The organism is Blattabacterium cuenoti BPAA (genome assembly GCF_000348805.1).
Lineage (GTDB): Bacteria > Bacteroidota > Bacteroidia > Flavobacteriales > Blattabacteriaceae > Blattabacterium > Blattabacterium cuenoti_B.
The window spans coordinates 1-57,671 of record NC_020510.1 but is presented as its reverse complement, the minus strand read 5'-3'; the positions used below and the strand labels follow the sequence as shown (position 1 = coordinate 57,671).

41 protein-coding genes, 3 tRNA genes and 1 other RNA gene (1 of these 45 running past the window's edge) are annotated in these 57,671 nt (G+C 25.0%); 13 read left to right on the top strand and 32 right to left on the bottom strand.

Annotated elements, in window-relative coordinates; all coding sequences use genetic code 11:
• From odhB to BPAA_RS00165, 12 genes are all read right to left on the bottom strand, one after another.
• Positions 1 to 1,094 carry the 5' portion of a 2-oxoglutarate dehydrogenase complex dihydrolipoyllysine-residue succinyltransferase gene (gene odhB, locus BPAA_RS00220; RefSeq protein WP_015429667.1) on the bottom strand. It extends 139 nt beyond the left edge of the window, so 1,094 of the gene's 1,233 nt are visible here — the first part of the coding sequence; its start codon is at positions 1,092 to 1,094; its stop codon lies beyond the left edge, outside the window.
• Between the two features lie 45 nt (positions 1,095 to 1,139).
• A complete protein-coding gene (locus tag BPAA_RS00215) occupies positions 1,140 to 3,866 on the bottom strand; it encodes a 2-oxoglutarate dehydrogenase E1 component (RefSeq protein WP_015429666.1) in 2,727 nt (908 codons plus the stop codon).
• 10 nt (positions 3,867 to 3,876) lie between these two features.
• On the bottom strand, positions 3,877 to 6,558 hold the full coding sequence (gene alaS / locus BPAA_RS00210; protein ID WP_015429665.1) for an alanine--tRNA ligase: 2,682 nt from the start codon (positions 6,556 to 6,558) through the stop codon (positions 3,877 to 3,879).
• 13 nt (positions 6,559 to 6,571) lie between these two features.
• Positions 6,572 to 7,369, bottom strand: coding sequence for a lysophospholipid acyltransferase family protein (locus BPAA_RS00205; protein ID WP_015429664.1), 798 nt, complete (start codon positions 7,367 to 7,369; stop codon positions 6,572 to 6,574).
• Positions 7,366 to 10,536 (bottom strand): cytochrome c biogenesis protein, encoded by a 3,171-nt coding sequence (locus BPAA_RS00200; protein WP_015429663.1) that lies wholly within the window; start codon positions 10,534 to 10,536, stop codon positions 7,366 to 7,368. The genes BPAA_RS00205 and BPAA_RS00200 overlap by 4 nt, the downstream gene beginning before the upstream one ends.
• An 11-nt stretch (positions 10,537 to 10,547) precedes the next feature.
• Positions 10,548 to 11,318: an MBL fold metallo-hydrolase gene (locus tag BPAA_RS00195; protein WP_015429662.1), complete on the bottom strand. Its 771-nt coding sequence runs from the start codon at positions 11,316 to 11,318 to the stop codon at positions 10,548 to 10,550.
• Positions 11,315 to 12,304, bottom strand: a complete 990-nt coding sequence (recA, locus tag BPAA_RS00190; protein ID WP_015429661.1) for a recombinase RecA — start codon at positions 12,302 to 12,304, stop codon at positions 11,315 to 11,317. Before recA ends, BPAA_RS00195 begins: the two co-directional genes overlap by 4 nt.
• Before the next feature lie 52 nt (positions 12,305 to 12,356).
• Complete coding sequence (locus tag BPAA_RS00185) at positions 12,357 to 13,454, bottom strand: lytic transglycosylase domain-containing protein (RefSeq protein WP_023469894.1); 1,098 nt, start codon at positions 13,452 to 13,454, stop codon at positions 12,357 to 12,359.
• A 93-nt stretch (positions 13,455 to 13,547) separates the two neighbouring features.
• Positions 13,548 to 13,760, bottom strand: coding sequence for a Sec-independent protein translocase subunit TatA/TatB (locus tag BPAA_RS00180; RefSeq protein WP_015429659.1), 213 nt, complete (start codon positions 13,758 to 13,760; stop codon positions 13,548 to 13,550).
• A 42-nt stretch (positions 13,761 to 13,802) separates the two neighbouring features.
• Entirely contained in the window at positions 13,803 to 14,828 is a 1,026-nt protein-coding gene (locus BPAA_RS00175) for a sugar phosphate nucleotidyltransferase (RefSeq protein ID WP_015429658.1), read from the bottom strand.
• A gap of 23 nt (positions 14,829 to 14,851) precedes the next feature.
• Positions 14,852 to 15,232: a dCTP deaminase/dUTPase family protein gene (locus BPAA_RS00170; protein WP_015429657.1), complete on the bottom strand. Its 381-nt coding sequence runs from the start codon at positions 15,230 to 15,232 to the stop codon at positions 14,852 to 14,854.
• Between the two features lie 9 nt (positions 15,233 to 15,241).
• Positions 15,242 to 16,642, bottom strand: a complete 1,401-nt coding sequence (locus BPAA_RS00165; RefSeq protein ID WP_015429656.1) for an oligosaccharide flippase family protein — start codon at positions 16,640 to 16,642, stop codon at positions 15,242 to 15,244.
• 182 nt (positions 16,643 to 16,824) lie between these two features.
• Between BPAA_RS00165 and BPAA_RS00160 the strand changes: the two genes are divergently transcribed.
• Entirely contained in the window at positions 16,825 to 17,499 is a 675-nt protein-coding gene (locus BPAA_RS00160) for an ATP-dependent Clp protease proteolytic subunit (protein ID WP_015429655.1), read from the top strand.
• Here BPAA_RS00160 and BPAA_RS00155 read toward each other — a convergent pair.
• The 6 genes from BPAA_RS00155 to BPAA_RS00130 all read right to left on the bottom strand — a co-directional run bounded on the left by BPAA_RS00155 (position 17,497) and on the right by BPAA_RS00130 (position 24,659).
• Positions 17,497 to 17,570, bottom strand: a tRNA-Arg gene (locus BPAA_RS00155). The two genes, BPAA_RS00160 and BPAA_RS00155, sit on opposite strands and share 3 nt — an antisense overlap.
• A 17-nt stretch (positions 17,571 to 17,587) precedes the next feature.
• Positions 17,588 to 17,662 (bottom strand) — tRNA-Pro (locus BPAA_RS00150).
• 33 nt (positions 17,663 to 17,695) lie between these two features.
• A tRNA-Ser gene (locus tag BPAA_RS00145) sits at positions 17,696 to 17,780 on the bottom strand.
• Positions 17,781 to 17,844: 64 nt separating this feature from the next.
• Complete coding sequence (locus BPAA_RS00140) at positions 17,845 to 19,866, bottom strand: HD family phosphohydrolase (protein ID WP_015429654.1); 2,022 nt, start codon at positions 19,864 to 19,866, stop codon at positions 17,845 to 17,847.
• A 120-nt stretch (positions 19,867 to 19,986) separates the two neighbouring features.
• Complete coding sequence (locus tag BPAA_RS00135) at positions 19,987 to 20,493, bottom strand: Lrp/AsnC family transcriptional regulator (protein WP_015429653.1); 507 nt, start codon at positions 20,491 to 20,493, stop codon at positions 19,987 to 19,989.
• Between the two features lie 359 nt (positions 20,494 to 20,852).
• Positions 20,853 to 24,659, bottom strand: a complete 3,807-nt coding sequence (locus BPAA_RS00130) for a translocation/assembly module TamB domain-containing protein (protein WP_041178683.1) — start codon at positions 24,657 to 24,659, stop codon at positions 20,853 to 20,855.
• Between the two features lie 24 nt (positions 24,660 to 24,683).
• On the opposite strand from BPAA_RS00130, the gene tsaD reads away from it, so the two are divergent.
• Entirely contained in the window at positions 24,684 to 25,718 is a 1,035-nt protein-coding gene (gene tsaD / locus BPAA_RS00125; RefSeq protein WP_041178682.1) for a tRNA (adenosine(37)-N6)-threonylcarbamoyltransferase complex transferase subunit TsaD, read from the top strand.
• Positions 25,719 to 25,738: 20 nt separating this feature from the next.
• Here the strand turns inward: tsaD and gcvP are convergent, their stop codons facing one another.
• The gene (gene gcvP, locus BPAA_RS00120) at positions 25,739 to 28,630 is read right to left on the bottom strand and encodes an aminomethyl-transferring glycine dehydrogenase (protein WP_015429650.1); all 2,892 of its coding nucleotides are present in this window, start codon (positions 28,628 to 28,630) and stop codon (positions 25,739 to 25,741) included.
• Positions 28,631 to 28,729: 99 nt separating this feature from the next.
• Between gcvP and mdh the strand changes: the two genes are divergently transcribed.
• Positions 28,730 to 29,668 (top strand): malate dehydrogenase, encoded by a 939-nt coding sequence (gene mdh / locus BPAA_RS00115; RefSeq protein WP_015429649.1) that lies wholly within the window; start codon positions 28,730 to 28,732, stop codon positions 29,666 to 29,668.
• Between the two features lie 4 nt (positions 29,669 to 29,672).
• Here mdh and BPAA_RS00110 read toward each other — a convergent pair whose 3' ends face one another.
• Entirely contained in the window at positions 29,673 to 30,299 is a 627-nt protein-coding gene (locus tag BPAA_RS00110) for a thiamine diphosphokinase (RefSeq protein WP_015429648.1), read from the bottom strand.
• Complete coding sequence (gene lptB, locus BPAA_RS00105) at positions 30,289 to 31,026, bottom strand: LPS export ABC transporter ATP-binding protein (RefSeq protein ID WP_015429647.1); 738 nt, start codon at positions 31,024 to 31,026, stop codon at positions 30,289 to 30,291. The genes BPAA_RS00110 and lptB overlap by 11 nt, the downstream gene beginning before the upstream one ends.
• A gap of 57 nt (positions 31,027 to 31,083) precedes the next feature.
• On the opposite strand from lptB, the gene BPAA_RS00100 reads away from it, so the two are divergent.
• Complete coding sequence (locus BPAA_RS00100) at positions 31,084 to 32,355, top strand: peptidylprolyl isomerase (protein ID WP_015429646.1); 1,272 nt, start codon at positions 31,084 to 31,086, stop codon at positions 32,353 to 32,355.
• Here the strand turns inward: BPAA_RS00100 and BPAA_RS00095 are convergent.
• From BPAA_RS00095 to folK, 7 genes are read right to left on the bottom strand one after another with little or no spacing between them, the layout of a single operon-like run.
• On the bottom strand, positions 32,345 to 34,114 hold the full coding sequence (locus tag BPAA_RS00095; RefSeq protein WP_015429645.1) for an ABC transporter ATP-binding protein: 1,770 nt from the start codon (positions 34,112 to 34,114) through the stop codon (positions 32,345 to 32,347). The two genes, BPAA_RS00100 and BPAA_RS00095, sit on opposite strands and share 11 nt — an antisense overlap.
• Complete coding sequence (gene truA, locus BPAA_RS00090) at positions 34,111 to 34,866, bottom strand: tRNA pseudouridine(38-40) synthase TruA (protein ID WP_015429644.1); 756 nt, start codon at positions 34,864 to 34,866, stop codon at positions 34,111 to 34,113. The genes BPAA_RS00095 and truA overlap by 4 nt, the downstream gene beginning before the upstream one ends.
• A 13-nt stretch (positions 34,867 to 34,879) precedes the next feature.
• Positions 34,880 to 36,073: an aspartate aminotransferase family protein gene (locus BPAA_RS00085; RefSeq protein ID WP_015429643.1), complete on the bottom strand. Its 1,194-nt coding sequence runs from the start codon at positions 36,071 to 36,073 to the stop codon at positions 34,880 to 34,882.
• A gap of 13 nt (positions 36,074 to 36,086) precedes the next feature.
• The gene (locus tag BPAA_RS00080) at positions 36,087 to 37,775 is read right to left on the bottom strand and encodes an OstA-like protein (protein ID WP_015429642.1); all 1,689 of its coding nucleotides are present in this window, start codon (positions 37,773 to 37,775) and stop codon (positions 36,087 to 36,089) included.
• A 23-nt stretch (positions 37,776 to 37,798) separates the two neighbouring features.
• Positions 37,799 to 38,182 carry a Rid family detoxifying hydrolase gene (locus BPAA_RS00075; protein WP_015429641.1) on the bottom strand — a complete coding sequence of 128 codons (384 nt, stop codon included), beginning with the start codon at positions 38,180 to 38,182 and terminating at the stop codon, positions 37,799 to 37,801.
• Between the two features lie 14 nt (positions 38,183 to 38,196).
• A complete protein-coding gene (locus tag BPAA_RS00070; RefSeq protein WP_015429640.1) occupies positions 38,197 to 40,410 on the bottom strand; it encodes a putative LPS assembly protein LptD in 2,214 nt (737 codons plus the stop codon).
• 23 nt (positions 40,411 to 40,433) lie between these two features.
• The gene (folK, locus tag BPAA_RS00065; RefSeq protein WP_015429639.1) at positions 40,434 to 40,934 is read right to left on the bottom strand and encodes a 2-amino-4-hydroxy-6-hydroxymethyldihydropteridine diphosphokinase; all 501 of its coding nucleotides are present in this window, start codon (positions 40,932 to 40,934) and stop codon (positions 40,434 to 40,436) included.
• Positions 40,935 to 41,022: 88 nt separating this feature from the next.
• On the opposite strand from folK, the gene BPAA_RS00060 reads away from it, so the two are divergent.
• The 7 genes from BPAA_RS00060 (at position 41,023) to lnt (ending at position 48,718) form a co-directional block, all read left to right on the top strand.
• Positions 41,023 to 42,063, top strand: a complete 1,041-nt coding sequence (locus BPAA_RS00060) for a rod shape-determining protein (protein ID WP_015429638.1) — start codon at positions 41,023 to 41,025, stop codon at positions 42,061 to 42,063.
• Positions 42,064 to 42,105: 42 nt separating this feature from the next.
• A complete protein-coding gene (gene mreC / locus BPAA_RS00055) occupies positions 42,106 to 42,915 on the top strand; it encodes a rod shape-determining protein MreC (RefSeq protein WP_231840110.1) in 810 nt (269 codons plus the stop codon).
• Between the two features lie 206 nt (positions 42,916 to 43,121).
• Positions 43,122 to 43,430 (top strand): hypothetical protein, encoded by a 309-nt coding sequence (locus tag BPAA_RS03160; protein WP_231840109.1) that lies wholly within the window; start codon positions 43,122 to 43,124, stop codon positions 43,428 to 43,430.
• Positions 43,427 to 45,331: a penicillin-binding protein 2 gene (gene mrdA, locus BPAA_RS00045; protein ID WP_023469888.1), complete on the top strand. Its 1,905-nt coding sequence runs from the start codon at positions 43,427 to 43,429 to the stop codon at positions 45,329 to 45,331. The genes BPAA_RS03160 and mrdA overlap by 4 nt, the downstream gene beginning before the upstream one ends.
• Positions 45,315 to 46,556, top strand: a complete 1,242-nt coding sequence (rodA, locus tag BPAA_RS00040) for a rod shape-determining protein RodA (protein WP_015429634.1) — start codon at positions 45,315 to 45,317, stop codon at positions 46,554 to 46,556. Before mrdA ends, rodA begins: the two co-directional genes overlap by 17 nt.
• A 55-nt stretch (positions 46,557 to 46,611) precedes the next feature.
• Positions 46,612 to 47,018, top strand: a transfer-messenger RNA (tmRNA) gene (gene ssrA, locus BPAA_RS03105).
• Positions 47,019 to 47,092: 74 nt separating this feature from the next.
• Positions 47,093 to 48,718, top strand: a complete 1,626-nt coding sequence (gene lnt, locus BPAA_RS00035; RefSeq protein ID WP_015429633.1) for an apolipoprotein N-acyltransferase — start codon at positions 47,093 to 47,095, stop codon at positions 48,716 to 48,718.
• On the opposite strand, the gene BPAA_RS00030 is transcribed toward lnt, so the two are convergent.
• Positions 48,708 to 50,246: an NAD(P)H-hydrate dehydratase gene (locus BPAA_RS00030; protein WP_015429632.1), complete on the bottom strand. Its 1,539-nt coding sequence runs from the start codon at positions 50,244 to 50,246 to the stop codon at positions 48,708 to 48,710. The two genes, lnt and BPAA_RS00030, sit on opposite strands and share 11 nt — an antisense overlap.
• Positions 50,247 to 50,343: 97 nt before the next feature.
• Between BPAA_RS00030 and BPAA_RS00025 the strand changes: the two genes are divergently transcribed.
• Positions 50,344 to 51,537, top strand: a complete 1,194-nt coding sequence (locus BPAA_RS00025) for a dihydrolipoamide acetyltransferase family protein (protein WP_015429631.1) — start codon at positions 50,344 to 50,346, stop codon at positions 51,535 to 51,537.
• 1 nt (position 51,538) lies between these two features.
• Positions 51,539 to 52,036 carry an inorganic diphosphatase gene (locus BPAA_RS00020; protein ID WP_015429630.1) on the top strand — a complete coding sequence of 166 codons (498 nt, stop codon included), beginning with the start codon at positions 51,539 to 51,541 and terminating at the stop codon, positions 52,034 to 52,036.
• Here the strand turns inward: BPAA_RS00020 and aspS are convergent.
• The 3 genes from aspS to nusA are packed head-to-tail and all read right to left on the bottom strand — an operon-like array spanning position 52,022 to position 57,671.
• Entirely contained in the window at positions 52,022 to 53,728 is a 1,707-nt protein-coding gene (aspS, locus tag BPAA_RS00015; protein ID WP_015429629.1) for an aspartate--tRNA ligase, read from the bottom strand. The genes BPAA_RS00020 and aspS overlap by 15 nt on opposite strands.
• Before the next feature lie 9 nt (positions 53,729 to 53,737).
• Positions 53,738 to 56,368, bottom strand: a complete 2,631-nt coding sequence (gene infB / locus BPAA_RS00010) for a translation initiation factor IF-2 (RefSeq protein ID WP_015429628.1) — start codon at positions 56,366 to 56,368, stop codon at positions 53,738 to 53,740.
• A 49-nt stretch (positions 56,369 to 56,417) separates the two neighbouring features.
• A complete protein-coding gene (gene nusA / locus BPAA_RS00005) occupies positions 56,418 to 57,671 on the bottom strand; it encodes a transcription termination factor NusA (RefSeq protein WP_015429627.1) in 1,254 nt (417 codons plus the stop codon).

Sequence of the window (57,671 nt, the reverse complement as noted above, 5' to 3'; positions counted from 1 at the left end):
GCTAAATACATGATAGGACGTATTTCAATAGATCCATTAACCACTACAGGTCTTTCCATAATTTTATGCATTCCTAATATGGCACTTTGTGGTGGATTTATAATCGGAGTAGATAACATAGAACCAAAAATCCCTCCATTAGTAATAGTAAAAGTTCCTCCTGTCATCTCATCTATAGAAATTTTTCCATTATGAACCCGTGTTGATAATTTATATATTTCTTGTTCTATTTCACGAAATGATAGATGTTCTGCATTTCTAATTACGGGAACCATTAATCCTTTAGGCCCAGATATAGCAATACTAATATCATAATATTCAAAATTAATTTTTTCTTTTTCACTAATCATGGCATTGACATCTGGATAAAGTTTTAAAGCTCTAACACAAGAAAGAGTAAAAAAAGACATCAAACCCAAATTGACCCCATGTTTTTTCTTAAAAAGATCTTTATATTTTTTTCTAATAATAAAAATTTTTAGCATATCTACTTCATTAAATGTGGTAAGAGAAGCGGTTTGATTTTTTACATAAACTAATCTTTCGGAAAGTTTTCTTCTTAAAGAAGAAAGAGGAGTTTTGGTTTCCGATCTATTATACATTGTTGTAATAGGTGGTCTATTATTAGGAATAATAGAAGTTTCATTTTTTTCTAAATGAAAAATGCAATCTTTTTTTGTTATTCTTCCATGTTTTCCAGTACCTATAACAGATTCTATAGAAATCTTTTTTTCTTTCAAAATTTTTCTTGAAGCTGGAGAAGGAATTTTAATCTTTTTATTTGTAGGAGAAACTTTTTCAACATGATCTTTTTTGTCTTGAACAATTTTTTTTTTATGTTTTTTTGTATCTTCTTTATTAGAAGATTCGATAATACATAAAACATCTCCAACTCGTACTTTTTCTCCTTTTTCTACCATAATAGTGATTATTCCATTTTCTTCTGAAGAAATTTCTAAAGTCGCTTTATCTGAATCTATTTCTGCTATTATTTGACCTTTATGAACATAGTCTCCGTTTTTTACGAGCCATGTGGAAACTTCTACCTCTGTGATTGATTCTCCTGGAGAAGGAACTTTTATCTGTATTATCATGATTTAAATTTTAAAAAATTTTTATTATTTATTATAATTTAAATTTCAAAGAAAAGCTTTTTTTAATATTTTATTTTGAATTCTAAAAAAATCAATATAAGATCCTGTAGACGGACTAGAGCTTTCAGATGGAGCTATTAAATTAAATGAAATCATATTTCCTAATTTTCTTAAAATAAAACTCCACAATCCCATGTTTTCTGGTTCTTCTTGTACCCAAAAAATTTCTTTTTTATTTTTATATTTTTCTAAAAGTTCCTTGATTTTCTCTATTTTTAATGGATAAATTTGTTCTATGCGAATTAATGCGGTTTTTTCATCTAGAATAGATTCTTTTCTATTGAGCAATTCATAATAAATCTTTCCAGAACAAAAAATTAATTTTGTAATTTTTTTGATATCCTTTACATAAGGATCATCCAATATTTCCTGAAACTTTCCCATAGAAAGATCTTTTATTGGAGATAAACATTTCTTATTTCTAAGCAGACTTTTAGGAGTAAAAATAATAAGAGGTTTTCTATATTTTAATTTCATTTGTCTTCTTATAAGATGATAAAAATTAGCTGGAGTAGTACAATTGACTACAAATAAGTTGTTGTTAGCACAAAGTTGTAAATAACGTTCAATGCGTGCAGAAGAATGTTCTGGGCCTTGTCCTTCATATCCATGAGGTAATAACAATACAATTCCATTTCTAATTTTCCATTTATTTTCTCCAGAAGAAATATATTGATCTATTATGATTTGTCCTCCATTTACAAAATCTCCAAATTGAGCTTCCCACAAAGTTAAAACATGAGGAGAATACATGGCATATCCATAATCAAAACCTAAAACTCCATATTCTGAGAGAGGAGAATTAAAAATTTGTATTTTTCCTTGTTTTGTACAGATTTTATTAAGAAGAATAATTTCTTCTTCTTCTTCTGTTTTAATAACAGCATGACGTTGAGAAAACGTACCTCTTGCCACGTCTTCTCCTGATAAACGAATATGAATTCCTTCATATAAAAGAGTACCATAAGATAGTAGTTCTGCCATACTCCAATCTACCAATTTTTTTTGAATCATTTCTAATCTTTTTTGAAAAATCAATTCCGTTTTTCTAAAAAATTTTTTCTTTTTAGGAAGAGAAAAAATTTTATGAGATATCTTTATAATTTTTTCTATGGGAAATTGTGTTTCTACTTCTTTAAAGATTTCTTCATTTTTATATACTATAGGAAAATTTTTCCATTCTTCTTCTAAAAAAGAATTCAATACGTTCCATTTAATATTACTTGTTTCATTATATTTTACATGAAGAATATTTTCATATTTTTTTTCCATATTTTTTACATCATCATTACTAATAATTTCTTCTTGTTCCAATTTTTTTCTGTATAAGTTGTAAGAGTTAGAATGTTGTGAAATTGCTTTATATAAAGAAGGTTGAGTAAATCTTGGTTCATCTCCTTCATTATGTCCATATTTTCTATATCCCAATAAATCTATGAAAATATCTTCATGATAACGCATTCTAAAATCTACAGCAAAATAAATAGCTCGAATAACAGATTCTACATCATCCGCGTTAACATGTAATACGGGAGACATCAGAATTTTGGCAATATCGGTACAATATATACTGGAACGACCTTCAGTAGAATTCGTAGTAAATCCTATTTGATTATTCATTACCATATGAATGGTACCTCCAGTTTTATATCCTTTTAATTGAGAGAATTGAAGAACTTCATATACAATTCCTTGACCGGATAATGCCGCATCTCCATGAATCAAAATAGGAATGATTTTTTCAGAATTACTATTTTGATTATAGATGATATCTATTTTAGCACGTGTAATTCCTTCTACAATAGCATCTACAGATTCTAAATGAGAAGGATTAGGAACCAAATAGATTTTAACATCTCTATTTTCACGAGTTTTTCTGTTTTTTGAAAATCCTAAATGATATTTTACATCTCCGGAAAAAGTTTTTTCTTTATATTCTTTTCCTTGAAATTCGATAAATATTTGAGAATAATCTTTTTGAAAAAAATTAGAAAGTATATTTATACGACCTCTATGTGACATTCCAATTATAAAATCTTCAGTAAAATATTTACTGGATGCATATTCGATCATTTCTTCCAATGCAGGTAATGTAGATTCATTTCCTTCTATAGAAAATCTTTTTTGTCCTACAAATTTGTTATGAATAAAATTTTCAAATGTAACTGCTTCATTTAATTTTTTCAAAAAAAATTTTTTTTCTTCTGGAAGAAATTGGAATTTTTTTTCTAAAAACCATTTTTCAATCCATTGAATTTTTTCAGGATTATAAATATACATGTATTCTATTCCTATAGGTCCACAATAAATATTTTTTAGATGACTAATTATATTTTTTAATGAAGTTTTTCCTATCCCTATTAATTTTCCAACTTCAAAATATGTATCTAATTCCTTTTCAGATAATCCAAAATTTTTTAAATCTAAAGAAGGAAAATGCTTTCTTCTTTTTCGTATAGGATTTGTATTCGTGAAAAAATGACCTCTTTTTCTATAATCGTGAATTAAATTCAATACTAAAAATTCTTTTTGTATGATATTATCTTTTCCTAATTTTGTAACGTTGTTATAGTTTTTTATTCCAAAATCGAATCCATAAAAAAAAGCACTCCAACTTGATTCTATTGAATTAGGATTTTTTTGATACTGATTATATAGAAATTCTATATCTTTAAAATGAATGGCATTTAGAAAAGAATATCTATCATTCATAATACTGTTTTTATTTTTTTAAATTTAAACATTTATTTTGTAGATGATTTTGATATGCTATTGCATCTTTTAAGACTAAATTCAATCCATTTTTTTTAGTACCCATAGCTGTAGCAAAAAAAGAGTCTCCCCAATATTTTCCATGTATATGAGAAGCCATTCCACATATGATTTTATGAGCATGAATATTATAATTTTTAATAACGGAATCAGAAACAGATATAAAAAGAATTACTTTTTCATTTTTTACAAATCCTGTAATCATAAATAAATTATGAATTTCATGTCTTAAATCTAAGACTATTTTTCTCATAATGTTGATTTCTTTTTCTTGATCAAGATCAATTTCACATATATATTTTATAGAAGATAGTTTTATGGCTTTTAAAGAATATTCTTTTTTTAATATTTTTATTTTCTCTAAATGAATTTTTGATATTTCTTGTTTTAATTTTTCATTAGAGTTTTTCAGAATTGAGAAACTTTTCATAGGGTCATCTGGATATTTCATCATTTTTTTTAGAGATTGATATTGATCACGAATAGATTTTAAATGTTGAATTGCTTTTTTAGAAGTGATAGCTTTAATTCTACGTATTCCATGCGATATAGAAGATTCTGATAATATCTCAAACACTTGAATTAATCCAGTATGTTTCACATGTGTTCCAATACATAATTCGGAAGATTTACCAAAGGTTACAACTCGTACTTCTTGTTGTTTATATTTATTTTCAAAAGTTTCACTAAAAAAAGCATTTTTTTGAGCTTCTTGTAAAGAATGAAACGTTTTTGTTTTTAATAAAATATCCGAAAAAATTAATTCTTGAACAAAATTTTCAATTTTATACAATTCTTGAATCTTTATTTTTTGATAATGAGAAAAATCAAATCTTATATAATCGTCTCCTACATAAGAACCTTTTTGTTGAATATGATTTCCTAAAACTTGTTTCAAAGCAAAATGTAATAAATGAGTAGAAGTATGATTTTTCTCAATTTCTTCTCTTCTATTTTGATTTACTATGGCTCTAAAAGAAGAAAAAACATTTGAAGGTAATCTTTGAACACAATGTATAACAATAGAATTTTCGATTTTAGTATCGAAAACGTCAATTTGATCAAATTCATTTTTGATCAAACCCGTATCTCCCAATTGTCCTCCACCTTCAGGATAAAAAGGAGTTTTAGAAAAAACTAGTTCATAATAACGGATTTTTTTGAGCTTGTTTTCTACTTCTCTATATTTTAATATCAAAATATTACATTCTATCAAATCATATCCCACGAAATTTTGACCTTGATAAGAATCATGATATACTTGTATCCAATCTTTTTTTATGATTGAGTTTTTTTCTTCTTTGGATCTTTTTTTTTGTTCCAATAATTTTTTTTGAAATGATTTTTCATCAATGAACAAATTATTTTTCTCAACCAATGTTTTAGTTAATTCCATGGGAAATCCATAAGTATCATATAATTGGAAAATTTCTTCTCCATTAATAATTTGTTCATTTTTTTCTTTATGTTGGGTAATTATATGTTGAATTTTTTTACTTCCTTTTTCAATAACACTGAAAAATGATAATTCTTCTTCTTTAAGAATATTTCGTATGTATTTTTTTTTCTTTTCCAATTCTGGAAAAGAATTTTTCATTTCTCTCACTAAAGAATCTACAAATTTATAAAGAAAAGGTTCTTTTTTGTATAAAAAACGGATACAGAAAATAACGGCTCTTCTAAGTATTCTTCTTATCACATAACCAGCTCCGTTATTGGATGGTAATTGTCCATCTAAAATAGAAAAAACAATAGCTCTTAGATGATCTGCTATAATCCGTATAGATACATTTTGATTAAAATCTTTTCTATTATAAACATTTCCTAAATCGCATTCTATATCTTGAATAATAGGATAAAAAATATCAGTTTCATAACTAGAAATTTTTTCTTGTAATACCATGCATAATCTTTCCAATCCCATTCCTGTATCTACATGTTTTGTGTCAAGTTTTTCCAATGTTCCATCTGATTTTCGTATAAATTCTATAAAAACAAGATTCCAAATTTCTATTACTTGAGGATGTTTTTTATTAATAAGATATCTACCAGATAATATTTTTTTTTCTTTTTCATTTCTTAAATCTATATGAATCTCTGAACAAGGACCACAAGGCCCTGTGTTTCCCATTTCCCAAAAATTCTCTTTTTTTCCAAAAAAAAGAATATTATTTTCGTGAATTAAAGTTTTCCAAAATTTCAAAGTTTCTTTATCCATGGATAATTCATCTTTTTTATCTCCAATAAAAACGGAAACATAAACATTTTGATGAGGAATATGATATATTTTAGTTAATAATTCCCAAGCCCATTCTATCGTTTCTTTTCTTGAATAATCTCCAAAAGACCAATTTCCTAACATTTCGAACATAGTGTGATGATAATTGTCATATCCTACATTTTCCAAATCATTGTGTTTTCCCGTTATTCTAAGACATTTTTGAATATTGGCTATTCTCGTATATTCAGGAGTTACATGTCCTAAAAAATAATCTTTAAAAGGATTCATTCCGGCATTAACAAAAAAAAGAGTGGGATCATTTTTCGAAAAAATGGGGAAAGAAGGAATAATTTTATGTTTTTTTTTTTGAAAGAAATTTAGAAAAGTCTCTTTGATTAATTTATATTTCATTTATGTTTGAAATTTATGAATTATCCTTTTTATATTTTGGAGATTGTTCGATGGCATCCATAATTTTTTCCATAATAGAATCTGTTGTTTCTTTTTTCAAATCCATTTGAATAGGTTCTTTAAATTTCATTTTTTGTAAAACTCCTTTTTTTTTAATGCGAATTCCTTTTTTATCATAGGCTTTTTGAAATCCATCTATTACAATGGGAACAACAATAGGAGTGTATTTTTTGATAACGTGAACAATTCCTCTTCTTCCAGGAGCAAAAGCTTGAGTTGTCCCTTGTGGAAAAGTAATTAACCACCCATCATTGAGAGCAATCCCCATACGAGTGATATCAGATAATATATTTATAGAAGGATTAATTTTGTTTTTCTCTTTTTTCCAAATTCTTTTCACAGTAATTCCTCCTGAATAAGTAAATAATTTAGTTAAAAAACCTTGATTCATAGTTTCTTTTGCGGCTACATAATATAAATTAACTTTTGGATTTAAAAGATAAATAGGATTTCTGATGCTATTGACGAAACCATTTTTTACACTACAAAATACATGAAACATAGCGAACACATCGGCAAAATAAGTTTGATGATTAGATACAAAAAGAACTTTTTTATCAGGTAAATCTTTGATATATTCAGTTCCTTCCAAATGCAATTGATTAAATCCATTATAACGATTATAAGAAATACAACCAAAAGTAAAAATTAAGAAACGTTTTATAAAATGAAAATTTCCAAATGCATCTCTAAATAAAGTACTTTTTTTTTTTCTGAAATGTTTTTTAAAAAAAAACGAATGAAAATTCACTGTTTATTGATATATTTTATTTTTTTATGAAATTTGAATGAATAATAAGATAAAATAGAGACAATTAACAAAACTAACAAACTATAATAGACCCAGTAAGGAATAGAAATAGGATCTCCTTTTGCATAAGAATGTAGTCCGGATAAATAGTAATTTACTCCAAAATAAGTCATTAAAATAGAACTTACAGATAAAATACTGGAAAAATTAAAAATAAATATATTTCTAAGATATGGAATTAATCGCATATGTAATACAAAAGCGTAAATCATTATACTAATCAAAGCCCAAGTTTCCTTAGGATCCCAACTCCAATAACGTCCCCAACTATTATTCGCCCATACAGAACCTAAAAAAGTTCCTATGCTTAATAAAAAAAGTCCTATGGTCAAACATATTTCATTAATAATAGTCAATTTTTTAATATGAATGTAAATCATTTCACTATAATTACGAAAACATATCTTTAATATAAAAAGAATCAGGACTAAAAAACCTAAAAATGCTCCTGTTAAAAAAAAACCATAACTTGATGTGATTGTTGCAACATGTATAATCAACCAATGAGATTTTAATACGGGAACCAAATTGGTTATTTCTGGATCCATGACATTTCCATAATGTGCAACCATCAGTAAAATGGATGAAATTAAAGCGGTAATTCCTGAAACAAATTGATTTTTATAAAATAAAAAGCTTATCCCAATCAAACACCAACTAATAAAAATCGCAGATTCATACCCATTAGTCCATGGAGCATGTCCAGAAATATACCATCTAGAAATTAATCCGAAAAAATTTAAAATAAATAGTACGAACAAAATGGAAATAAATATTTTAGAAAAAAAATACATATATTTTTTTTCTAAAAAGATTGTTAAAAAAGAATGAATAAGAACAATGACTCCAAAAAAAGCATATAGAAAAGATAATACATAAAATATATTTAATTTGTTATAAATAATTTCTACATCTATTTTATTTTCTGAAGGCAAAATAGGTTTTGCATGCTGAATTTGATATAATCGTATTTTTTGAATTTCTTTATCCGCAATATTCCAATTTTTTTCATTTTGAGAAAATAATAAAGATTTAAGATAATTATTAAACATAGATAACCCTAAAGGATTCAATTTATTTGATGAATTGGAAACCCAACTTGACCAAGTCTGATTGACATCATGAGGAATAGGAAAAATACGGATATATTTTCCTTGAAAAATTTCATGCATTATTCCTACACGTTCACTAAGATTCAATATGGCTTTATCATATTCATTTCTTTGAAAAGGATTTTTAGAAAAAGCTTGTTCATAATCTTCTTGAAGAAGAAATTTTAGTTTTGAATTTTTTGAATCTATAAAGTATAAATCCATAAGAGAAACATAATATTGTCTATTTGCTTTTACTTTATTTAAAAATTCATGTCCTCCTTTTTTATCAACTTTAATAAAAGGAATTTTTGTCCAAAATATATTATCTTGATGAATTGATATAAACCATTGATTTGCATCTAAATTTCCTATAGAATCTTTTTTGTGTATTTTTCTAAGCAATTCAATAGCAATCGTATTAATAGGTTTAATTCTACCTTTTTGATCTTGTACTAATAAACGGCCAAAATTATCTCCATGTTTTTTAGGAATATGAATTGCATCAGAAACGTTTTCTAAAGGAATTTTTTTGAATTCTTGTATTTGAGAAAATACAGAATTTTGTATACTACTTAGAAAGTAAAATCCAATAAATAATATTGAATAATTTTTATAAGATAAATATTTTAGTTTTTTTTTAAGATCATTAAATCTAGTTCCTTTCCAAAATAAAGTAAAAAACATCCCTATACTCATAAGGAGATAACCCATATAGGAAAAGTATGTTCCTAAATAATCATTATTAACAGAAAAATGAGTTCCTTTTCCATCTGGATCGTATCCAGATTGAAAAAATCGAAATCCTTTGTAATTCAAAACATGATTCATGTAAATAAAATAGTTTTTTTTATTATTTTTATCTATTAATGTTACATGACTTATAAAAGTGGATGGAAATTCAGAACCTGGATAGTTTTCCAATTTGAATTTTTTTAATTTTATAAAAAAAGGAAGATTAAAAAAAATTGATCCATATCCAATGGATATTTTATAATCATTAAAAAATAAAGGAGGACTCATATTTGTTGTATTTTTTCCTCCTAAAAAGGTTACTATTTTAGATTGATTTTGAAATGATATTTTTGCCGTAATAGCACTTAATTTATTATTTTCTTCTTCATGATCACATGATTTTACATATTTTAATTTTCCTTTTACAACTCCTTCAGGAATAACCCATTGCATTATTTCATGATTTCGATTGATTTTAATTTGATATAAATGTCTAATTTTCAATAGATGATCAACTTTTTTTGAAAAAAAATTGATTTTTCTATTTATCATGTTAATACTTTTACCTGAAAAAGATGATTTTATATAAAGCCTATGATTTTTTTCAAAAATTATAATCCCAAAAGGGATTTCTCTATTAAAAGAAAATATAATTCCATTTACATTTATAATCTCACCATTTTTAACAAAATGTTCCGTTCTTCCTTTTTGATTTGTTGAAACTATTTTTATAACTTTTTCTTCGGTATTATCTTTTGATAAAAATATTTTTGCACATGGTATATAATCTATGACTTTAACTTTCAAAGGATTTTTTTTAAAAAAAAATCCTCCTTGATATCCATTATGAAAAGAAGAAAAAATATAAGGATCATGATAAAACCTTGTGTTAGATCCTTGATTTATTTTTAATTTAATGTAATTTTTACTAGAAAGTATTTTTCCATTTATTTCTCCCTCTCTTATAGACATTGTTCCTTCAAGACTGAAATATCTAGAAAAAATTCCACCAATAAAAATGAATATAAATGAAAAATGAAAAATGAACAAAGGTAATTTACGATAACTCCATAATTTGTATTTCCAGATATTTCCTATCAGATTTATTATTATAAGGAATATGATAACTTCAAACCAAGTAGATTCGTAAATAAATATTTTTGATACATCTGTAGAATATATTTTCTCTATAAAAGTAGCTATAGCCATAGATAAGGCCAATAATAAGAATAAAAAAGAAGTAATTTTTGTGGAAAAAAGTATTTTTTTTATTTTTTGCATTTGTTAATTTCTTATCCATATATAATTAATCGATCATAAGCCAGATATACATTTTTAGGTAATTGTGTTTCAATTTCTTCATGAAATCCAAATGTATGACTAATATGTGTTAAATAAGTTTGTTTAGGACGAATTTTTTGAATAATATTTAAAGTTTCAGAAAGCATGAAAGGAAAAGAATTTTTGACTATTTTTCTTAATACATTTAATACCAATATGTTTATTCCTTTTAATTGTTGTATGGTTTGAATGGGAATACTACTAGCATCTGTGATATACGCAAAATTTTCTATACGAAATCCTAAAATAGGAAGATGTCCATGCCATATGGATAAAGGAAAAATTTTAAAATTTTCTACAAAAAAAAATTTTTGAAAATTATCTAATTCATGAACAGAAATATTGGAAATATTTGATTTTTTGTTTTTCAAAAAAATATAAAAAAATCTTTTTTTTAAATTTTCTATAACTCTACGTAATCCATAAATAGGAATAGGTTGTTTCATATTAAGATTTATTGGTCTTATATCGTCTAATCCTCCTATATGATCTTGATGTTCATGTGTCATAAAAATGGCATTTAATTTTTCATAATTACTTCTTAGCATTTGATAACGAAAATCTGGGCCGCAATCTATCAAAAAAATTTTTTTATCTTTTTCAATTAAAATAGAGCTTCTAAGTCTTTTATCTTTATAATTATTCGATAAGCATACCGGATGTTTAGATCCAATAACAGGAATCCCCTGAGAAGTTCCAGTTCCCAAAAAAGTAATTTTCATATAATATTCTTGTATATATTTTTTTGTATTTCATTTATGATATTTTCTTTCTCTTTTAAGAATTCTTTTACAGAATCTCTTCCCTGACCTAATTTGATATCTCCATAGCTAAACCAAGAAGCATTTTTTTTGAGAATTCCTAAATCTACTCCTAGATCCAGAATTTCTCCAATTCTTGAAATTCCTTCTCCGTACATAATATCAAATTCAGCAGTTCTAAAAGGTGGAGATAATTTATTTTTCACTACTTTAACTTTTGTTCTATTTCCCAATATTTTTTCTCCGTTTTTAATTTGATTTCCTTTTCGAATGTCTAATCGTATTGAGGAATAAAATTTTAAAGCATTTCCTCCTGTTGTGACTTCTGGATTTCCATAAACTCCTATTTTTTCTCTCAATTGATTAATAAATATCAATATGCTTTTAGATTTTCCTATACTAGATGTTAGCTTTCTCAAAGCTTGAGACATTAACCTTGCTTGTAATCCAATTTTAGAATCTCCCATTTCTCCTTCTATTTCACTTTTAGGTGTTAAAGCCGCTACAGAATCAACTACTATAATATCGATCACACCAGATCTAATTAAATTGTCTACAATTTCTAGGGCTTGTTCTCCATTATCTGGTTGAGATATAATTAATTCTTTTATGTTTACTCCTATTTTTTGAGCATAAATACGATCAAAAGCATGTTCTGCATCAATGAAACTAGCAAAACCTCCTAATTTTTGAGATTGATTTATAGCGTGTAAAGCTAAAGTAGTTTTTCCGGAAGATTCCGGTCCAAATATTTCAATGATCCGACCTTTTGGAAATCCTTTTATACCTAAAGCAATATCTAAACTTAAAGATCCAGAAGAAATGACTTCTAAATTTTTTATATGAGAATCCCCCATTTGCATTACGGTTCCTTTTCCATATATTTTATCCATCTTTTCCAATACGAGTTGTAAAGATTTTCTTTTTTGTTCAGTTTTTTCGTTCATAGTTTTAAAACAGAAATATGTTTCCTATTATTTATATATAAAGATGAAACAATCAATTTTTATGGATTTTTTTTGAAAAAAATCTCTCTTTATTTTTTAAAATAAAAATCTTATTTTTTGGTAATCTTAACTTATTTCCTGAAGGAATAAGATCTACAAGATATTGCGGATTGAGAAGGATTAAATCTTGATAGGAAATATTTAAATTGTAAGCGTAAAATTTCAATGAAATTTTTTCCTTGATAGGTATTAATATTGTTTCTTTATATTTGTATTTGTAAGGGGAAGAACTATATTTGTAAATATTGTGTTCCTTATGATAATTCATTACATAATTTATAGCTATAAATTTTGGAATATAATTCTGGGTTTCTTTCGGAAAGAATTCCCATAATTCCCAAAAATTTTTTCTATTTTTAGAGCGTTGTAATATTTTATCCACGGTTCCAGGTCCTGCATTGTATGCGGCTAAAACAAACTCCCAATTTCCTATTTTTCTATACAAAAATTTCAAATACCGACAAGCTGCTTCTGTAGATTTAATCGGATCATTTCTTTCATCATAAAGATGATTAATATCAAGATTATATATTTTTCCAGTTTCAGGCATAAATTGCCAAATACCTTTCGCTCCTGCTTTGGAAGTAACAACAGGATTTAAATTGGATTCTATAATAGCTAAATATTTTAATTCTTTTGGAAGACGGTAATTTTCAAGTTTTTCTTCAAACATAGGAAAAAAAAAATCTGACAGTGAAATAATTTTTCCTATATATTTACTCATACGAAGATAACTTTCTATAGAAGCATGTACTATACTGTTGTATTTTAGTATTTTAATTTGAGATTTTTGATTTAGAAAATTTAGTCTTCGTTTTAATTCTTCAGTATTAACATTGAGAAAAGCAGTATTTTTTTTCTTATTTTGAGAGTGCTTTTTTTCAGATAAAGATTTTTTTTTTCCTACTAACGTTTTATTCCATAATTTTTCCGCATGTATATTATTTAAATTTAGTTTTGGATTAAAAACATTATTATAAAAATTGATTACATTTTTTTGTTCCAAGAATGGTTTTGATATAGATTGAATGACCAAGCTTTTTAAGATGAACACAAAAAACATAATATTTCTTATTTTTGTTGTTTCCATTATTTGATTTGATGAGTTTGATTAGTTTCTAAAATTATTAGAAAAAATAATACTAATCAACAAACATAAAACGTAAAGTGAAAGAAAAATATCTTATTTTTTTTCCTTTTTAACTTCTGATTCTGAATTTTTTTCTTCTTCAGAAGCTTTTTTAAATTCTTTCAATCCAGTTCCCAATCCCCTCATTAATTCTGGAATTTTTTTACCTCCAAATAGTAAAAGAGCAAGAATGACAATAACCACGATTTCTGTGGTACCAAAAGTACCAAGTGGTATATAAAAAATAGAAACGAAATCCATATACATGGAGTTTTTTTTCAAATATAAAAAAAATTATGAATTTTTGATTTATTTGAAAACAGAATAATCACTCAAACTTACTTCTTTTGCTTTTTCTCCTATATAAATAGAGTGATTTCCTATTATTGAATGATTTAAGTTTGCGTGTTGAATAATTGTATAATCTTGAATTATAGATTTTTTTATATTACTATTTTTTAGTTTTGTGAATTTTCCTATTGAAACATAAGGGCCTATAATACTGTTTTCAATACTTGTATTTTCTTTGATTGAACAAGGTTTTTTAATCAAACTATTTTTTATAATGACTGTTTTATGAATTAATTCTGAATTTTGAGATTCAATGGATAATATTTTTGAATTTGAACAAATAGTTTTTTTTTGATTACCAAAATCCATCCATTCTTTTACCTGTTTGATAATGAATTTTTCTCCTTTTTTTCTCATATTTTCTAAAGCCGATGTTAACTGATATTCTTGTTTATTCTTAATATTATGATCCAATAAAAATTGTAATTCTTTTTTTAAAATCAGACTATTTTTAAAATAATAAAGTCCCACAATAGCAAAATTTGATATATAATTATTTGGTTTTTCTATAAAATGAGTAACGATTCCTGAAGAGGAATATTTTACTACGCCAAATAAATGAGGATTTTCAACTTTCTTTGTCCAGATAATGTTATCTACTTTATGAGTAGTAATTTCTTTATCAAAAAAATGATGATAGAATAAAGAATCAGAAAAAGCTACAATAATTGGTTCTCCTGTTAAAGATTTTTTAGCCTTCAACAAAGCATCTGCTGTTCCAAGAGGAATGACTTGATAATATATAATAGGATGAACTTTCATATCATGAGATAAACTGATTAATTGTTTTTCTACCTGATTTCCAAAATTTCCTAAAATAAAAACTATTTCTTGTATAGAGAAAACTTGAATAATTTTGGATAAACTTTCCAACAATCTTCTCAAAATTGTTTTTCCTGCAATATGAATCAATGGTTTAGGAGTATTTAAAGTATGTGGAAAAAGACGTGATCCTTTTCCAGCCATGGGGATTATAATTTTCATATTATTTCATTTGTTTTTATTCCTTATAATATTCCAGTGCTTCCAAAACTATTATTTCCTCTCATACTTCTGTTTAAAATAGAAGATTCTTTCCATTTTATTTTTTTAACATTTGTAACGATATCTAATACTCCTAATTCTTCATTGGGTTTAATCATTATTTTTTTTTTAGGAGAAACGTTGATTACAATGATTTGAATTTCCATATAAAATGGATGTTTTTTCTTTTTCGTGAGATGAATGACACAAATTGATTCTATCATTTTTTTTTTCAAGAAAAAAGAATATCTAGTATTTTCATAAATCAAAAGACCTGTTGAAATCAACTTTCTTCTCAAAAAATTGATTTCAACAGGTCTTTTGATACTGGCTACTAAAGTGTATCTATATATTTTTCTACGCAAAATTGATTCTTATTTGATTAAATTGGTCAATCTTTTTTTCTCTGAAAAAAAAATAATAATTAGATATAAAAATTGTAATAAAAAGCTTAATTCCGTTTTTTTTCTTATCAAAAAAACGATAAAAAGTGCAAATAAAAAATGCATTATAATATTTTTAATTTTTTTATTACAAAATTGTAAAAACTGTTTTTTTCCCCAAATATATAAAACTATAAGCATAGATCCATAAGACGTAAAAGTACCCCAAGCCGGAATCATAAAACTATGATCAGTAGAAATGAAAATAAAAATAACATTAAATAAAAAAGTAATCAATACACCAATTAATGAGATATAAGTTCCAATAATAGGTTTATCTATAATCTTATAAAAAATGGATAAATTCGTATAAATTCCCAAAAAAAGATTTCCCATCATTATTATGGGGATAATGGAAACAGCTACATGATATTTTTTATCAATTAAAAATTCCATAAATATGTTAATATTCCCACATATTAACACATAAAAAATTAATCCAAATAAAATAAACATATAAATGATTTCTTCATAATAATATATTGCATCTGCATCTTTAGATTTTTTAAAAAAAAAAGGTTCAATTCCTAATCTAAAAATTCTAAGATACAAACTTATAAAAGAGGCAATTTTGTAACAAGCTGAATAGGCCCCATTCATTTCATCTGAAACCCATCTTTTAATCAAAATCTTATCTAAATTTTCATTAATGGAAAAAGCAATAGTTCCTATCATAATAGGAATTCCAAAATTTAACATTTTGATAGCAAGAACTTTATTAAACTTTTTTATAGTTACCTCTTTGAAAAGAATAGGAAAAACTAAAAATAAATTTATTAAAGAAGAGATCATATTCGAAAAAAAGATATAACCTATTTTATCTGTAAAAGAACTAATCCATTTAAAAATGAAAAAAGAAAAAGTGTTTTTACCATAAAAAATATTATCAGAATAAAAAAATAAATATATTATTAGAAATGATTGTATTAATATATTTACAATATTTATTGTAGAATATTGTACAGGTTTATCATTTGCACGAAGCCAAGCCATAGGAAGAATACAAATTGTATCAAAAAAAATAATAAAAAAAAACATGAAAAAATATTCTGAATGATGATGATATCCAGCAATAAAAGATAAATATTTTATTAAATTTATAGAAATTAACAAAAAAAAAGAACTGATCAACAATTGTATTATCACTCCCGTTGAAAAAACAATTTTTTTGTTATAATTTTTCTTATATAAAAATCTAAAGTAGGTATTTTCTAATCCAAAAGAAAGAAATCCTATAACAATGAAAGATAATGCATACATATCTGTGTAAAGAGAAAATTCTTCTCTTTTAAAAAAAACAGTAAAAAATTTTAAAAAAACATAATTCACCATTTTAGGAAATACAAATCCTATAGAGTATATTATTGTTTGTATTACTAGTTTTCTGTACAAAGCCAATATCTTTTAAGATTAAAAATTTCTAATTTCTGTATTTTTTATGCATGTATAAACTTTTTTTTACAAAATTTTACATAGAAGAAAGTAACTTTGATAAAATTTTCAATTTCAAAAAAATGAATTTTCATAAAAACTCAGAAGAGTTTATGCTATATGCAAAAAAACACAAGAGAATTAATAGTTTAACAATGAATGATTATATTATTAAATCCATGACTCCTTATATTGTAGAAGAAAGAAAATTAAATGTAGCTCAAATGGATGTTTTCTCTCGTTTAATGATGGATAGAGTCATTTTTTTAGGAACTTCAATAGAAGATCAAGTTGCAAATATAGTGCAAGCTCAACTATTATTTTTGCAATCTGTAGATTCTATGAAGGATATACAAATATATATTAATTCTCCAGGAGGAGATGTTTATGCTGGATTAGGAATATATGATACAATGCAAATTGTAAAACCTGATATATCAACTATTTGTACTGGAATGGCTGCATCTATGGCCGCTGTTTTGCTTTGTGCAGGAGTTAAACATAAAAGATCAGCATTGAAACATTCTAGAATCATGATTCATCAACCTATAGGAGCAACACAAGGTCAAGCTTCAGATATTGAAATAACAGTTCGTGAAATTTTAAAATTGAAAAAAGAGCTTTATGAAATTATATCGAAACATTCAGAGATTTCTATTGAAAAAATAGAAAAAGATTCAGATAGAGATTACTGGATGACCTCTGTAGAAGCTAAAGAATACGGGATGATCGATGAAGTATTAGAAGGAAAAAAATGATCACGACAGGATTCGAACCTGTGACCTACTGCTTAGAAGGCAGTTGCTCTATCCATTTGAGCTACGTGATCTCACAATCATAAATAAATCGGGGTAGCAGGATTTGAACCTACGATCTCCTGGTCCCAAACCAGGCGCGATAACCAAACTACGCTATACCCCGTTTTTTTTTATAATATATAATATTATAATATTACGGAGAATGTGGGATTCGAACCCACGCAGTATTTACATACCGACAGTTTAGCAAACTGTTCCGTTAACCACTCCGGCAATTCTCCAAAAAAATACAAATCTAAAATAGATCTATTAAATAACCAAATAATTTATTTTATAAATTAAGGATTATATTATTCTAGTGTGATAAATATTTTTTAATTTTTTTTTCAAAACTTGTTTTACTTTTTCTATTTCTTTTAAAGTAATATCGGCGTTTGAAAATTGATTTTCTATTTTTTGTTTTTCGATTATATTTTCTACCAAATTTTCCAAATCTTTATCTGATGGATTTTTGATACTTTTTGAAGCCGCTTCTATAGAATCAGCTATCATGACAATAGCCGTCTCTTTTGAAAATGGTTTAGGACCAGAATATTGGAATTGTTTTTTATCCACTTTTATATTTGGATATATTTTTTTTTGTTTTTCATAAAAAGAATAAACAATACTATTTCCATGATGAGTGCGTATAAAATCAGTAATGGAATCAGGTAAATGATATTTTTTTGCTAGTTTAACCCCTATTGATACATGTTCTAAAATAATTTTTGCACTTTGTTTTGGACTTAATTTTTGATGAGGATTAATTATATTTTGTTGATTTTCAATAAAATACTTAGATTTTTTTATTTTTCCTATATCATGATAAATCGATCCTATTCTTACTAATAGAGAATTAGCGCCAATTGCGACAGCAGTTTCTTCTGCTATATTTGCGACTGTTAAAACATGTTGTAAAGTCCCTGGTGCTTTTTGGGATAATAATCTTAATATAGGAGTATTGGTGTCAGATAGTTCTAATAACGAAATATCTGAAGTTAAATTCAATAATTTTTCAAAAAGAAATATTAATGGATGAACAAATAAAGTTGTTAAGATTCCACTAAAAAAAAATAAAGAAAAAGTATCCCAAGAAATTTTTTCTAAAGATCCTTCACGGATTAAAGTGAGTAAACTAAAAGTAGTAATATAAGTTATGGTTATTTTTGCTGCAGCAATAAAAAGATTTTCCATTTTGGAAATATTTTTTTTTGTCAACATCACTAAAAAACCTGCAATCATTTGTAAAAAAATAAATTCAAAACTATTTGGTGTAATTAAAGACAATAACAAGATTGTTATTAAATGAATAAAAATACTCAAATTCAAATTGAAAAAAGCACGTACACTTATAGGAAGGATACAAAAGGGTATTATATATAATATTTTAGATTTATATTTTAAAATCATAATGGTAATTAATGATATTAGTAATATATTTATAATCAGAAAATTCAATTTTCTGTTATTTTGAAATATTTTGTTTTCAAAGTAAAAAACATATAACATAAATAAAGTAAGAATCATACTTATGATAAAAAAATATCCTATAACAAGACAATAATATTTTTTATTATTCCATATTTTATTTTCATATTCCTTTTTAAAAGAGGACAAAATTTGAAATTTATTTTTACTTATAATCTCATTACTATTAATAATGTTATCTCCTTTTGTAAAGGAATATTTAATTTTTTTTATAGATTGAATTTTTTTTTTCAAAAAAAAATCTGTATAATATTGGCTATAAAATAAATTAGGTGCGATAATTTTTCTTAAAATTTTTTTTAAAATCCTTATACCATGATCACTTTTTTTCCTGAAATTCTTTTCAAGAAGATCGTTGATTTTATCATATGTAATAATATTTTGATATAAAATGGGAATCCAACTTTTATCCTTTTTCAAGAAAATTATAGAATTTTTATTTTGTTTTGTGAAATTATCATAATTATCCAGATATCCATATTTATATATTGTATTGATTATTCTATGAACAATTTGATTGTAATGTTTGTTTTTTCGTATAATTGAAATTTTTTTTAACTTTTTTTTTATATTTTTTACTGTTTTTTCATTTTTAATACAAAATATCTCTTGATGTTTTTTCAATTTTTGGATTTCCAAATCTATATCTTGACTATTTTTTGGAACTAAAAAATTAAATGGAGAAAATAAATTTTCATAAGACCAAGTTTTTCCTTCTAAAAATTCATATTTCATGATCTCTTTTTTTGGGAAAAAAAATGTCAGTAATAAAACTGCAATAATTAAAACTAAAATTTTATATGCAATGTTTTTATTATAAAATTTAAAGAAGTTAGCCATTACCTAAAAAATTGGAGCCTAAGCCATTTTTTCGGAAGGAAAAATTTTTTTCTTTTTTAAAGAAAAAAATTCATATTTAAATGATAGATAATAAGAATTTCCAATTATATTATTTATAATTTATAAGATGTTTTGATGTTTTTGTAAAATATTGGATAATAATCTATTTTCATCATTGATACTTTCTTCTAGACAAATAGTAGATTCTGTTCTGAGTACTCCTTTTATTTCCCCTATTTTAGAAATCACATCTCTTGCATCTGAAGGATCTCTAGCAATAATTCTACAAAATAGATTATATTTTCCTGAAGTGATATAGAGTTGAACTATATTTGGTATTTTTTTTAATTCTTCTTTTACTAATTTAGATTCACGAGAATCCGATAAAATTCCTACGAAAGCTATTAAATGAAATCCTAATGACTCATATCCTATAATTAAAGTACTTCCCTTTATAATTCCTGCATCTTCTAATTTTTTTACTCTAACATGAACGGTTCCAACAGATAATGGTTTGATTTCTTGACTGATTTGTTTACTGATTTCAGTGTAGGGAGTTCTAGCATTTATGTTTAATTTTCTAACAATAGTATTGTCGATTTCGTCTGTATTATATCTTAGAATCATTGTTTTATATTTTTATTTTTTATGAATTTTTTTTAAATATAAGGTATTAAAATACCAAGATACAAAACTTTCTTTTTAAGAAATAAATTCTTGTTTTTCAATATATTTTATAGTTTTTATTCTATGATAGAATCAATTTCATAATTTATTTGCAGTCAATTACATATAATTTCCTAAAATGAGATCAAGAATTTTATATTTCTTGATTTTTCATTCTAAAAATGAAATTAATTAACATATCGTGCATTTTTTTTTCTTGTTTCATTAAAAAAAAACTATAATCATTTTTTAATTACAAAAAATTATGTAACAACAATTTTGAAAATCTTCAAAAGATATAACGATTATTTATAAATTGATTAATTTGGATTATTATATGATGATAATATATTTTTTATTTTGTTCAAAATAATTTCATATATAGAAAAATAGAAAAAATTTTTTTTTATAAAAAATTTTTCTAATATTAGAATAGATACAAATTGCATTGTTTTTTCTTCAAAAGAGTTTAATTTTTCTGATAGTTTTTTTTGTATACTTTTCTGAGTATCAGGAAAAAGAATATCCATATTAATATTAGGTTTTTGTATTTTACCGGAAATATGAATTCTTAATTCTGTAAATATTATATTTTTATGATTCTTTGAATTTTCTTCTATGAAAAAATCTTCTATATATTCAATAATATTGTATACGTATTTAGTCTCATAAGCAATGAGATTAATCATATTCGATTGATAAAAGTCATTTTTCCAAGTAATAGATCCTCCCGGTTTTATTTTGAATGTTTTTTCTAACTTTATGGGAATTTTATCATTTTTATAAAAATGATAAAATCCATCTTTTACAAAATATCTACCACTAGTTTGTACATTCTTTTTGAATGTTTTTTTTATTGAAAAAGAACCTTCTCCTCTAAATTCAATAAAATGATTTTTATCTAAGAATATTGATACTTTTGTATTTTGATTTATAATAGTATTAATATCTATTAGTAAAGAATCATCTTCTTCTTTTTTTTTGAGATCATTTAATTTTTTTTTGGATAGATTTTTTTTATGAAATTCTAATATTTTAGGTTTAATGTATAAATGAGAAGAATTCAAAATTTCTCCATTTTTCATGGAAATCAGAGTACGATTTTCTCTTTTTGTTATTTGAATTTTTCCATGAGTAAAGATCTTTCCAAATAAAAAATTGTTGTGTGTTTCATCCGAATCTAAAACAAGCAAATTTTTTGTATTGATAGATAATTTTATTAAATTCCATTGAATAAGGTTTTTGTGTGAAAAAAAACCATTAATATATCCTGTTGTATTATATTTAGTATCTACGAAATAAGAAGTGGATAAAGTGCAAAATTCAGAAAAAATATTGATATAAGCAGGATTTATAATTTCATAATTTGTCTTTGCAGAATTGATTTTGATTCCAAATTTTGAAATTTCTAATTTTCCGAAATAATGAGGGTCATTCAAATGACCAAAAATTTGTATTTTTCCTGTTATATTTCCTCTGATTTCGGTATTCATTTTTTTCCAAAAAAAAGAAAAATTATTTATTTTCAAATTTTGAATGATGATATCCAAATTAAGTTGGGGTTGATTTGGGTATTCATTTTTAATATTTCCAAATATTTTCAAAATATCACAAGAATTTTTTCTAAGAATTCCATTAATCTCATAATCTTTTTTATTTTTTTTTAAAGAATAAATGGAAAAATTTCCTAAAAATTTCTTTCCAATTGAAAAATTTTTAATATCTATATTAATGTTAGGTTCAATTTTATTATAAACATTTTTATAACAAAAAAAACCATTTGCTAATCCATCTATATTTTTATTAAATATGATTTTTTTTAATGGTACATTTTTGAGATAAAATTGAAACATTTTTTGTTTATTTTTAATACAATTTGCATTAACAATAATTTTCTGTTTTTCATAGGAAAAAATAATATTATCAATAATATATTTTTGATGGATTAAATCGATTTTAATGATTCCTAAATTGTTAGGATAATTATAATCAATCATCCAATTATTTCCATTTATATTTAATTTAGAAAGAAAGGGATTACATGTGAGAACATTTCCTTTTGTTTTGCAAAAAAAATTCAGTATTTGTTCCTTGTATTCTTGTTTTTTTAATTTGAAAAAAAACTTAGAGTTTATTATCCAAAAATTTGTATAATCGAAAATAGATATATTTATTTTTTTAGAAAAAAAATTTTTAGAAATGATTTTTTCTACATGAATCTTTATTTTTTCTTTCAAAGAAGAATCTATCATTACAAATAATTGATCAATCAAAATATTATTTAATTGTATGGATTTTGTATAAAAAATCATTTTGAATGTATTATCTTTTTTTTCTCCTGAAATTTGAATATCAGAAAGTATATTTCTGTTTTTCATTGGTTCTATAAGATCAAAAAAAGATTTTTTAATCAAAAAATTAAATTTTACATATTGGGTTTCTTTTTTATTATATGGATTTTTTAAACAATAAATTTTGAATAAATTTTTCCATTTTATATATCCATAAATATGACCAATAATCATATCATGCATGTTTATCCTGATCTTTTGAAAAGACTGATTTTTATGATTATTGATAAATATTATTTTAATCCTTCTATTAATTTTGTTTTTATTGTATATATTAACATATATATTTTGAAGATTTTCAAATACTTTTCCTGTAAAATGGATTTTATATTCTGAATAAGAAAATAGTAGAGTTATAAAAACATTATAAAAATTTTTTTTTAAATTTAGAATACATAAGTTTGATAATGTTGTATTTATAATTGGTTTTTTCCTTAAAAAAAAATATTTTTTTTCTATAAAAATTTTACCTATATATTGTTGATTCGAAAAATAAACGTAAGTAGTTATTTTAACTACGAAAAAACGATTTTTAACAATTCCTTTTATTTTTATTAAATTCTTTTTGTTTCCGAATGAGGATAGTAGGAAATCTCCTTGATAAATAATAGGTTGTTTTAAATTAAAAAACAGTCTAGAAAATTGAAATGTTGAATCCAAATTATATAGAATTGTTTTTTTCATATCAGAAGGATGGAATTGAAAAAAAGTTTTAAAAAACTTTATTTTTTTCCATTTCTTTTTTACATCATAAAAAATATGAATTTGATTTGCGAATAATTTGTTCTTTTTTGAATCTGTTATAGAAATATTGTAAAGAACAAACATTTTGTTTTCATCATTAAAATTTCCATGAATAGTACCTTGAATAAATATTTTCGAGCAAGAGTTCCATTTGTTATAAAACAAAACTCCAAGATCTGAACCTAATTTTGATCCTTCTAAAATTTGGCATTGTATGTTTTTTTTTGGAAAAACATTTTTACTTTCTTGAGTTTGAAATAAAGTGAAATTTCCTTTTAAAGAACTACTAGTTGTTTTTAAGAAGACATTCTTTCCTTTTAGTTTTGGAACTGAATAATAATATATTAAATCACAAGATAAATGTCTTATGAAAGGAAATTTATTTTTTTTAATAAATCCTTTTTTAGATTGAAAAGAAAAAATAGAAGCTTTTATTTTTGTATTATCAATTTGAATATTAGTTATCCAACTAGAAAAAAAATATTGAAAAATCTTTTTATTAAAACTTGTATTCTGATATTCTAAATAAGATTGATTGATTGTTAATTTGGAACAGGTAATAAAATTGATGCGAGATTTATTTAATTTTTTATGAATCAAAAAATTTTTGATAAAAAAAAGAATATTATTTTCTTTTTCTTTAAAATATTTTTTTATAAAAAAAGAAGAATTTTCAATGAAAATATTTCTTATTTTTAAATGTTCTGAATTTACAAAAATAAAATAAAGTAAATTATCAATGGATATTTTACATTTAGATATATGAATAAAAGAAAAACGATGATGATCTAAAATTTTTAGATCTTTAAAAATAAGTTCTCTTTCTAAAAAATTAATAGAGGCATGTTTGATAATAATTTTTTCATTCCAATGATTCCTTACTTTTTTCAAAAAAATTTTCAAAAAAAATGTGGAAACTTTTTCTTTTATTTTCTGTTTCTGATAATAAACAGAAAATAAAAGAAATCCTAATAAAAAAAGTAGAATAAGGGTTCTTTTTTTTTGAAATTGATAAAAAAAAATATTATTCATTTTCAAAGATATCGTTATTTTTTTATGAAAAAAAAAACAATAATTCTTGGGATAGAATCATCTTGTGATGATACAGGTGTTTCTATTATTCAAAATAGAAAAGTATTGTCCAATATTATAATTCATCAAAAAATTCATAGTAAATATGGAGGAGTTGTTCCTGAATTAGCTTCAAGATTACATGATCAAAATATCACAAAAGCAGTTCAACAAGCGATTTTTTCAGCAAAAATTCATAGAGACCGAATTAATGCTATATCTTTTACTTTAGGTCCAGGATTAATTGGTCCTTTATTAGTAGGAGCTTCTTTCGCAAAATCATTTTCCATGGGATTAGAGATTCCATTATTAACTGTAAATCATGTACAAGCTCACATACTCTCTCATTTTATACAAAATGCGAACATTAACAATTCTTATCCAAATTTTCCATTTTTAGGTTTGGTTATAAGTGGAGGTCATACTCAAATTATAAAAGTAAACGATTTTTTTCAAATGGAAATATTAGGATCTACTTTAGATGATTCTGTGGGAGAATCTTTAGATAAAATAGCTAGAATATTGGGATTTTATTATCCTGGTGGACCTATGATAGAGTTTTTTTCTAAAAATGGAAATCAAAAAAAATTTATTTTTTCAAAACCTATAGTCAGTGGACTAGACTTCAGTTTTAGTGGATTCAAAAGTGATGTATCACAATTTATAAAGAAAAAATTAAAGAAAAATACATTATTTGTAAAACAAAATTTATCTGACATTTGTGCTTCCATACAAAATATTATAGCAGAAATACTTTTAGAAAAAGTAGAAAAAGCTATTTCACAAACTGGTATTTTCAGAATAGTTTTAGCAGGAGGAGTATCTGCTAATCATGAAATCAGAAGATTATTTATGTCTTTGTCGAAAAAAAACAAAAAATTAGAAATTTTTATACCAAAAAAAGAATACACTACAGACAATGGGGCCATGATCGCCATAACAGGATTACTAAAATATGAAAGAAAATTATTTGATTCTATTCACATCACTCCATATTCCAAGTTTAAAACATTTTCATAATAAATCAATAACTATATAAATTATATACATGTACATATTAAATTTCTGTCTCCATATCCATCATCAACACGATTGACTGATGGCCAAAATTTTCTTTCTTTAATCCAAGATAAAGGATAAGCTGCTTTTTCTCTACTATAAGGATATTTCCATTCATTTTGAGTCAAAATATCTATACTATGTGGAGCATTTTTTAACACATTATTTTTCTTGGAAAATTTTCCATTCTCAATTTCCTTAATTTCTTGTCTTATACTGATGAGAGTTTCAATAAAACGATCTAATTCTTCTTTAGATTCACTTTCTGTAGGTTCTATCATCATACATCCTTCTACAGGAAAGGATATAGTGGGAGCATGATATCCATAATCCATCATTCTTTTGGCTATATCTATAACTCCTATATTCGTAGGTCTATTAAAAATTCGACAATCTATAATAAACTCATGTGCCACAGTATTATTTTCTCCCACATATAATATGTTATAAAATTTCATCAATTTTTCTTTGATGTAATTTGCATTCAACACAGATATTTCTGTACATTTTCTAAGCCCATCTGGGCCTAATAAACGAATATAAGCATAAGAAATTGTTAAAATTAAAGAAGAACCATATGGAGAAGAGGAAATAGTTAATATTTTTTCGTTTTTTTTATTCCTTTTTGGAAAAGGATGATTGGGTAAAAAAGGTTTCAAATGTGAAGCTACACAAATAGGACCCATTCCAGGCCCTCCTCCTCCATGAGGAATCGCAAAGGTTTTATGAAGATTAAGATGACAAACATCTACACCTAAATATGCGGGTTTAATTAATCCTACTTGAGCATTCATATTGGCCCCATCCATATAAACTTGACCTCCATTTTCATGAATGATATTTATAATTTCCTGAATATTTTTTTCATATATACCATAAGTGGAAGGATAAGTGATCATTAATACAGATAATAAATCTTTATTTTCCTTTACTTTTTTTAATAAATCATTCTTATCAATAGAACCATTACTGGTTGTATCTATTAATATAACTTTCATTCCGGCCATATTTGCTGATGCAGGATTCGTTCCATGAGAAGAAGAAGGAATTAAAGCTATATTTCTTTGATGTTCTTGTAATGAATGATGATAATGTTTTATAACCATGAGTCCAGCGTATTCTCCTTGAGCTCCTGAATTTGGTTGTAAAGAAACTCCAGAAAATCCAGTAATTTCTTTTAAATATTTCTTTAATTTTCGAATAACAAAATGATACCCCATTGCTTGTTTTTCAGGAACAAAAGGATGTACATTTTTCCATTCATGTTGACTTAAAGAAAATAATTCAGAAGAAGCATTTAATTTCATAGTACATGATCCAAGTGGAATCATAGAATGAATTAAGGAAATATCTTTTTTTTCTAATCTCTTGATATAACGTATGAGCTCGTTTTCTGAATGAAAATTATGAAAAACTTTATGTTCTAAAAAATTAGAAGTTCTTTCTAAAAAACTAGGAAATCTATATTGATCATGAATACTTGTATGATATTTTATTTTTTTATGTGTTTTCTTATCTTGATTATATGCTTCGTAAAAAATTGATAGAATATGATTTATATCTTCTTGACAAGTAGTTTCATCTAAAGTAATAGTTAAATGATTTTTATTAACATATCTAAAATTAGTTTTTTTACGTTCTGACACTGTTTTTATTTTACTTATAAGATCTGTTTTAATTCTAAGAGTATCAAAGTAAAAAGTATTTACTTGAAGAAGATGATTGATATTATTAATCAATAAAAATTCTAGTTTTTTAGTATATTCATGAATACATTTTGCTATTTCTATTAATCCTTTTTTTCCGTGATATAAAGCATACATAGAAGCCATTACAGCAGGAAGTACTTGTGATGTACAGATGTTAGAAGTTGCTTTTTCTCTTTTAATATGTTGTTCTCTTGTTTGTAAAGCCATACGAAAAGCTTTTTTATTTTTTCGATCTACAGATATTCCTATAATTCTTCCTGGAAGAAAACGTTTATATTGTTCATGAGTAGAAAAAAAAGCAGCATGAGGCCCTCCATATCCCATAGGAATTCCAAAAGACTGACTGGATCCTATAACTACGTCCGCACCCCATTCTCCAGGGGGTTTTAACAGAGATAAAGACAAAAGATCTGTAGAAACTATGATTGATATGTTATGACATTTTGCATACTGAACTGTTTCAGTATAATCATATATTTCTCCTAGACTAGATGGATAAGATATTATTAATCCGAATATTTTTTTATTATTATATTTTCTTTTTAAATTTTTATGAGAATCATTTATAATATGGATTCCTAATCCAAAACATCTTGTTTTTAAAACAGCAAAAGTTTGTGGAAGGATTTCATCCGAAATAAAAAAATGATAATCATTATCTATTTGATTTTTTTTTATTTTTTCATGATAAATCATGAACATAGCATCAGCGGCAGCTGTAGATTCATCTAACATAGAAGCATTACTGATTTTCATTCCGGTTAAATCTGAAATCATAGTTTGAAAATTGATTAAAGCTTCTAAACGTCCTTGAGATATTTCTGATTGATAAGGAGTATATGGAGTATACCAACTCGGATTTTCTAAAATATTTCTTTGAATAACACTTGGAGTTATAGTATTTTTATATCCTAATCCTATATAAGAACGATAAGTTTTATTTTTTTTACTTATTCTATAAATGTGATTTAAATATCGATATTCAGAAATAGAATTAGGAAGATTTAATTTTTTTTTTAAACGGATTTGTTTGGGAATAGTTTGATTTACAAAATTCTTAATAGAAGAATATTGTAATTCTTTTAACATATTATTAATTTCATTACAAGACGGTCCTATATGTCTATGATAAAAATTTTTTTTTCTAACGTCATCCTCTTTCATAGAAATAGAAATTGTGTTTATCTTTATATTACATTGCAAATTTAGATAAATAAAATAGATAGTCATTAACAATTATATTACAACACCATACCATATATTATGAAAGTAACTATTATTGGAGCAGGAAATGTAGGGGCTTCTTGTGCTAGTTTACTAGCTCAAAGAAATCTTGTCCGAAAAATTGTTTTGTTAGACATTAGAGAAAAACTTTCAGAAGGAAAGAGTTTGGACATATCTCAAATGCTTTCTATGATAGAATCAAATACTAAAGTGATTGGAATAACCAAAGACTATTTTCAATCAAAAAATTCTGAAATCATTATTATTACTTGTGGAATTCCTAGAAAACCTGGAATGAGTAGAGAGGATCTTGTTAAGACTAATGCAGAAATCATTCGTACTGTAACTAAAAAATCTATTCTTTTTTCTCCAAAATCTAAATTTATTATTGTATCTAATCCATTGGATGTGATGTCATATGTAAGTTATATGACAGCAAAGGTAGATTCTTCTCGTATAATTGGTATGGCTGGCATATTAGATTCTGCCAGATATCGTTTTTTTTTATCTAAAAAACTCAATATATCTCCTATTGATATACAATCTTTATTATTAGGAGGACATGGTGATACAATGGTTCCTTTATACAGATATACATCTGTATCAGGAATTCCTATCAAAGAATTTTTATCAGAAGAAGAAAATGACGAAATTATTGAAAAAACTAAGAAAGGAGGAGAACAAATTGTAAATTTATTAGGAACATCGGCTTGGATGGCTCCTAGTGCATCTGTTGTAAAAATAGTGGAAACGATTTTAAAAGATTCTAAACGGATTTTTCCATGCTCTGTTTTTTTAAAAGGACAATATGGTTTGAAAGATATATATTTAGGAGTTCCAGTTGTTTTAGGGAAATCTGGAGTAGAAAAAATCGTAGAACTGAAATTGAATCAAAAAGAAAAAAATCTTTTGAAAAAATCTGCCAATCATGTAAAAATGATGATCAATAAACTTAAAAAGTTTGATACATCATATTAAAATTTTATTTTTCTATAAATATTAATAATTCTCCTTTTTTGTAATTTATTTCTATTTTTTGTTGATAAGTTTCGTTTCTGATTCCTATTGTTTTTCCTATTTTTAATAATCCTTTTTTTATAGAATATTTTAGTCCATAAGTGGATAATCCTTCTACTATAGGAAATGGAAATAAAGACACTTTTTTATTTTTTTTCTGATGAAAAGAAGTTCTTTTATCAGAAAAAAAATAAAAATGATATTGATCATGAAATATAATAGATAATTTTTTTTTATATTTTAGAGCTGTAGATAAATTTCCTAAAAAGTGGTCTTGTTCCATTCCACTTGCGCCCCAAACATTTATGTTTATAAATCCAAAATTATAAATAACATTCAAAGCTTTATCAAAATCAGTATATCTTTGATCATCAATTTTTAATAAAGGAGTTGTTAAAGGTATATCCTTTTTTAAAATAGAATCAAAATCACCAATAATATAATCAACTGAAATTCCGAGTTCATTTAGATAATAAAATGCTCCATCTACGGCAAATATTTTTTCATAAAAAGGAAATTTTCCTTCTAAAAAAGGAGGTTTTTCTCCATTTAAAAATAATCCTACTTCCGGACCATCAAATCTATGATTCATTTTTTTTTAAATTTATGATTCTATTTCCTAAATAAATTTTTCTTATTAAAGGATCTTGCAGAATTTCTATAGTAGATCCACATTTCATGATTTCTCCATTAAACATTAAATAAATACGATCTGCTATGTTAACAATTTCTTGTATATTATGATCTGTAATTAATATACCTATATTTTTTTTTTTTAGAAAAAAAATTATTTTCTGTAATTCTTCTATAGTAATTGGATCAATTCCAGAAAACGGTTCATCTAAAAGAATAAATTTAGGATTTATAGCTAAACACCTAGCGATTTCGGTTCTTCTTCGTTCTCCTCCAGAAATCAGATCTCCCCGATGATTCCGGATTTTTTGCAATCCTAATTCTTTAATCAGTTTTTCTGTTATTCTTTTTTTTTCTTGATTCGATATATTTTGCATTTCTAATATGCACAAAATGTTATCTTCTACAGATAATTTTCTAAATATAGATGGTTCTTGAGCTAGATATCCAATTCCTATTTTAGTGCGATGATGCATTGGATAAAATGTAATATCTTGATTAAGAAGGACTATTTTTCCTCTATCAGGTTTAATTAATCCTACAATCATATAAAAGGAAGTTGTTTTTCCTGCACCATTAGGACCTATTAATCCAACTATTTCTCCTTTATTCAATTGAATTGATACATTGTTTACAACATATTTATTTCTATATTTTTTGTATATATTACTAGCTTTCAAAGTCATAATAAAAAATTTAAAAATTTTTTTTTATTAAATAAAATATGAATATTTGTATTTCGTATGGATAATTTAAATAGGAAATTTTTTTTTATTATACTTTTTTTATTCTGTGTTTTTCACAACTGTTTTTCATATTCTTCCGGTTTAGAAAAACTAAGTGGGATTTCTGTAGTGATAGGAAATGATATCATTTTAGATTCTGAGATTAGAAATCGTAATGAAGAAAAATCGTTTTGCGACACTGATTTTTTAAATAATCTTCTCATTCAAAAATTAATGCTTTCTTATGCAAAGAAAGATAAAAGTATAAAAATCAGTGATCAAGAATTAAAATTGAGAATTCAAGAATTTCTATTAGAAATGAAAAAAAAATATATAAACCAGGAAGAATTTTTAATGCAATTTCAAAATAAAGAATTCTTGAAAAACTTGACGGAAGAAATTAAAAACCAAAAATATATAGAAAAATTCTACGATAAGATAACGGATGATGTGGAAGTTTCTCCAAGAGAAGTCATAAATTTTTTGACTCAAAAACAGAATCAGATCCCTTCTATTCCAAAGAAGATATGTATTTCTTATATTATATTCTATCCTAAATTAAGCAAGATCAGCAAACAAAAAATAATTGATTTTTTAAATCAAATCAAAAAAGAAATCCATTCTGATACTGATTTTTCCACTAAAGCTATTTTATTTTCTGAAGATAATTCTTCAGCATTGAAAGGGGGGCTTGTTCAGGGTATGAAAATCCATAATCTTTCACAGGAATTTGTAGATTTAGTTCTTTCTTTAAAAGAAGGAGAAATATCTAAACCGTTTGAAACAGATTTAGGGTTTCATATTATCAAATTGGAAAAAAAAAGAAAAGATGAGATTGATTTTAGACATATTTTAGTCAAACCTAAATTTTCAAAAAAAGAATTATACAAAACAAAACTATTTTCAGAATTCTTTAGAAAACGGATGATTCATCAAAAAATTAATTTAGATAATAAAGTCCAAAGTTTACTAAATCAAAATAAAGTTGTTGATGTAATAATACAAAATCCAATTTGGATGGAGGAACCCCAACTTTCTAAAAGTACGAAAAAAGCATTCTTTTTTTTAAAAAAAGGAGAAATCACTAATCCTAATAAGGAAATTATAAATGGAAAAGAGGCCTTTGTTATCATAAAATTATTGGATGAAATACCATCTAAACCCCTTTCCTTTGAAGAAAATTACAATCTTTTAAAAAATTTTGTAAAAAATATCAAAAAACAAGAAAAAATAAAAAATTGGGCAAAGGAAATTTTAAAAAATACTTATTACGTAAAAATTAATTGTTAGATTGTTTTTTCTCAAAAGATTCTTTATATAATCCAGCATAATATCCATTCAATTGAATTAATTTTTGATGAGTCCCTTCTTCTACAATAGATCCTTTATCTATAACTAATATTTTATCAGAATTTTCTAATGTAGAAATACGGTGAGTAATAATAATAGAAGTTTTATCTTTCGTTAAAAGATCCGTAGTTTGATAAATCATTTTCTCTAATTCTTTATTTAATGATGCAGTAGCTTCATCTAATATTAGTACGGAATAAGGATGCATTTGAACTCTTAAAAAAGAAATCAATTGTTTTTCCCCAATAGAGAGTAAATTTCCTTTTTCTTTTACTATGGATTTATATCCATTAGGCAAAGATGTAATAAAATTATGGATTCCTATTTTTTTTGCCATGTCTTCTATTTTCCCAATACTAATAGACGGATCTCCTAAAGTAACATTATTAATGATTGAATCATTAAACAAAAAAGTATCTTGTGTAACTACTCTAATATGGGATCTTAAATTTTTTAACTCTATATCTTGAATAGAAGATCCATCGATCCAAATATTACCTTTTTTTATATCATAAAATCTAGAAATTAAATAAGTAATCGTAGATTTTCCAGACCCTGTAGCTCCTACTATAGCAACTTTTTCCCCTGGTTGAATTTCAAAAGAAATTCCATTTAATACCATTTCATTATCTATATAAGAAAAATGAACATTATTAAATACAATATGTCCCTTTAATTTTTCAAAACGTAAATTCCCTCTATTAGGAGGAATAAATTCTTTAGAATTTAATATAGAGAATATACGTTCTATTCCAGCTATTCCTCTTTGTATGATATTGAATCTATCAGCTATTTGTCGCATAGGACGGAAAAGAAGATAAATAAAAAAAATAAACGCAATAATTTGTCCTGGTTTTACATTTCCTATTTTTTCAATAGCATGAAAACCTCCGTAAAATATGATAATACTTATTGTAATTCCAGAAATTATTTCTACTATAGGAAAAAAAATAGAAAAATAAAAAATGGTTTTAAAATGAGCATTCATTAATTTACGATTAATAGATTCAAATTTCAAGTATTCCTCTTTTTCTTTATGAAAAAGTTGAATAATAGACATTCCTACAATATTTTCTTGTAAAAAACTATTCAAACGTGAAGTTTGAATGCGTTCTTCTTGAAACGTTTTTTTTAACGTTTTTTGGAAAAAACGAGTAATGATATACATAAAAGGAATAGTGAAAAAAACTATAAAAGATAATTTTTGATGAACTGTATACATCATAATAATAATCATAATAATTCTTAAAACATCTCCAGCAACAAGTAGAATTCCATCATTAAATATTACGGCTATAGTTTCTATGTCTGATACAGAATAAGACACCAATTTCCCTATTGGAGTTCTATTAAAAAAAGAATTTTTAAAGTGTAATAATTTTTCAAATAAAAGAATTCTAATTTTTTTAATGACATTTTGAGCCAATACATTAGATAGATATAATAAAATAAAATGAAATATACTTTCTAAAAAAAGAAGCATAATTATTAATATCAGTATATTTTTCAGGCCTAAAAAATCTCTATAAAGAATATGAATATCTATAGCTTTTTGTATTAATTTAGGACGATAAGCAGAAATGAAGGAAATTAATATAGAAATAATAATTGTTGATATTAATGTAAGTCTATAATTTAAAGAAATTAGAATCAACTGTTTTAAGGAAGATTTTGTTTGATTCAAATTTTTATTATTCATAAAAAAATCTCTTCCGGATAGAGAATTTGAGTCAGAAATAACCCACATGCAGGAACTATAATTTTGCAAAAATTAGAATTTTTCAATTCTATAATTTTTATAAATTCATTGATACTAATTTTGTTTCTTCCCACATCAATAAGTGTACCTATAATAGACCTAACCATAGATCTTAAAAATCGATTAGCTTCAATAGTAAAACATAAAACATTTTTATTTTCAGAAGACCAATCTGCGTGATAAATTTTACATACATTGTTTTCCTTTTCATTTTTATTAGTTTTTTTCTTGCAAAAGGAACTAAAATCCTTATATTCCATAAGTTTTTTTGAGGCTATATTCATTTTTTGAATATTTAATGGATGATAAAAACAGTACCAAGAAAAATCTTGATTAAATGGATTTTTTTCTTGCGTTAAATAATATTTATATGTTCGTTTTACAGCATCAAATCTTGCATGAATATTTTCTTTTACTGGAAAAATATTGAATACTTTAATAGATTCAGGTAGAAAAACATTTAATCTATTTACGAGATTATTTTTGATTTCTTTTTCGAAATCAAAATGAGCAAACATTTGTTTAGCATGTACTCCTTTATCCGTTCTACTAGCACCTACAATATTTATAGATGTTTTTAATAGTTTTGATAAACAATATTCTAATTTTTCTTCTACCGTACTTACTTTTTTTTGAGTTTGCCATCCAAAAAAATGTTTTCCATTATAAGCCAATTCAATAAAAAATCTCAATTTTATTACTTTTTTAAAGTTTATTTAAACTTTCAATAATAATAGAACATCCTTTTTGAATTTCTTCTTTTGTGATAGTTAATGGGGGAGATATACGTATGTAATTGTTATGAAATAAAAAACGAAATAATATTAATCCTTTTTTTATACAAGTTTTTAAAACTTTTTCTACCTTCTCTTTATTTTTTAATTCTAAAGAAAGAAAAAGACCTTTTCCATGAATGTTTTTGATTTCATTATGAACCAAATATTCCCGAATCCATTTTTCTTTCACTGACACTTGTTCTATGATATCTGAATTGAGAAGTTGATTCAAAGTAGCTAAAGAAGCAGAAGCAGAAACGGCATTTCCTCCAAAAGTAGTTAAATGTCCTAAAGGAACAATATTCCTAAAAGTTTTCATAATTTTTTTGGATGAGACAAATCCACTGATAGGCATTCCACCTCCCATTCCTTTTCCTATTATTAAAATATCAGGGACGATTTCATAATGTTCAAATGCAAAAAGTTTTCCTGTTCTTCCAAATCCGGTTTGGATTTCGTCAAGTATCATCAATGCTTTTTTTTTATAGCACTGTTTTCTTACTTCTTTTAAAAAAGAATTATTAGGTAATATAATTCCAGAAGAACATTGAATAGTTTCTAAAATTACACAAGCAGTTTTTTCTGTAATAGAATCCATTAATTCTTCGACATGATTAAATGTAATAAATTTTACTAAAGGTAACAGAGGTCTAAAAGACCTTTTATAATCCTCATATCCCATAACACTCATAGAACCATGTGTACTTCCATGATAAGACCATTTACAAGAAATAATTTCTTCCCTTTTCGTATAACACTTAGCTAATTTTAAAGCACCTTCTACTGCTTCTGTTCCAGAATTTACTAAATAAGTGGTAGTAAGTGGATGTGGAATATTTTCTGATATTTTTTTACATAAACTTACACAAGGATTGTGTATGAATTCTCCATATACCATAGTATGCAAGTATTGATCTACTTGTTTTTTTATAGCTTCTTTAATTTTTGGATTTCCATGTCCTAATACATTTACGGAAACACCTGCTACAAAATCTAAATATTTTTTTCCATCTGTTCCATAAATATAACTTCCTTCAGCATAATTTACCATAATATTCATAGGATACGGATTGATTTGAGTTTGATATTGAAAAAAATCTTTTTCTAATTTTTTTTTTTTCATAAAAACTTTTTTTCTATTTATTTTTTACCATATTTTCGATTGTTTTTTTTTCTAACAAACTTTCTTCTTTATACTTTTCTATTTCTTTATGGATAAGAAGTTTTTGATTGTTTTTTGGTTTATCTTTTTCTTTCCAATCAAATTTGGATAGATAAAGAAATTTTTTAGGTGTTTTTTGATCAATCGGAATCAACTCTGAACGTGCTTTTTTTTCGCAATAGATTTTTCTGATTTTTTTTGATTTATCCAAGTAAATTGATAAAATTTCACAAGATGATTTATTAATTATTTTTTTTTCTTTATTAAGAGGATAAAGAAAAAAAATGCTATTAATATTTCCTTGAATTATCACTTTTTCTAAAGAATTTTCTTTATTAAAAAATCCAGTGATGATATCTCCTTCTATCTGATTAAATTCTTCAGAATTTATTTTTTCTATGTAAGAAGCATTTTTTATAATTTTTATATTCTTGATTATAGAATCATTTTCTTCATCATTTTGAATATATATTGTTTTTCCAGTTATTTTTTGATTATGAAACCATAATATTGGATTTCCATCAAATTTCATATCACCATTTGAAGATTCATAATGGAAAAAATTACATGTTCCTTGAATGTTTTCAGTTCTATTCAAAAAAAAGCTTTTAATAGAAAAAGCTTGAATGGAATATGTATCATTTTTTTTTAGATTTATTTTCAAGATATTTGAGTGAATAAAAACCGAGTTATTTTTTGATGTTTTTATAATTTTTGGATCTTGTTTTAAGATTAAAAAACCAGAATGAAGATCAAACTTTCCATATCCACTACTTATAAAAAAATATTTTTGTTTTGTATTTTCTAAAAAAATATTTCTCATAAATCCACATTTTTTATTTTGATCAAAAAATAAATATTCTCCTCTTACAATTTTACCATTATAATGAATGCTTACATAATTTTTAAATAAAAATGTTTTTTTTCGAAATGAAAACAGTGCTTTTTTAGTATAAATGAAATTATCAAAATTTGTATTTTGTACTATGATAGCGGGATCATGAAAATGGATTTGATCTTGTTTAAAGAGATATACTAACGTATTGGCATATACAGTATAATTTTTTCCAATCAATTTTATTTCATGTTTTAACTCTATTTTTTTTTTATTAATGTAAAAAAAACCTTCTTTACTACATATGGTATAATTTCCATAATGGAGAATGCTTTTTTTTTTATAAAAAATTTGATTTGATATCAAATTATATTCCAACATATTAGTTATTAATTGGACTTTATCAAAAAATAGAACAACATTGTTGATAGCTTGAAGTAATTTTTTTTTTAAATTAAAATTAATAGTATCCGCTGTCAACTTTGTTTTTTCTTGATATAGAACAACCTTCCCTGATAGTTGAAAATCAAAAAAATTTCCTACTATATTCTGAGATATTATTTTATTTTTTCCTGATGCTAATCTTACATTTCCATATCCATAAAATTTATGATTTTTTTTATCATATATAACCTTATCACAAAAAAGATGATACTTATCATATTTTAAATGAATATCTCCTGTCAAAACAAAATTTTGATTCTCATTATTTTGAATCAAATCTGCATGAATGATTTGTATAGTTTTTTTTTCTTTATTAGAAATAGAAAATGTTCTGTTTAATGACAATAATAAAAAAATAATAAAAATTAAAAATCCATATTTCACAATTAGTTCTAAAAATAAAAGAATTAATTTTTGTATGCAATTAAAGATATTTCAACATTAGCATTCTTAGGAAGCCCAGAAACTTGTACAGTTTCTCTGGCTGGATAACTTCCTTCATGAAAAAATTGGGAATATACATGATTTATTTTAGGAATAAAATTTATATCTGTTACAAAAACAGAAGTTTTTATAACATTTTGAAATCCTATTCCATTTTCTGAAAGAATAATTTCTATATTCTCCATTACTTTTTTTGTTTCCATTTCTATATTATCGGAAACTAATTTTTCCGTATTTTGATCTAGCGCTATTTGTCCGGAAACGAATAAAAAACCTTTGATAAAAACACATGTATTATATGGACCATAAGATGGAATTTTATTGATTGAAAATTTTTTTGGTATCATAATTAATGAATCATTTAGTTTTTTTCATTATACTGTATAATATTTCTGAAATTAGGATCTTTTAATCCTATGAAAAAAGACCAGGAAGAATTTCTTATCCAATTGAAACTCATTTTAAAACTTCTTAAATCTCTATCAAAAATTATATTAGAAAATATGATTTTATTTTTCAATAAATCATAATCTGTATGAAAACTGATTGTCCAATATTTTGTGATATTTACAGATCCATTCAAACTTAACAAAGTTTGGAACAATTTTTTCTTATTCAAATCATTTTCATAATTGGAATGAAAATCAATTTTTAAATTCAATGGAATTGAATATTTTGCATAATTGTTTTGATCGAAAAAAAAATAATCATAACGATTTTTCCCTTTTTTTTTAAATTCATTTTTTATAGAAAACAAATTGATGTCATAATGAGAAGAAAAAGAAAAATCAAAATATATCATTTTATTTTTTTTTTCTTCTTTCTCAAAATTTATTCCTGCTTTATATTTTGTTTTCAGATTTTTTGTTAAATCAATATCACCCATAATTTGAAATTTTTCCCATTTTATAAAATTATGATCAACAATAAATGAGGAGTTTATTTCTTTTATAATTTTTATTTTTTCACAAGAATCAACAACACAATTCCATGGATTTTTTATGATCCAATCATTATTGAAAATCAAATTTATTCTTTTTTCAAAATGATTTTTTACGTTATAAAAAACGGGAGGAAAATACATTATATGAAAAGATAAAATAGGTTGAATTTGATGTTTCAATAGGGCTTTATTTTTAAATTTCCAAATTTTATAAAATGGGATAGATACTATATTTGTTGAAAAATCCATCTTTTGAAAACTTGAAATCTGAAAATCAGGAGAATTCCATGCATAAAAATCCTGATAGAAAATTTTAGATGAAATTTTTAAATAAGGATAAAAAAAAGGAAAATAAGCCGTCATGTTCATATTGTGATTAAATAATAATCCAGAATGGAAGTATTTTACTTTTTGAAAATCTATAGAATTATTAAAATGAAATCTATTTTCAAGATTAACCTGACTTAAAAAAAAGTTTTTTTTATCATGAAAGAGCACATTTTTTGTGTGTAAAATTAGTTCTGGAATTAGAAATTTAATTTCTTTTTTTTCTTTATTTTGAATCATATAAATATCCATAAACCATAAATAATTAGAAAACTTTTTTCTTATGTTTACATAAGAGTAATTTTTATTGTATAGAAAAATATTATCATAATTAATATTGGCATTGAAATTTATTTCAGAATTTGATTTAAAATCTGAGTTATGTTCCCATTGAAATAGATAGTTTTTTTGTTTATGCGACATATTTTGATAATCAAAATTGATCAATCCATGATCATTATATTTGTTCAATTTATATTCTATTTTTGTTTTAATTTTCCATGTTTCAGGATTATATATGGAGGCATTCATTTTTAAATTTAAAAAATTAGAAATGGGAAAAAATAATCCTATATCTTTCATGTATATTTTTTTGTTTTGTATTCCAAATTTTGGATACATAATTCCACTATAAGATGTTTGGTTCAATTTTGTTATAGGAATATATAAAAACGGAAAGAAAATAGGCATTGGAACTCTATATAAATAGAAAAAAATTGGACCAGAAAAAATATATTTTTTTGAAAAAGAATATTTTAATTTTTCTGTTTTTAAGTATAAATCAGGAAAATTATCTTTATTTTCTAAAAAAAAAGGATCTGATGTATATATTACTTTTTTCATTAAAATATCCTCTTTTCTTTTTAAAATATCATCAGCTATCACAATATAATTTTTTTCTTTTAAAAAAAAATTTTTTGCTTCTCCTATTTTTTTGTTTAAATTCCAGTGAATTGTTCTAAAAAAATATTGTTGATTCTCCTTTTGAAAAAAAATAGATTTTTCTTTTGATTTTGCATATAAATCTCCATTTTTCCAATCAAATTCTATATAATCTGCTTCAACTTTTGTATTATGATATTCTATAGTGGCATTTCCTTTTAAATATGATTTTCCTTCTTTTATGTCATGTTCTTGTATATCTGACTTATATTTGAAAATATCTTTCAACAAAAAGAATTCATTTTTTATATCATGATGATTAGATATTTCATCATTATTTTCTTTTTTTTCATTTCCGTAAAAAATAGAAACGGAAGAAATGAATAATATTATGATGTAAACAGAAAATCGAATTTGATGCAAATTTTTTATTTAATAAAGAAAATTTATTTTGAAATTTTTTTTACATATAATTTATCTATACATAATCCTAAAATTTCTAGGATAGTTAAATTAAACATTGGATGATTTTGATTTGGAGCAATTTCACACATAGGTTCTAAAACAAATCTTCGTAAATGTAATAATGGATGTGGAATTTTCAAAATAAAACTATAAATCATGATATGATCATAAAATAAAATATCTATATCGATTTCTCGGTTTTGATACTCTCCTTGACAAGAATTTTTTCTTCTTCCTATAAAAAATTCTATATTCAAAATCTTTTTTAAAAGATCAATAGGAGAATAATTTGTTTTTATGTGTATAGCTCTATTATAAAAAATAGAATAATTTTTCATATTCCATGCTTCACTTTCAAAATATGATGAAATTTTAATAACTTTTCCAAGTTCGTCCGATATCAAAATTAAAGATTGGTCCAAATATTTTTTTTTATTTTCTTTGTTACTTCCTTGTAACAAAAAGACATCATGTTCTTTCAAAAGAAAAAATTATTAACATATTTATTCAATATACTGAAAAACTGTATTTTTATTTAAATTAGGTAGATATTTTCATAAATAAATATTAATGGGTTTAGTCGTTGATTTTATGAAGAATCTTTTTACTCAAGAAATAGCTATAGATTTAGGAACAGCAAACACACTGATCATGCATAATAACAAAGTTATAGTTGATTTACCTTCAATAATAGCTATAGATGTGAGAACAAAAAAAGTATTAGCCGTAGGAGAGGAGGCTAAACAAATGCAGGGAAAAACACATGAAAATATTAAAATATACAAACCATTGAAAGATGGGGTCATTGCAGATTATCAAGTGGCCGAATTAATGATCAAAGAGTTCATAAAAAAAGTTCCAGGTGTTAATAACAAATTTTTTACTCCATCATTAACGATGGTCATTTGCATTCCATCTGGAATAACAGAAGTAGAAAAAAGAGCAGTAAAAGACTCAGCTCAACATCTTAATGCTAAAGAAGTTTATCTTATTGAAGAACCTATGGCAGCTGCTATTGGTTCAGGAATTTCTGTAACTAAAGCAGAAGGAAATATGATCATTGATATAGGAGGTGGAACAACAGAATGTGGAGTGATAGCTTTAGGAGGTATAGTATGTCAAAAATCTATAAAAATAGCTGGAGATGTTTTTACAAATGATATATCCTATTTTCTTCGTTCTAAATATAATCTGTATATTGGAGAAAGAACTGCAGAAAAAATAAAAATAGATATAGGAGCGGCTATGGAATCCATAGAAAACCCTCCAGATGATATTCATATACAGGGAAGAGATCTTCCTACAGGAAAACCTAAAGAAATGAATCTTTCTTATAAAGAAACAATTCCAGCTCTAGATAAATCAATTTTACGAATTGAGGATGCCGTAATGGAAACCCTTTCTAGAACTCCACCGGAACTTGCAGCAGATATTTATAAAACAGGAATATACATGGCAGGTGGAGGTTCTCTTCTCAGAGGGTTAGATCGAAGGATATCCAATAAAACAGGTCTTTCTGTTTCTTTAGTGGAGGACCCTTTGAGAGCTGTAGTAAAAGGAACAGGAGTGGCACTAAAAAATATTGATAAATTTACATTTTTAATGAAATAGGGTTGATAGATTAATTTTATGCGTGAATTTTTTAATTTTTTTTTGAAATGGCGTTTTTTTATTTTCTTTTTTTTACTAGAATCCGCTGCTATTTTTCTTTCTTTTTCAAATTCAAAATTTCAACAATATATTTATGATGGTTCTTCCAATTTTATGATTGGAAAAATTTATGAAACCATACATAAACTTCGAAATTATTTTTTATTAGAAATTGAAAATAAAAAACTTTTAAATGAAAATAAAAGATTACATAATGCTCAAATATTTTCTAAAATAAGAAAAATATCTAAGGATTTTAAAAAAGAGGATATTAATTATTTACAACAATATACTTTTACTCCAGTACAAATTATAAATAACAGTATTCATGAACAGGAAAATTATATAACTATCAACAAAGGAAGTGTAGATGGAATAAAACCAGATATGGGGATTATATTATATAATGGAATTGCAGGGATTATTATAAAAACTTCTCCACATTTTAGTATAGCGATTTCTCTTTTAAATCAGAAAATTAAAGTTAATGCCAGACTAAAGAAAAATAAATATTTTGGAACTCTGAGTTGGGATGGAGTAGATTATGAATATGTAGGTTTATATGATATACCCAGACATTCCACTATCCATAAAGGAGATATAGTAGAAACAGATGGAAAATCAGCTACTTTTCCTGAAGGAATTCCTATTGGAAGAGTCCATTCCTATAAATTGGATGAAGAACATGCAAATTATATTATAAAAGTGAAACTCATGGCTAATTTTTCTTCGATAGAAAATGCTTATGTTGTAAAAAATTTATTAAAAGAAGAATGGAATGATGTTCAACTTTATAAAGTTGAAAATAAATAATGAATTTAATTAAAAATTTTATTATTTCTGTCTTTTATATTTTTTTTCTTTGTTTAATTCAAATATCAATATTAAATCCCTTATTTTTCTTTTTAAGATGCTATTCTTATATATATGTTCTTTTTATACTAGTATATCCATACAATAAAAATAAATTTGTATTTTTATTTTTATCATTTTTAATAGGATGGGTGATAGATCATTGTATGAATTCTGGAGGTTTTCATGCTTTTTCTTCTACTTTATCTGCTTTTTTAAGACTAAAAATTCTCCATTTTTTTGATGGAAAAAATTTTATAAATAGAAATGATTTTTCAATTTATGAATTGCCTTTGATTAGGAAAATGCTTTATATATTTTCTTTAGTTGTTATACATCATTTTTCTTTATTAATATTAGAAATATTGAAAGGTACTATTTTTAACAGAATTGTTTTATTTAGAACAATATTGAGCAGTATTTTTACAACTATTTTATGTATTATATATTTTTTTTTCAGAAAAATTAAACATTGAAAAAATTATATAATTTTTACGTTTTGTTAAGTTTTTTCGGTATAATTTTTATAGTTAGGCTATTTTATATACAAATATATACGGAAAAGTATATTTTGAATGCATTTAATACTTCTATTAAACAAGAGATTATTATTCCTGAAAGAGGTTCTATTTTTGACAGAAACGAAAATCTTTTGGTTTTTAACAAATCTATTTACGAATTAATAGTCATTCCTATTCTTATAGATGAACATTTTAATATTATGGAATTTTGTAATCTTGTAGGAATTGAGAAAAATACTTTTTCTAAAAATTTAGAAAAAGCAAAAGCTTATTCTAAATATTTACCATCTGTTTTTTTACCTTTCATTTCTAAAGAAAAATTTGCCAATATACAAGAAAAACTTTATAAGTATAAAGGATTTGATTGGACAAAACGTTCTCTTAGGGATTATAAAGTAGAAAGTTCAGCTAATGTTTTAGGATATATAGGAGAAGTGACTCAAAAAGATATTAAAAAGGAATCTAATTATTATCAAATAGGAGATTTTATTGGTTGGGCTGGGGTAGAAAAATCTTATGAAAAAGTTTTGAGAGGAAAAAAAGGGTTAAAATATTGGTTAAGAGATAGAAAAGGATGTATTATAGGAGGATATAACAATAGTAAAAATAATGTAAAAGCTGTAAGTGGGGATGATATTTCTTTAACGATAGATTGGAATTTACAAAGTTATGCAGAACAGCTTATGTATCAAAAAAAAGGAGGAATAGTCGCTATCAATCCTAAAAATGGAGAAATTTTATCCTTGGTTTCTAGTCCCATTAATAATCCTAATTTGTTTGTAGGAGTGAATCGTTCTAAAGAATTTCAAAAATTAATGAAAGATACGATAGATAACCCTTTATTTGATCGAACTACACAAGCTCGTTATCCACCAGCTTCTCCATTTAAATTACTAACTGAGTTAGCAGGTCTTCAAATGGGAGTTGTAGACCCCAATACTACTTTTATATGCTATAAGGGATTCAAATATGGAAAGAAAAGAATTCATTGTCATTCTGGATTTCATGGATTTCCTATAGGGGTAGAAACGGCTGTAGCTGTTTCTTGTAATAATTATTTTGCACAAGTTTATAAACGTGTTATAGAAAAATATCCCAAAGATTTGACAAAAGGAGTGAATGAATGGTGTGATATCATAAAAAGTTTTGGTTTTGGAAATTATTTATATAATGATTTAGCTACAGGAGAAAAAGGGGTCATTCCTTCTGGAGATTATTATAATAAAAAATACGGAATAACAAAATGGAATGCCATTACGATCATTTCTAATAGTATTGGGCAAGGGGAAATCAATGTAACTCCTATGCAGTTAGCTAATATGGTTTGTGCCATAGCAAATCGGGGTTTTTTTTATACTCCACATATAGTAAAACGAATTAATCATCAACCAATATCTAATCCTAATTATACTGTAGCTAAACATACTAAAGTTAAAAGTAAATATTTTGATTTTATTATTAATGGAATGGAAAAAGTTTTTATTATTGGGACTGGAAAAAGTTTCAAATCATCTGATATTAGAATGGCTGGAAAAACAGGAACTTCTCAAAATTTTATTAAAGTGAATCATAAAATAGTTTCTTTACCCGATCATTCTATTTTTATATTATTTGCTCCCGTAGAAGATCCTAAAATTGCTATTTCTGTTATTATAGAAAATGGAGGATTTGGATCTCGTTGGGCTGGGCCTATTGCTAGTCTTATTGCAGAAAAGTATATCAAAAATAATGTGAATAGAAAAAATCTTGAAAAAAAAATAATGACATCAGGACTACAAAAAACATATAGTTCAATAGCAAGAATGAAAAAGTTCAATAATTTTTACACAAAAAATTCTATTGGTAAAAAGAAATAAAATATTGTTAAGAAATATAGATTGGAGAATTGTTGTCATTTATATGATTATGATATTTTTTGGATGTATGAATTTATATTCCGTATCTCCAGAAAAAGCAGAAAAACAATTAATATGGATATTACTAAGTTTTTTTTTCATATTTATTATTTTTTTATTTAAACCTATTCATTATAAGCACATAACTCCATTTTTCTTTTTGTTTACGTTATTTCTTTTAATTGGAGTATTTTTTTTTGGAAAAAATGTAAATGGGTCAAAATCTTGGTATGTTTTTGGATCTATTAGTTTTCAACCATCTGAATTAGCTAAAATATCAACATCTTTGATGATCGCTCATATTATGAGTCAGGAAAATATAGAGAATAATAATAAAGCATTATTACATATATCTATTATATTAGTGTTACCTTCTTTTTTGATATTGTTACAACCGGATCCTGGTTCTTCTATCGTTTTTTCTTCTTTTCTTCTTACTTTATATAGAGAAGGGCTATCTATTTCTTTTATACTTTATTTCTTATTTTATATTTTATTGTTTGTAGTTTCGATAAACTTATCGCCTTGGATCGTCATTTTACTTTTATTTATTAGTTTTATTTTTTTCTTTTTTTTGAAAAAAAATATATCATTTCTAGATTTATTTTTTTATATATTCTTATTTATTAGTTTTTCAGTTTTTTCTTTTCTTTCTCCATTTGTTTTTCAAAAATTTTTTAAACAACATCATAAAGATAGAATCAATATTTTATTTCAAAATGAATTTGACAGAAAATATAGAGATAATGTAGGATATAATTTATTATATTCTAAAACAGCTATTGGTTCTGGAAAATTTTTTGGAAAGGGATATCAAAAAGGAACTGTTACAAAAGGAAAATTTGTTCCTGAACAACATACTGATTATATTTTTTGTACAGTAGGAGAAGAATGGGGTTTTATAGGAAGTATAATTTTGATTATATTTTATTTATTATTTATTAGTCGTATTTATTTTCTATCTGAAAGGCAAAAAAATATTTTTGGAAGAATTTTTGGGTATTCAGTTGGAAATATTCTCTTTATTCATCTTATTATTAATTTAGGGATGGTTATGGGGCTTTTTCCTACAATAGGAATTGTTTTACCTTTTTTTAGTTATGGAGGATCATCTCTTTGGTCTTTTACGGTTTTATTATTTATCTTTATAAGAATAGATGCATCAGATCAAACCAGTTTGATCTGATAATTTTTTAATATTTTCAATAATGATTTCAAATTAATTGATTGTAATAATAAATGGGGCTGATTTTGGATTTGACAGCAAGATCAGTTATAGAAGAAAGCATATCGTGTCACGTAAGGTATTACACGAAAATCAAGCGTTACAAAATATATAAATGGCGAAAAAGAATACGCTTTTGCTGCTTAATGTTGTTAAAAACGTTATAGCTTAGTCTGCAGAAAAAGCAGAAGCAAAATATCTCTCAGAAATTTTTCCTTATAATTTCTGATATAGAGGTACTCAAAAGTATTAAGGATAAGAAAACAGATGATTCTTAAGTTTTCTGAAATTAAATTTTGAATTTTAAGTTTTTATTCAAGATCCAAAACTTGGATAAAAAAATATAAAAATTTTTGGATAAATATGTAGAAATCTTTTATACTACTTGTTTGGACGCGGGTTCGAATCCCGCCAGCTCCACTGATTAACAATAAGTTAAAATTTTACACAACATAAAAAAAATTGAATTTTTTATATATAGTGTATTTTCTGGAATTTTGTTGGGATTAGGATGGCCTACTGATGGATGTCCCTTATATTTATTTATCGCTTTTATTCCTTTATTATATGTAGAGAATTATTTGAATCATTCTTTATTTTATATTTTATTATTTTCTTTTATTACTTTTTTAACATGGAATGCTATTTCTACACAGTGGTTATCTTATGCAAAAAGAACTAATGGAACTTTTGCTATAGAAGCTTATTTAATTCCTGTATTTTTTAATTCTTTTTTTATGTCAATTATTTTTTCTTTTTATTCATGGATTAAAAGACATGTAAAAGATAAAAGAATAGGATATGTATTTTTGGTTTGTTTATGGATTTCATTTGAAAAAATGCATTTAGAATGGGAATTATCTTGGCCATGGCTCAATTTGGGGAATGGGTTTGCTAATCGGACAGAATGGATACAATGGTATGAATATACAGGAATTTTAGGAGGATCTATATGGATATGGATAGTCAATATTGGATTGACAGAATCTATTATTAAGTATCAAAATGAGAAAGATATATTCTCATTATATAAGAAAATATTTTTTAATATAGGAATAATTTTTTTTATGATTTTGATTTCAAATTTTATATACGTAAAATATAAAGGGAATCAGTATGAACGTACTGCAAATGTATTAATTTTGCAGCCTAACATAGATCCATATAATCAAAAATATTCCATTTCAACAAATAAATTAGTTTCAAAATTAAAAAGATTAATAGATCAAAAAATATCTAAAGAATCTATGATTATCATAGCTCCTGAAACTATGTTTCCAAACAAAATACAAATCAAAAATATCAGTAGCAATAAAATCATTTCTGTATTCAAAGATTACTTAAAAAAAAAATCTCCAAACACAGTGTTTATAACAGGAGTAGAATTAATCACTTTACATCATAATAATAAAGATAAAAATGAAATTTCCGTTCCTATTTTTTCAAAAAAAAAAAAAGAGATGCAATGGATAGACATCTTTAATTCTGTGATTCAAATAGGAACTAATGAAAATATTGAATTTCATCATAAATCTAAACTAGTACCAGCAGTAGAAACTTTTCCTTATAAAAAAATTTTTTCACCTATATTAGGAAATATATTACTTAATTTTGGAGGTACAGTTATGGAACTGGGAAAAGAAAATCATCCTTCTGTTTTTCAATATCCTTATTTAGGAATCAAAATAGCTCCTATTATTTGTTATGAATCTGTTTTTGGAGAATATGTTTCTAATTTTTTTAGAAAAGAAAATGTGGAACTCATGGTTATTATTACTAATGATGGATGGTGGGGCGTCTCACAAGGACATAAACAACATATGTATTATGCTCGTATTAGAGCAATTGAAAATCGAAAATGTGTAGCCAGGTCTGCAAATACAGGGATTTCTTGTTTTATTAACGAAACAGGAGAAATCATATCATATATTCCTTATGGAAAAGAAGGATTTTTATATGATAAAATATATCTCAATAAAAAGAAAACTTTTTACATTAAACATGGAGATTTTCTTTCCAAAATTAGTTTATTGACAACAACTATAATTTTATTATATACCATTACATATAATATCTATGATCAGATTACAAAAAAAAATTGGATGAATAAATTTAAATTTTAATTTTTAGATAAGCTTCCCCTATATGATGAATAATATCATTCGCAATGATAGCTTCTTCGCTTAATTTTTTTGAGGCAATATCTCCGGCTAATCCGTGTAAATAAACACCCATGATGCATGATTCTTTTGGAGAATACCCTTGAGATAAAAAACTCATTATCATTCCAGTAAGAACATCTCCACTTCCAGATGTTGACATCCCTGGATTTCCTGTACTATTAAAATACAGATTTCCATTTGGTGTTGAAATAACGGAATGTGCTCCTTTTAACACAATAAAAATTTTATGTTTCTTAGACATTTCTTTTAAAAAATGTAATTTTTCATAATCATTTTTCCATGATCTACATAATAATCTTTGAAATTCTTTTGGATGTGGAGTAAGAATGGTTTCTTTTGGAAGAAGCTCCAATAGAAGTTGATGTGACAATATATTTATAGCATCCGCATCAATTACCATTGGTATTTTTTTATTTTTTATTTTTAATAAAAAAGATTCTAGAGCATACACCGTTTTAAAATGAGCCCCCATTCCTATTCCTATTCCTATTGCATTGATCTTATCATTATTAGAAAGAACTATATTACTGATATAATGTTTTTCTACATCTGTATTTACAATAGCTTCTGGAAGTGTATTTTGTATAATTTGATATCCACAGGAAGGAACATATACACTTAATTTTCCTATTCCAGTACGAAAACTAGCAGTAGCGGAAAGAACAACAGATCCGATCATACCAAAACTTCCGCCTATAATGATTCCATGTCCATAATTTCCTTTATGTGTAAATTTTTTTCTTATTTTTTTTTTATATATAGCATGAATAGATTCATCATCTATATAAAAATTTGTAGTTTGTATTTTACGAATACAATCCTCTTTCCATCCAATATTTATCAAATGCCATTTTCCAACATAATCCGCATAATTGGGTAATAGAAAAGATAATTTTGGAACTTGAAAAGTTAAAGTATGAGTGGCTTTAATTATTCCTTCAAAATTTTCATGACTTTTTTCCATAAAAAGTCCAGATGGAATATCTATAGATATAACTTCTTTAAATTTTTTTTCGTTGATATAATGAAAAAAAAATTTCCAATATTGATTCATTGTACGATTGAATCCTGTACCAAAAATAGCATCAATAAGATAATTTTCCTCATTTAAAACTGGGAATTTTTCTCCTTCATTAATCATTTTAAAATTGATTTTTTTCTGTAAGATTTTTTTTTTATTAATTAAAAACTCATTTGAAAAATGATTAGAAATATTAATTCCATATACAAAAACAATGGCTCCGTATAAATGTAACATGTAAGATAAAGAAAGTCCATCTCCTCCATTCTTTCCATTTCCTACTAATACTATAAATGGATGTTTTCTAATTTTGAAAGATTTATTATGAATGATCCAATTGAAACAACCTTTTGCTGCTCTTTCTATTAATTGGGCAGAAGAAATTGATTCGGAATCAATACAATATTGATCCGCTTTTCTGATTTGATTTAAAGAAGGAATTTTCATTTTTTAAAATGAATTTATTATTTTTGATTTTGTTTGATAAGTTTTTTAAGATTGTGAAATCTGATTAATATCTGCAAATATAAAACGATTAATTTAGATGGCCGAGTATAATTTGCCCCTTCCAGCCATGGGTGAAAGTATAGCTGAGGCTACTATCATTCGTTGGTTAAAAAAAGAGGGGGATTTTGTAAAAAAAGAAGACCTTTTGGTAGAGATAGCTACAGATAAAGTAAATTCTGAAATATCTTCTCCCGTAAATGGTATTTTAAAAAAGAAACTATTTGCTCCTAATGAAGTTGCTAAAGTAGGAAATTTTATTGCTATTTTAGAAACGGAAGAAAAATTTTTAGAGGATATTCCAATAATAGAAAAAAGAAAAAAACGTTTTTACTCTCCTCTTGTACGCACAATAGCTCAAAGAGAAGGGATTAGTTTCTATGAATTGGAAACGATAGAAGGAACTGGAGAAAAGGAGCGTGTGACGAAGAAAGATATATTAAAATATATCCGTATTAAAAAAAATAATATTGTAATTCCTAAATATAATAGATATAATAGTATTCAAAGTATAAATAAGAATCAAAATGAAAAAATAGTAGAAATGGATAGAATGCGTAGAATTACTGCAGAACACATGATCAGAAGTAAAAATATTTCCGCACATGTTACTTCTTTTGTTGAAGCAGATGTTACTAATATAGTAAAATGGAGAGAAAAAATAAAGGACACTTTTCAAAAAAATACAGGAGAAAAGTTAACTTTAATGTCCATTTTTGTGGAATGCGTGGTCAAAGCTATAAAAGATCTTCCCATGATAAATATTTCCGTAAATGGAACAAGTATAATCAAAAAGAAAAATATCCATATAGGATTAGCTACTGCTTTACCCAATGGTAATTTAATTGTTCCTGTAATTAAAAATGCTGATTCTTATAATTTAATAGGATTAATAAAAATTATTAATGATTTAATAAAAAGAGCGAAATCTAATCAATTGAAACCTGAAGAAATTCAAGGTGGAACTTATACAATTAGCAATATTGGAAGCTTTGGAAATCTTTTTGGTACACCAATTATACATCAACCGCAGGTTGCTATTTTGGCGATAGGGGTAATTCAAAAAAAATTGTCTATAATAGAAACACCAAAAGGAGATTTAATAGGAATAAGACACAAAATTTATTTATCTCATTCTTATGATCATCGTGTCATAGATGGGGTATTAGGTGGATGTTTTGCTAAAAAAGTCGCTTTATATTTAGAAGAATTTAATTGTTATACAAAAATATAATATGAAAGTCAGTTTTGATGCACTTATCGAAATTCCAAAAGGAAGTAGAAATAAATATGAATTTGATAAAACAAATAATCTAATTCGATTAGATAGAGTATTATATTCTCCTATGAGTTATCCAACAGATTATGGTTTTATTCCAAAAACTCTTTCTATGGATGGAGATCCATTAGATGTGTTAGTTTTTTTAACAGAACCAACAATACCAGGTTGTTTAATACAAGTAAAACCTATAGGAATTTTTTTCATGATAGATGAAAAAGGAGAAGATGAAAAGATTATTTGTGTTCCTGTTTCAGATCCTAATTATAATATTATCAATAATATTGACGAAATCGCTTTGCACACTAAAAAAGAGATAGAACACTTTTTTTTGGTATATAAAGATTTAGAAAACAAAAAAGTGAAAATAGGAAATTGGAAAGACAAAAAAGAAGCAATTTCTGTATATAAACAGTCTTGTTTACGATATCAAAATCATTTAACGAAAATGTAATTCTTTTAATTTTTCTTTTTCTAAAAAAGATGGAGCATTAATCATTATATCTTTTCCATAATTATTTTTTGGAAAAGCAATGAAGTCTTTTATATTTTGATTTCCTTCTAAAAGATTAACTAATCTATCTAAACCGAAAGCTATTCCTCCATGAGGAGGAACACTATATTCAAAAGCTTTCATAAAAAAACCGAATCTAGATTCTATTTCTTTTTTAGAGAATCCTAAATGTTTAAAAATTAAATTTTGTATGTGTTTATTGTGAATCCGTATAGATCCACTCCCAATTTCTATTCCATTTATAATCAAATCATAAGATTTAGAACGAACGTTTTTTGGGTCTTTTTCCAAGAAATGAAGATCTTCTTCTTTTGGACTAGTAAACGGATGATGTACAGATTTATATTTTTTATATTTTTCTTCCCATTCTAAAATAGGTAAATCTTTAATCCACAAAGGAGTAAATTTTTTAGAATTTTTTAAATTCAAAATATCGGCGATTTTTATTCGTATTTTTCCAAGTTCTTCTCTAGTTTTTTTTTCTTTTCCGTAAGAAACAAATAATAAATCACCAGGAATAGCTTCAAAAAATTTGACAAAAATTTTTAAAATTTCCTCATTCAAAAAATTTGAATGGGAAGAAAGTAAGGTTTGATCATATAAATATTTTATCCAAAAAAAATTTGGATTTTCTATTTTTTTGAAAAAAAAACTCATTTTATCATGTAGGTGATGACATTTTTTAATTTTAATTCCTATTACCAATTCTTGTGTTTTCAAAAAATTAATATTTTTTCTTTGAACTAAATCGTTCAGTTCTATAATAGGCATACCAAAACGAATGTCAGGAGAATCCGTTCCATATATTTTAATAGCATCAGAATGAGAAATACAAGGAAAAGGATCTAATTGAATATTTTTTATTTTTTTGAATATATGTTTGATAAAATGTTCAAAAAATACTAATACATCATGAACTTCTACGAAAGACATTTCACAATCTATTTGTGTAAATTCTATTTGTCTGTCAGAACGAGAATCTTCATCTCTAAAGCATTTTACAATTTGGAAATATTTATCTATTCCTCCTATCATTAACAATTGTTTAAATAATTGTGGAGATTGAGCTAATGCATAAAATTTATCTATATGTGTTCTAGAAGGAACGACAAAACTTCTAGCTCCTTCTGGAGTATCATTTATCAATACAGGAGTTTCTATTTCTAGAAATCCATTTTTAGAAAGAAAATTACGTGTTTCCAAAGCTAAATTATGACGAACAATCAAATTATTTTTAATAGGATTCCTTCTAATATCAAGATATCTATAAATCATTCTCATCTCTTCATTTCCATCTGTTTGATTTTCTATAGTAAAAGGAGGAGATAAAGATGAGTTTAATAAATCTATATGAGATACTAGAATTTCTATTTCTCCTGTAGGAATATTATAGTTTTTAGATAATCTTTCTACTACTTTTCCTTTTACTTTAATTAAAAATTCTTTTCCTAAAAAAAAATTTTTTTTTACGGATTTTTTAGAAATTATTAATTGTGTAATTCCGAAATAATCTCTAATATCTATGAAAAATAAAGATCCTAAATCTCTTATTTTTTGAATCCATCCAGATAATATTATTTTTTTTCCAATATCTTTTTGACTCAATTCTCCACAATTATGTGTTCTATACATTGATTTTTTTTAATTTTTTTTGGATTCATATAATTCTTCATAAACTTCTATCATATCTCCAGATCTTAAATTATGATAATTTTTGATTCCTAATCCACATTCATATCCTTTTGAAACTTCTTTTACATCTTCCTTAAAACGTTTAAGAGAAGTAAATTCTCCATTATGAATAACAATTCCTTCTCTAATCAATCTAACTTTTGCTTGACGGAATAATTTTCCTTCTATAACCATACATCCGGCTATAGTTCCTGTTTTTGGAATTTTAAATATTTCTCTAATTTCAGCATTTCCCAATATTTTTTCTCTGATTTCTGGAGACAACATTCCATCCATCGCTTCCTGAATATCATTGGTTACATCGTATATGATCGAATAAGTTCGTATTTCTATATTTTCTTTTTTTGCTATATTTTTGGCTCCAATATTAGGACGAACATTAAATCCTATAATAATGCCATCTGAAGCACTTGCTAATAAAACATCAGACTCTGTAATTTGACCAACTCCTTTATAAATAATATTAACCATAATAGTATTCGTAGATAATTTTTGAAGAGCATCCGCAATAGCTTCAACTGATCCATCTACATCTCCTTTAATAATAATTTTCAATTCTTTAAAATCTCCTAATGCTATACGTCTTCCTATTTCATCCAATGTAAGATGTTTTTGAGATCGTATATTTTGTTCTCTTTGTAATTGTTCTCTTCTAGAAGCTAGCTGTTTCGCTTCTTTTTCATCTTGAAACACTTTAAACTTGTCTCCAGCAGTAGGAGCTCCATTTAATCCTAATATCGTAATAGGTTTAGATGGCCCTGATGAGGAAATAGATTTCCCTCGTTCATCTAAAATACTTTTTACTTTTCCATGATGACTTCCTGCTAAAACATAATCTCCAACCCTTAATGTTCCTCCTTGTAAAAGCAAAGTTGTAATATATCCTCTTCCTTTATCCAAGGAAGCTTCTATAACTGTTCCTATAGAAAGTTTATTTGGATTGGCTTTTAAATTTAAAGATTTAGAAACTAAAAGAACTTTTTCTAATAATTGATCTATTCCAGTTCCTAATTTTGCTGATATTTCTTGAGTAGGATATTTTCCTCCCCATTCTTTTACTAAAAAGTTTAAATTAGCTAGTTGTTCCCTAATTTTATCAGAATTTGCATTAGGTTTATCCATTTTATTGAAAACAAAAATAATAGGAACATTAGCCGCTTGAGCATGACTGATTGCTTCTTTAGTTTGTGGCATAACCTGATCATCAGCCGCTATAACTATAATTGCAATATCTGTTATTTGTGCTCCTCTTGCACGCATAGCAGTAAAAGCTTCATGACCTGGAGTATCTAAAAAAGTAATACTTTGATGATTGGAACATTCTACACTATAAGCGGCTATATGTTGAGTAATACCGCCGGCTTCACCTGCAATGACATTAGTATTTCTAACATAATCTAATAAAGACGTTTTTCCATGGTCTACATGTCCCATTACAGTGATAATAGGAGGTCTAGGTTCTAAATCTTTTTCTAAATCTTTATCATCTTGAATGGCTTCTTCTAAATCTAGTCCAACAAATTTTACATTAAAACCAAACTCATCTGCAACTAAAGTTAATATCTCTGCATCTAATCTTTGATTCATTGTCACCATAATTCCTAAAGACATACAAGATACAATCACATCATTAGCATTAACTTTCATCATAGAAGCCAATTCATTCACTGTAGTAAATTCAGCTAGTTTCAGAATTTTTTCCTCTTTTTTATTTTCTATTTCATTTTTCAGAAGTTTTTTTTCTTTTTTGGATTGACGTTTTTCTTTTCTAATTTTTGATGCTCTTGATTTTCTTCCTTTGGAAGATAACTTTTCCAAAGTTTCTTTAATTTGTTTTTTGATTTGTTCATCAGTAATTACCGATTTTTGTAGATTTTTTTTATTTTTAGGCTTATCTATTTTTTTTTCATTCGAGTATTTATTCTTCTGCGGAAAGGAAGATTTTTTTTCTTTTTCTTTATTTTGTTTTTTTCTTGTAGGAATATTTTTCATTTCTTCAATGAAAATTTCTTTTTGAATTCTCTTTCGTTTCTTTTTAATTTCTGATTTTGTTTTTTTCTTCTCAAATTGAGATAGATCTATTCTATCTCCTGTTAACATAACTCCATCTAATTTTTGATATATAGTATCAATATGTTCAGGTTTGTTGTTATTATTATTTTTAAATCCGTATTCTATTTTCTTGTCTTTATTATGTTGATGTGAATTATTTTTTTTTTCTTCTTGATTTCCATATTTTAATGATGTATCAATATCTATTTTTCCTATTTTTTTGAATTCAATTAATTTTTCTGATTTAGCACGTATAATTTGATCATTTTGAATGTGTTTTGATTTTAATAATTCTTCTTTTATTTTTTCTTTTTCCATTCTTTTTTGCAAAAAAACTTTTTCAGATGCATCTCGTATTTCTTTGGAAGTTTGAAATTCTCGAAGAAGAGACTTATATACTTTTTCTTCTATTTTTGCATTAGGGTTGTCTTCTATTTTTATTCCTTTTTTATGTAAAAAACTAATTACTCTTTGTAAGGAAATATTAAATTTGGTTAATACTGTTTTTAACCTGATTTTATCAGTCATATCAAAATATAAAATGTATTAAGAACAAAAATATTAAAAAGAAAAAAAATTATGTGTTTATATTTAATTCTTCTTCAAATTCTTTTTTCAAGATAGTGAATACTTTATTTATAATTTTTTCTTCAAGATTCGTCCGTTTTTTTAGATCATTCTTGCTATAGTTTAAGACAGATTTTGCAGTATTTAACCCTGCTTTATGAAATTTTTCCAAAACTTCTGATTCAATTTCATCAGAAAATTCTGTTAATTCTACATCATCTTCATAAGGAAAATCTCTGAATATGTGAATTTTATATCCAGTTAATTGACTAGCTAATTTTATATTTTGACCCCCTTTTCCTATTGCTTTCGATATTTCTTCAATTTTTACATATACATTGACATACTTATGTTCTTCATTTACTTCCATCATGGAAACTTTAGCAGGACTTAAAGATCTTGTGATATATAATTGTGTATTAGAGGTATAATTAATAACGTCTATATTTTCATTTTTTAATTCTCTAACAATAGGATGAATTCTAGAACCTTTCATCCCCACACAAGCTCCAACTGGATCTATACGATCATCATAAGATTCTACAGCGACTTTTGCTTTTTCTCCTGGAATACGTGCCACTTTTTTTACGGTAATTAATCCATCAGAAACCTCTGGTATTTCTAATTTAAAAAGTTCTTCTAAAAAAGATTCGTCTTTTCTGGTAAGAATAGCAAAAGGTTTATGATCTTTCCAATCAACTCGTTTAACTAAGGCTCTAACTGGATCTCCTTTTCTAAAAAAATCACTTGGAATTTGTTCTTGTTTAGGTAAAACCATTTCGTTTTGTTCATCATCTCTCATAATGATTTGTTTTGGCAAAATATGATAAACTTCTACATTAATAATTTCACCTATTTTATTTTTAAATTTTTTATAAGTATTTGTGTTATCATATTCGTTAATTTTAGAGAGTAAATTTTGTTTTAGAGATAAAATGGCCCTTCGTCCTAAAGATTGTAATTCTACTTTTTCTGTAACTTCTTCTCCAATTTCAAAATCTGGTTCTATTTTTCTAGCTACAGATAGTTCTATTTCTTTATTTAGATCTTTTATTTTTCCATCCTTTACAACTACACGATTTCTCCATATTTCTAAATCACCTTGATCTGGATTTACAATAATATCGTAATTTTTTGATGATTCATATTTTTTTCGTAAGACACAACGGATAGATTCTTCTAAAATGGCCATAAGACTTACTCTATCTATATTTTTTTCATATTTAAAATCTGAAAAAGAATCTATTAAAGCTTCATTGTCCAT

Excerpts from the sequence above, each read along its gene's own strand:
- BPAA_RS00215 (WP_015429666.1), bottom strand. The coding sequence starts at position 3,866 with ATGAATGATAGATATTCTTTTCTAAATGCCATTCATTTTAAAGATATA.
- alaS (WP_015429665.1), bottom strand. The coding sequence starts at position 6,558 with ATGAAATATAAATTAATCAAAGAGACTTTTCTAAATTTCTTTCAAAAA.
- BPAA_RS00200 (WP_015429663.1), bottom strand. The coding sequence starts at position 10,536 with ATGCAAAAAATAAAAAAAATACTTTTTTCCACAAAAATTACTTCTTTT.
- BPAA_RS00195 (WP_015429662.1), bottom strand. The coding sequence starts at position 11,318 with ATGAAAATTACTTTTTTGGGAACTGGAACTTCTCAGGGGATTCCTGTT.
- recA (WP_015429661.1), bottom strand. The coding sequence starts at position 12,304 with ATGAACGAAAAAACTGAACAAAAAAGAAAATCTTTACAACTCGTATTG.
- BPAA_RS00185 (WP_023469894.1), bottom strand. The coding sequence starts at position 13,454 with ATGGAAACAACAAAAATAAGAAATATTATGTTTTTTGTGTTCATCTTA.
- BPAA_RS00180 (WP_015429659.1), bottom strand. The coding sequence starts at position 13,760 with ATGTATATGGATTTCGTTTCTATTTTTTATATACCACTTGGTACTTTT.
- BPAA_RS00175 (WP_015429658.1), bottom strand. The coding sequence starts at position 14,828 with ATGAAAATTATAATCCCCATGGCTGGAAAAGGATCACGTCTTTTTCCA.
- BPAA_RS00165 (WP_015429656.1), bottom strand. The coding sequence starts at position 16,642 with ATGGTGAATTATGTTTTTTTAAAATTTTTTACTGTTTTTTTTAAAAGA.
- BPAA_RS00160 (WP_015429655.1), top strand. The coding sequence starts at position 16,825 with ATGAATTTTCATAAAAACTCAGAAGAGTTTATGCTATATGCAAAAAAA.
- BPAA_RS00140 (WP_015429654.1), bottom strand. The coding sequence starts at position 19,866 with ATGGCTAACTTCTTTAAATTTTATAATAAAAACATTGCATATAAAATT.
- BPAA_RS00135 (WP_015429653.1), bottom strand. The coding sequence starts at position 20,493 with ATGATTCTAAGATATAATACAGACGAAATCGACAATACTATTGTTAGA.
- BPAA_RS00130 (WP_041178683.1), bottom strand. The coding sequence starts at position 24,659 with ATGAATAATATTTTTTTTTATCAATTTCAAAAAAAAAGAACCCTTATT.
- tsaD (WP_041178682.1), top strand. The coding sequence starts at position 24,684 with ATGAAAAAAAAAACAATAATTCTTGGGATAGAATCATCTTGTGATGAT.
- gcvP (WP_015429650.1), bottom strand. The coding sequence starts at position 28,630 with ATGAAAGAGGATGACGTTAGAAAAAAAAATTTTTATCATAGACATATA.
- mdh (WP_015429649.1), top strand. The coding sequence starts at position 28,730 with ATGAAAGTAACTATTATTGGAGCAGGAAATGTAGGGGCTTCTTGTGCT.
- BPAA_RS00110 (WP_015429648.1), bottom strand. The coding sequence starts at position 30,299 with ATGAATCATAGATTTGATGGTCCGGAAGTAGGATTATTTTTAAATGGA.
- lptB (WP_015429647.1), bottom strand. The coding sequence starts at position 31,026 with ATGACTTTGAAAGCTAGTAATATATACAAAAAATATAGAAATAAATAT.
- BPAA_RS00100 (WP_015429646.1), top strand. The coding sequence starts at position 31,084 with ATGGATAATTTAAATAGGAAATTTTTTTTTATTATACTTTTTTTATTC.
- BPAA_RS00095 (WP_015429645.1), bottom strand. The coding sequence starts at position 34,114 with ATGAATAATAAAAATTTGAATCAAACAAAATCTTCCTTAAAACAGTTG.
- BPAA_RS00085 (WP_015429643.1), bottom strand. The coding sequence starts at position 36,073 with ATGAAAAAAAAAAAATTAGAAAAAGATTTTTTTCAATATCAAACTCAA.
- BPAA_RS00075 (WP_015429641.1), bottom strand. The coding sequence starts at position 38,182 with ATGATACCAAAAAAATTTTCAATCAATAAAATTCCATCTTATGGTCCA.
- BPAA_RS00060 (WP_015429638.1), top strand. The coding sequence starts at position 41,023 with ATGGGTTTAGTCGTTGATTTTATGAAGAATCTTTTTACTCAAGAAATA.
- BPAA_RS03160 (WP_231840109.1), top strand. The coding sequence starts at position 43,122 with ATGAATTCTGGAGGTTTTCATGCTTTTTCTTCTACTTTATCTGCTTTT.
- BPAA_RS00030 (WP_015429632.1), bottom strand. The coding sequence starts at position 50,246 with ATGAAAATTCCTTCTTTAAATCAAATCAGAAAAGCGGATCAATATTGT.
- BPAA_RS00025 (WP_015429631.1), top strand. The coding sequence starts at position 50,344 with ATGGCCGAGTATAATTTGCCCCTTCCAGCCATGGGTGAAAGTATAGCT.
- BPAA_RS00020 (WP_015429630.1), top strand. The coding sequence starts at position 51,539 with ATGAAAGTCAGTTTTGATGCACTTATCGAAATTCCAAAAGGAAGTAGA.
- aspS (WP_015429629.1), bottom strand. The coding sequence starts at position 53,728 with ATGTATAGAACACATAATTGTGGAGAATTGAGTCAAAAAGATATTGGA.
- infB (WP_015429628.1), bottom strand. The coding sequence starts at position 56,368 with ATGACTGATAAAATCAGGTTAAAAACAGTATTAACCAAATTTAATATT.
- nusA (WP_015429627.1), bottom strand. The coding sequence starts at position 57,671 with ATGGACAATGAAGCTTTAATAGATTCTTTTTCAGATTTTAAATATGAA.